Genomic DNA, 57,671 nt, shown 5'->3' on the forward strand with positions numbered 1-57,671 from the left:
TCATGGTCTTTACCTCTTTCATATTCAGTTTTATAATTTATCACATTTTTATTAAATAAAACAAGTGTGCATATTAGATATCGTACGCTTATCTAATTTACACACTTTATTTTACACTCCCAAACGAAATCCCTTTTTTTTAGTTCCCTTGTAAGGTTTTTTCAATATCCGCAAGTTGTTCTTCTAATTCCTTTATGAAATCTTCTTTATCTGCGATTTCATCTTCCATTTCTTCAATGGCTCTTTCCCCTAATAAACCAACCATCTCATTTTCCATATATTTGATTTGACGCTTTTGTGTTTGAATCAGTTCTAATTTACGTGCACGAGCATCTAACATCTTTCGACGCCACTGTGCATGTTTTTGATCATTGAACTCTTTTAAATCCGCAAAATACGCATCCATTAAAGAACGGAATTCTTGCCAAGCTTGATCTTCTTTATCTTTTCCACAAGATCCGATTGTTTTCCATTCTACTTGTAAGTTCTTCATTGTAGAAGTATGTTCTTTGGTGTATTCTTTTCCTTCCACAATACCCTTTGCTTGAACGATTAACCCCTTCTTTTGTTCATACTTTTCATCTTGTTCACTACGAACACTTGCATAGTACTGTTCTCTTTTATCATAAAAGACTTGGCGATGTTCTTGAAATTCATTCCATAAACGATCATCATGTTCTCTACCAGCATTGCCTGCTTGTTTCCAACGTTCCATTAGATTACGATATTGTTCACTCGTCTCTTTCCAATCTTCACTATTCTTCAAAGCTTGCGCTTCTTGAATTAAATCTTGTTTTGTAGAACGAGCTTCTTCAAACTTCACTTTTCTATTTTCCCAATCTTCACGCTTACGATCATAGAAGGTTTGTCTAGCAGCTTGAAACGCATCCCATAACGCATCATCGCTATCTTTACCAGCACTTCCTGTTGCCTTCCATTGTTGCATAAGTTCATTCATTTCATCACTTGTCGCATTCCAATCAGTAGAAGTCGATAGTTTCACAGCGCGATCCACCAACTCTTGTTTTAATTGTTGATTGTTTTGATATCCCTCATTACGCTTTGCGTAAAAGGTATCCAAACATGCATCGAATTCTTGTTCCAAGGATTCCTCAAACGCAGATTCACCATAAGGAATTCTTTTCCATTTTCTTTTTAAATCGGATATTTGATGAAACACTTCATTCCATGAAGCATCTTCTGGAATCTTCTTTGCCTCTTCTACTAATGCTTGTTTTTGCTCAATCGTATCCTCCATATCGAATACTTCTAATTCATCATCATATTCATTGTACATACATTTACCTCCTCAATGATTTCCATTGCCCTAAAGGCTTACCTTTATATTCTAACGTAAAACAACAAAAATTCCTAGTATACATCCTTGAAATTATGCTTCTTCTACTTTCTTATGAATAAACAAACCATCTCATAGAAAAAAGAGTGCCCTGCACTCTTATACGTTTTCTTTACGAACAACACTTAATTCAATTGTATATGGAATCTGCACGAGTTCAACTCCTGCCGCTCTTAACATGCGTTTACTTGCTATGGTTCCATCGGTACTTGCATATTTATCGGATTCGTATACAATTCTTGAAATCCCACTTTGAATGATTGCTTTCGCACATTCATTACAAGGAAACAAGGATACATATATACTACATCCTTTTAAATTTTGAATACTATTTAATATAGCATTTAATTCTGCGTGTACTACATATGGATATTTTGTATCCGCAAATTCCCCTTCGCGATCCCATGGAAAATCATCATCATCACAGCCATTAGGAAATCCATTATATCCAATGCCTACCACACGATGTTCCTTACTAACAATCACAGCACCCACTTGAGTACTAGGGTCTTTACTACGTCTTGAGCTTAAATGTGCCAACCCCATAAAATACTCATCCCAATTCAATACGTCTTTTCTCTTCATGTTCTCTACTCCATTCTATATTGCTTATTATAGCACTTTTGTAAATAATCTGCGTATTTATTTAATGCAGTATTACGATAAATATTTACAATAGAAGCATCGAATTCTTTATCTAAAGGTTCAATGGTTGTAGTTTTCATACCTAAATAAGTGACTCCTACCAATAGGATTAAGGAAGCACTCATCACATGTTTTTTTAATTGCGCAATTTTTTCTGAGTTTGAATATAGTATTCCTAATACAACGCCACATACAAATCCACCTAAATATGCATGGTAAGAAAGTCCTGGCAACAGAATCAAGGTACTTGCAAAGATTGCTAAACGAAGAAAGGACAGCTTAACAAATGGATGTTTCATCGTACCCTTCAAGACAAGTACCATGAAATACGCACCCAACAATCCAAACACACCAGCTCCCATACCAAGGGCTAAAGCATTTGCTTCTGCTACCAATAAGAACAAATTACCAACAACAATGGAAAGAAGCAGTATGGAAATAAACTGCCATCTTTTGAAACAATGTTCACATACTTTCCCAATCGAATACAACACAAACATATTGATCGCAAGAATGATGGGATCTTGATGTAAGAATCCAGCACTTAATAATCGGAAATATTCATAAGCAGCGACAATATTCATCTTATAAAATGCACCAAACGCCACAAGTGTAGACATTTCTTCTTGAATATAAAAACTAAACGCATAGGATGCTAACGATAAGACAACACAGATTGCCATGACAACATACGTCGTTTTAGGTCTTGTTCTAGCTTGTAATTTCTCATAGAATTTCACTTGCCGTTTGTGTTGCACTTCTTCGATTTCTTTGGTAATACTTACAATTTCTTTTTCATAATCATCACTTTCATGAACGATAGAATCTAGTTCATGAAAGGTGCTTAAGATACTTTCATCAGAGACTCCATTAGGAGTAACTTTGATTTGCGTTAAGAATGTATTTTCAATTGGTGTACATTCTGGATTCGTATTAAATATCATAATCGGTCCTTCTCGTTGAATCAAATCCAAGATGGAACGATGGGCATTTCGAATATATTCACTATCAGCTAAGGTGCTATCATTTGATTTTGAAGAAATACGAATAACGGGATACTTTGTCTGTTGCGCATTCATGAGCCAAATATCTTCCTTGTGTTGTTGCACACGAATTACTTGGTATTCATGTTTTGTCACAAGATAATCAATCACTTGGTACGCAAACATATCATATTTATTGAAATCCACAAAATCACCTCTATTCTTGTCTTAACTCCTTCAACAGTTCTTCAAACTGTTCAGGTAAAGGGGCATTTACAGTTACCTCTTCTTCTGTTACAGGATGTACAAATGTAAGTTGATGCGCATGTAACATTTGTCCTCCGGTCTTTAATGTTTTACGATAACTATACTTCTCATCTCCAACTACAGGATGTCCAATGTACTTCATATGTACACGAATTTGATGTGTTCTACCTGTTTCCAAGCGACATTCTACTAGCGTATATTCTTTGAATCGCTCTATCACTTTGAAATGTGTACGAGCATCTTTTGAGTTATCTCCAGTCACCGTCATCTTTTGACGATCTTTTACATCTCTTCCAATAGGCGCATCAATCGTTCCAAATTCATGTTCAATTACACCATGTACCAATGCATAATACAAACGACTAACCGTCTTTGTTTGTAATTGCTTAGATAATGATGTATGTGCCTTGTCATTCTTTGCGACAATCAATAACCCCGTTGTATCTTTATCAATACGATGTACAATCCCAGGACGTAACACCCCATTGATACCAGATAAATCCTTACAATGGTACAACAATCCATTGACCAATGTACCACTTTGATTTCCATTTGCTGGATGTACAACAACTCCTCTTGGTTTGTTAATAACGATCACATCGTGATCTTCATAACAAATATTCAAATCCATCTCTTCTGGAATTGCTTCCATATCCATAAGATCTTCAAACTCTGCTGTTATTACATCCCCTGGTTTCACTTTATATTTTGCTTTACAAAGTTGTCCATTCACAAAAATAAGTTCATCACTTAACAATTGTTGTACTCTACTTCTTGAAAGATCTTCTTCTTTTTCACTAATATACTTGTCGATACGATCCAGCGTATCTTCACTACTTACTACAATCTCTATTTCTCGCATTTATGATATCCTCCATATGATTCTAAAAATACTGATAAAACAACAATTGCGACTCCTATGCACAAGGACATGTCCGCAACGTTAAATACTGGGAAATCATAATTGAAAATAATGAAATCCAAAAAATCTCGTACATATTGAAACCAAAGACGATCGATAAAATTCCCTAAAGATCCCGCAATCATTAACACAACACCGAGTTTACTCAAACCGTCCGCTTCTTCACTATTGCGATAAAAATAAACCATCGCAATTACGAATACAATCGTAATAATGTAGAAGAAGACCATCTTTCCTTCAAACAAACTCCAAGCAGCTCCTGTATTATGTACATTGGTAATCTTAAAAAATCCTGCAATTACATCAAAACTTTCTCCAAGTGCCATATTGGCATTAATTACAATCTTGCTAATTTGATCCACAATCAAAACCGCAAGAATAAGTAGTATATGTTTTAGTTTCATTCGCACTCACCTTTTATCTATTCTACACATATTCTCTGTTTTATATTACTAGAAACGTAAGATTATGTACCACCTTACCACATGTGTGAAACAATTATAACAAAAAAAACCGCCTATGGCGATTTAATCTTACTTTTTATAGTAGAACTTGGTAATTAGGAAAGTTATAAATTAAGGAGGATGAACATTACGTTCATTCTATTGTATGTTCTTTATAAAAAGTCGGAGGTTTTTGTTAACCTGAATATAGTGTAACATAAGAGAAATAAAGTTTCAATAGTTTTTCATTATTTCGTTATTTATTTTCTGAAAAGTTTTACATTAAGATTGTATACGTTCAAAGATAACATCGAATTGTTGTTGTGTAAATGATTCATACTCACTTACACGAAACATCAGGAAGGTATCCTCATGTTGTATCAAAACCCAATAATCCATCGTATATATTGTATACTCCCCTAGTCGTTCTTCCTGTTGCACATCATCCGTTGTAATCGCATGTACTATAAAATCCTTCCATATAGTATCCTTCACATGAATGACATCATATTCATAAGTCTCTTTTAAACCTTCACAATAAGAATATGACTCATCTTTCATAAATACAGAATCTTCTATATCTACATCGAATCGTATACTTTCATCCAAATTGAAATATGCATTCGGTATCACACTTTCTACATCCTGTATTTCCGCAGTTGTTTCATAGATGTTTGCAGTTGTATACTCTATGACTTGAACACTTGATACTAGAAGTATCGATGCAACAATGAGAGATGCTACTATCGCAATATAATTCTTCTTACAAAGTTTAGAAATAGCTTTATAAAAGAGTATAATTAGACAAACACTCAACAACAAACAAAGAAAGAACCAATACAATTGCATACTCATATTCCAAATCATTAAATTCAATATTAAGAGTACAAATAATAGTATTTGTAAGCTAGAGCGGATTTTAATCCTCCAAAGAGAATATTTCTTTTTCTCATGAATCATCCATCGTATTACAGGATATGCAAAACTCAAAAAGAATGATGGATATAAAAGATATGTTAAAAATCTAAAAACATTACTCATGCTTGTCCAATAGAACACTTCTTTATAGCTATCATTGAATATATCTATAAGTGGAATCGTAAGCCATAACAATCCAAGACATAAGCATAATCCCGCATATTTTAAAGAAGCTTTTTTCATTTCTTTCTTTGTTTCTATACTTTGTTCTCGTATTGGCATATCAATTGGTACATCAGAAACAAAGATTTGCATAGGACCATTGCTCACTAAGAAAACATAGCCATACTCTTCTATAAATGAGCGATACTTTAAAACTTCTTCATTTGCAATATCTGGATACCATACATCATAATTTGATATAAAATCTACATAGAAGTAGTATTCTTTAGGTATACATTCTTCAAAGGTCATGCTTGTTCTTGGAGTAGGCGATATGTTGTTTAACATCCAGCCTTCTTTTGCCATTTCCTTTAAATACTTTTCTAGCGTTCTATATTCAAATAAGAAGAAATATAAGAACTCTTTCTTTGTTTTCATACAATACCCTCCTCTCTCTCTTTCAACTAACACATTTACGACACATCAATATGATCAAATATATAATCTAATTGCAGTGATGAAAATTCTTTATACTGATCAGCAGAAAAAGAAATATAAGTTCCTTGATTCCTAACAAGTACGCAATATTCTTGAACATATACTTTATATTTTCCGATTTCTTTTTCAGATAGTAAGTCTTTTGTTGTCAATAATTGCATAATTAGTTTATGCAATGGCGTATTCTTTACGGTTACAATTTGATAACTAAAATATTCATCTTCATTTTCACTATAGGAGTAATCAACTTCTTTTACAAACTCACTGTTTTGTGTTCTTATATCAACCGTTTGATTTTCATCCCATCCAAGATAATCATATGGTATTACGCTTTTTCCTTCTGTTAGTATATATTCAGAATTATTAAGCATAGAACTTTGAACACTTTTCTCTATGAGTTTATTCCCCCCCATAATCATTCCTACAACCAGCAACGCAATGATCGCTATGCGTTTGTAAGTCTTATCAAAACGCTTTGCAGTATACGTTATACTCATGTTAATAATACTAACCGCAAGGATAATGTATAAAAGTATTAACGCAAACGAAAGATTAAATAAGCCACCTAGCATAAGAACGATTAAACAGCATAATGATAAATTTTGCAAATACGTACGAAGTTGTATTCTCCATAGGCTATATCGTTTCTTTTCATGAATCATCCAAGCAAATACTGGAAAAGAAAAACTGATATACAACAATCCTAAGACACAACGGCTTACATCTAAAACTAAAGTTGCATTATCTACCCAAACATACGCATCCTGATATTTCCCATTTAAAAAACTTGAAATCCCCATAAATATCCATAGGATACCAAAAACCATCCACATTCCAACTTCTTTTATTGATATTTTGCACAGCTCTTTTTTCGTTTCCTCGCTTTGTTCCCGAATTGGAATATCCATCTTTTCTTCACTCATAAACAATTGTAGTGGCCCTTGATTTAGGATAAATGTATATCCATACTCCTCAACCAATGCACGATATTTAAACACTTCTTTATTTTCTACTTGAGGAAACCAGAAGCTATAATTAGATATAAAATCTAAATGAAAATAATATTTCTTGGGTGTACAAGACACAAACGTTAATATCTTCATTTGACCACCTGAGATACGTTCGATCATCCAGCCTTCTTCTGCCATATTCTCCAAATACTCTTGTAGTGCTTGGTGTTCATATAAGAAGAAGTTTAAAGTTTTTCTCTTTGTTTTCATATATTTCCCCTTTACTCTATTTGAAATGCTTTTTCAAATAATGCTGCATTGGTATCATTTAGTATGATATCTCTTGGTAAACTCAGTATCTTGTAATCTTTTACTAAAAGAAGGATTGGTGAAACCATAAACGAATTGTTATATATTTTAACTTCATTTGCACGTTCTATATAAATATCAAAATCATAAGTTGAAGTTTGCTTTTCTGCATCCTTTAGTAACTCATCAAGAACGATATCTTTTAAAAATGAATCTTTGACAACTGTGATGTTATAAGAAAATCGATATTCATCATCGCCAAGATGTCCTTCTTTCTTTGTATAATATTCTTGCGAAATCGTGATTTCTTTCTTTACTAAATAATCGCTCTGTGCTATAAATTTTTGATTTGCCTTGCATTCTACACCATCCAACTGTTGTGCAAGAAACGGAATCTTTTCTTTGGGTAATGTTGTTTCATTGCTCAAGCTATACATACTCCCCATTAGTAATAAAACACCAAACCCTAAAACAGTAGCTAGTAAATACGCATATCGAGGTTGCGTTCTTGGCCTTTTCAAGTAAGTTAAAAGTGAAACAAGAAATACCAGCTGTGCAAATACAAACATAGACATCCATGACTTACTCATAACTCCCAACAAAATACCACTTACTAATTCTCCTAGTAGAACTACACCAAGAAATACGCCTGTACGCATTTTCAACCATAGCAAAGATTTTACAGGCTTTCTTATTATGAGGTAGAGTAAGGCATGAAGTAAACGCCAAACAAAATGGAAAATTAACAAAGAACAAACAAAAGTCATGATAAGTGAGCCTGGTGTTAAATTCACCCATTCGTAATGATACGGAGCTTGATTAGGCCAAATAAGGAGATAGAATATTGTAAGAAGAATACCAATCACATCATTACTAAAAATTTGTTTGCGTAATTTTTTTCGATTTTCCTCATTGTCCTCTATGATATCTATCGCATGTTTATCCTCATGATAGAAATACAACATATCTTGATCACCTGATATATACTGATAACCATAGTCTTTCATGAACACTACATAATCCTGTTCTTCTTTTTCATTGCGCTTTTTTAATACATTTCCATAACAACCAGAAAATACAATACGAAACTTACGAGAACATGGTTCTATTCTACGGAAACAGAAGATACTACCAAACAAAGAAATATGTTGTGTTAACATCCATCCTTTTTCGCACATTTCCTCTAAGTATTGTTCTATACAAGCATACTCTTCCACATGCGTTCTTAAGAATGTGTACTTTGTTTTCATAACAACCCCTCCATCCAAGGTTTCCCTTCTTCCATCATATCCTTTAATCGTTTGTACTCTTCTAAAAGCATACCTTTTCCTTTATCTGTAATTTCATAGGTTCTCTTTCTACCATCTACTTGTGTTTCCACTATCATCTTTTCACTTTCAAACTTAGATAACATGGTATACAACGTTCCAGGTACCAAACGTACTCTTCCTTTCGTAATATCTAAAACAAATTCAGTTATTTCGATACCACATCGAGGAGTTAACAAAGCTACCAAAGTGTAGTACATAGGTTCCGTTAACGTATCTAATTGTTTCCTTGGCACAATCTCACTCCTCTCTAATATCGTTAAACGATATTACCTCTATCTATACTATAATATCGTTTAACGATATTGTCAATATAGATATAAAAAAACTGCATTTCTGCAGTTAATAATCATAAGATGAAATACGTACACGTTCTTTATTTGCATAGCTTGTGGTAATGATGATATTTCCACCTTGTAGTTCATAAATCTTACGTTCTTTTAAACCTTCTAAGAAGTATTTGAAATGATCCCATCCAGTAAAGAAATCACCGTTATATCCATCAATATCGTTCACTACAACTTGTAAGTCAGAACGTGAATATGAGACTGCATCCGAGAAAGATATCTTCACACGATCTTTCATGCTTTCATCATACACATACTCATAAAAATAATCACCATAACTATCCTCCATGCGTATATCTATCATCTCGTTTTCCTTCACATTGAACACTTCACTACGATATCCAAGTTTGTTATTTGATAAGATTTCTTCTGCACGTACGTGATCAAATTGACCAATCTCGAAGATCAATGAGGTAGTACCGATTGCCATCATAACAACACCTATAATAAATGATATAAGAATTTTTTTCATATCGATTACCCCTTTCTCCATAAGACACTATGCAACAAGGATAAAAACGCACCTGTTACAAACAATCCACCGACGACTAAGAAGTAAGCTCCTACAAGAGTAAATCCTTGAATACTCAATACCACCATAGCACCTAGTGCACAACACAATCCAACAATGATACCAATAAAAGGAATCAACAATAAGCAATAGAAGATTCGCATTAAGACACGAAACACACTGGTTACATTCTCTTCTACTCTGCTAGTCCCATATGTTCTTTGACGCATACGATCTTCTCTAGATTCATATCCAGTTCTCTGTTTTCTCTCTTCTTGTTCCTCAAATGAAATATCTTCCTCTTGTACATCTTCGATATCTTCATCTTCATAGAAGTCTTCTCTTTCTTTTCTTTCATGATTTGTATAACTTTGACGATTGTTTTTAGAATGCATGTTATGTCTAGCTTGTTCAAAACTAAAGCTATCTTTAAAATCATCAAACACAGAAGAATCACTGTTAAAATCATTTGGATTACGATATCGATTGATTCGTTTCATCACTACATTTACAATGATCACAATGAAGACTACGACATAGGCAAGCTCGATGACCACTTTCCAAATACCACCAAGTATATGACCAATTCCCAACGGTATGATGTTTCTTAGTAAAGAACCACCCAAGCTTCCTACAAAGCTAAATGGAAGATGCAACACGGATAAGATAATTAAAATTACCAAAATTTCAAAAATCAATCGCACAACATCATCTACTTCCAAAGAAGTAAAGGAACCAATAAAACGTTTAAATCCGTCATATAAATTATCCATAAAACTATTGAATTTACGATCAAAACTTTGATTTGCTCTAGATGTATTGATTTTATATGCATCCAATATTTCATCTACCAATTCATCGATATTTCCAAAATCCTCAATCGCTTCTTCTTCACTTTTTCCATCCTGTACCTTCATTTCAATATGCGTACGATATTCATCAATAATATCTCTACGCTCTGACTCATTAATGAGTTGAAGTTTTCTATCCAATGTACTCAAAAATTCCTCTTTATTCATGTATTTCACTCTCCTTAATAAAAGTATTCACCTGTTCATGGAATGCATTCCATTCTTTTAACAGCTCTTTTGTCCGCTCTTTTCCCATACTTGTAATCTTATAGTATTTTCTAGGCGGTCCTTCTGTTGATTCAATCAGATACGTATCAAAGTAATGTTCATTCGTTAAGCGTTTCAATAAAGGATAAATCGTACCTTCATTGACATCGATAACTTTACTTACCTCAGATACTAGCTCATACCCATACATATCTTTTTTATAGACACTCAAGAGTACGATGAGTTCCAATACACCCTTTTTAAATTGAGTATTCATCAGCACCACCTCCACTACTATAATACATCCAGTACTTTGCATTGTCAAGTACTAAAAAATAAATAATACCTTACATTGCATAGAAGCAACATAAGGTGTCTAAATTATTCTTCAATTTTTTCTATTGTTACACTAGTTCCATTATAAATCGCACCGATTAAATTACCTGAAAACATCGTATATTCCATATCCACTCCGATGATGGCATTACCACCAACACCCAAGGCAGCTAAGACTGCCCGTTTTTTTGCGGCATACCTTGCCTCTTTTAATTTATTGATAAATGCTTCAGATTCTACACCAAAGGTATCCGACCAAGAGGCATCCCAACTACTTAAAAATCCAGTACCTAAAACACTCTCTCCGCTAATTACACCATGATATTTTATAATCCTATAGCCTTCAAAAGTATGCCCAGTTGTCATCATAAACTCATCCAAGTTTTGTTCCATAGCTTTTACTTTTTTTACTGCTTCTGCTTTTCTTATATATTGTTGAAACCATGTATCTACAGCTTCGATTACATGTGGTGGAAATCCTTTTTGTATCATTTCATCATGAGCTAAACTTTTCTTATTTCTCACTTCTTCAAAACTAGCAAACTTACGTCCATTTTCAAATGCCTTTAAACCTTCATAACAATTCGCGCATAAGATGACTCCTTGAAACTCCACCGGATATGTGCCTAACCCCTCTGCTCTTTTACCACATACTTCACATTTCTTCATGATTTTTGTAATCCCCTTTCTTATGGTTTATTGGTACTTCCAAAACCACCATTTCGCACATCACTTACATCATCATCCTCCACGATTCCAAAAGGTAAGAAAATCCCCTGTACCATGGCTTCCCCTTGTAATAACTGTACGCTTTTCCCCTGATTGGAGTCATTGGTTAGTTTTACAAACATATGTCCTTGATTATCTGAATGATAATAGTCACTATCGATAATCCCTGTGGTATTATCAATTTGTAAACGGTACTTAAACCCCAATGAACTTCTTGGGTGAATGGTTAAGACCCATCCTTCTTGTATGTTTACCCGAATGCCTGTTGGAATTTTTATGCTTTGTTTTGGTGGCAAAATAAACTGTACGGGTGTAAAAAAATCATACCCAGCAGAGCCTGTTGTAGCACGTCTTGGTAGTTTGATTTCATCATATATGTTTTGAATTTGTACACTTGTACTTTCTGGAAAACTATCTTTCCAATCTGCTTCGAATTGATGATAGGATACTTTTGAAAACTTTGCGATTTTCTGCATATTGACACTTCCTTTTCGTTACTTAAAGTGTACCATATTTTTAGAAATTTGACATAGAAAAAGCAAGGATTTATCCCTGCTTAATTGTAAAATGAATGTTTTTGTTTTTCTTCTAGATATTGTGAAGTAAAGAGTTCATAATAATAGCCTTTCATCTTCATCAATTCATCATGTGTTCCCTGTTCTGTAATATGGCCGTGTTGTAAGACAACAATGCTATCTGCTTCTACAATGGTACTTAGACGATGGGCAACTACAAAACTTGTTCGTCCATCCAATAGTTTGGATATCGCAAATTGAATTGCCTTTTCGCTTTCTGTATCAATGGAACTTGTTGCCTCATCTAATATGACTATGCTTGGATTTGATAAAATCGCTCGAGCAAAGGAAATCAACTGCTTTTGACCCGTGGATAAACGATCTCCACCTTCTCCAACTTCACTGTCATAACCTTTTTCTAAACGTTCGATAAAGTCATGCGCTTGAATCAATTTCGCAACCTCGATTACTTCTTCATCACTTGCTTCAGGTCTTCCATAACGGATATTGTCTCGTATAGTTCCGCTAAATAAATTCGGTGTTTGTAAAACATACCCTATTTTAGAATGAAGCCAACCAACACTACGATTACGAATGTCACTTCCATCCATTAAGATGGCACCTTCACTTGGTTCATAAAAGCGACATAACAGATTTACAATCGTACTTTTGCCAGAGCCCGTTTCACCGACCAAGGCAATCATTTGTCCCTGTTTCACATGTAAGTTAAAATCATGTAACACAGTTTCTTTTTCATTGTATCGAAACTTCACATGTTCAAAATCAACATCCCCGTAAAGTGGTTCATAGGCTTCTTTTTTCTCATGTAGAAGTGTACCATATTTCTCAATAACATCTTCACGATCTTGTATTTCTACCTCTTCTTCTAACAGTGATACCACACGTTCTGCACTTGCTTGTGCCATCTGGATTTCTGTTAGAATACGTGCAATTTGTTTCAATGGTTCAAAAAATAATGTTGCATAGTTCACAAACATTACAAGGGTACCAAATTGAATGGTTTTAAGTACCACTTGTTGTCCTCCGACCACTAACAACAAAGCAATTACAACCCCACTCATGAAGTAAACGATTGGTTGAAAGATTGCGTTGATACGAATTCCACGCATACTATACTGATACATATTGTTCGTCTTTTCCTGGAATTCTTCAAAGTTCTCTTTTTCTATACCTAATGTTTTCGTTGTTTTCGCTCCATTGATACCTTCTGCAATTGAGGCTGTAATCTTAGAATTTTCTTTTCTTGTCTTACGTTGTGCTTTTAGTATTTTTCTTTGAAAATACATTGATACAAACCATAAGATAGGCACAATAACAAGGACTGCAATTGCCATTTGCCAATTGACAATCAACATTACAATACAAATTCCAATGATGACCAAAATACCCCATACCGCATCCGCCAATGACCACGCTAGAATTTCTGCGATTCTAGCGGTATCTGAAGTAACACGTGCCATCAACCATCCATTTGCAGTACGATCAAAATAAGAGAACGTAAGTTCTTGTATTTTATGAAAGCATTTTTTACGTAGATTCTTTCCAAAGGCACTCTCAATACGTGCAGCTAGACGAAAGAATACATAAAAAATTATACATTGTGAAACAATCATAAACAAATAAAACCCAATGAAATAAGGAAGTGAATCTGCATTTCCTTTATCTACGATATAAACATCGATTGCATATCGTTGTAACATTGGCATAACAATATCGGTAACTGCCAACAGTACATTAAACAACAACAAAGGTATTAAATAATTTTTATGTTCCCATAAAATCTTAAATATACGACTCCAAGTTCCACGATCAAATACATCGCTGACGAACTCTTGTTCTTTCATATTTGGATTACTCATAATCATCACCTCCCGCATTTTGTAATTCATAAATTCTGCGATAGATGCCATCTTCTTTTAACAACTCTTCATGACTTCCCTTTTGCACAAGTTTTCCTTGATCCAATACCAATATCAAATCTGCAGATTGTGCACTGTTCACACGATGCGTAATCATAAACATCGTCATTGGATCCTCTAAGGAATTCAACGCATCTTGAATCATCGCATCCGTCTTTGTATCTAATGCACTTAAGGAATCATCAAAGATGATAATCGGACTTTTTGACAACAACGTACGCGCAATCGCAACACGTTGCTTTTGACCACCTGATAAAGTAACTCCTTTTTCACCTACCATAGTGTCATAGCCACTATCAAAAGCTTCAATATCTTTATGAATACTTGCTAAGCGTGCAATGGACATAACATCTTCTCGTTTTGCATCACGATTCGCTAATTCTATGTTTTCATAAATCGTTTTTGAAAACAAGAATGGTTCTTGTAAAACAATTTGCACATGTTCTCTTAACCAAGATTTCGCAATCTCTTTTAATTCTACGCCATCAATCGTAATAGAACCTTGATCATAATCATAAATACCACTCAACAAATGCACGAGAGAGGATTTTCCAGAACCCGTTGGTCCCATAATCGCAACCTTACTATGTGCTGGTACCTCAAAGCTTACATCTTTTAAAGTATGTTGTTCATCATCTTCATAATGAAAACATACATTTTGAAACACAATATTTCCTTTAATATTTGGACGTACACCACCCTCTAAGTCTTCCATTTCTTCATGTAAGACTTCTTCTATACGGGTGATGGATACACTGACCTTTCCCATATCTGCTAGAATTCTTCCAAGTTGACGCATTGGCCAAACAATGGTAGATTCATACATTAAGAAAATTAAAAATGTTCCTAGCGTAAGTTCATTGTTCATTGCCATAATAATACCAAATACTACCATTAACAAAATCTGCAATTGTCCAATCAAATCTGAACAACTCCAGAACAAAGCTAACGCATGCATCAATTCATACAATTTTCCACGATATTCTTCATTGCTTTCTTCAAACTTTTCAATTTCTACTTTTTCTTGATGAAATGCTTTTACTACACGCATGGCATTCAAATCTTCTTGTAATACTGTGGTCATTTTACTTTCCGCAAGATCACACTCTAAAAAGATTTTCTTAGCTTTCTTAAAAAAGATAAACGATACCAACAACAATATTGGAATTAACGAAATTGAAATCAATGTCAATTTTACATTACGACTAAACAATATAGCTGCCGCTAAAGATGCATTGATAATCGCAAACATCATCTCGGATAATTGAGACGCAATAAATCTACGGATTGTTTCAATATCTGAAGTACTTCTTTGAATTAAATCTCCACTATCTTTCATCTTATGATAAGGGAATGGTAATTTCTGTAAGTGATCATACATTTCATCTCGTACATTTCTTGCGAATGTTTCACTTACATTTCCTGTATGAACACTTCGTTTATGGATTGCGAATGCAGTACATAAATACACAATCACAATGAGTAAACTTCCTACCCATAAATTATCTTGTAGCCAAGATATACCCCCTAGCTGATTCGCTATATCGTTTAATATTGCATTTTCAAATGGAACACCAGCAATTACATTATCTACAATATACGATATAATCAATGGTCCCAATAACATGAACAGTGCATACATCAACACATCTAAAAAGATGAGCGAAAACTGTTTTCTATGTGGTTTGGCATACCGCCAAATAAACTTAATCTTTTCCATAATTCCCCTTTCTACAAAAAAATAGGCAATGTGTGCCTATCGTTCAACGTATTTCATCAATCCCTATTTTCGATGTTCTTGAGCATAACTTGCGAGTGCTTGAGAAATCTGATCTGGGCATGATGTAGGTTTTGCTCCACAGCGCACCCCTTGAAATACCTCTATGACTTCACTTATTTTCTTGTCTTTTAACATTCTTGATATTCCCAGCAAATTTCCTGCACAACCTCCAACGATAACTACATTACGAATAACATCGTTTTCAATTTCAAAGCGCATTTCCTGTGAACAAACTCCTTTTGGTCTATATACAAATGTTTCCATTATAATTCCTCCTTTCCTATTTTATGGATTCTTTTTAGTACCTGTTGTGCCATGAGCGCCACAAACAAGCCTGTGGGTATCGAAAGCAATGTTAAGATTGGTAATACTGCCTGCATAAAGAATTGTTGGTAGATAAAGGTAACGGCAATTACCTGCCCAACACTATGAAACACACTTCCAGCAACACTTACGCCAAACATGCTCATAGGGCTCTTCTTCTTTGCGATGATACAAGCAAGAGAGCTCAGCATCACTCCACATAACGATAACCAAAACCCAGTGCCAAAGATAACGCCCCTTAACAAAGACGCTAACACTACACGCATTACGTTTATCGATATCATTGTTTTTGCATCAAACAAATACAGTGCTATCAGTCCTACAATATTCGCAAGACCCAATCGAAACCCAGGAATAGGAATCGGTAGTGGTACCATTGATTCTACCATATGAAAGATAATACTAATCGCAATTAGCATTGTAATCGTTGTCATGTTCTTCGTACTCTTTATCATTGTATCACCACATCATCCCCGTTTTCTTCATCAACGGCTTCTATCATAACTACAATATTGTTTGGTAAACAAACAATGGGACGATTGCTATCTTTTACCCAACCTTGAATAGAACATAGATTTTGTGGAGATGTTTCCCTTTTCACACGTACTTGTTTATCCTTGATTTCTACAATTACATCACCAAGGCTACCTTTTACATGATAGGAATGATCCAACGATACATCAACACGTAATACTTCTTCATTTTTATAACTGACGACGACTTCTTTTGCTTTATTCTTTTCCTGTGCATGAATCCAAAACAGAGGCACATAAAACAAAGCAGAAGATATTACAACGACAAGTATAAATATTTTATCAGCTTTGTTCATAAATTCCTCCATATGCCTTTTATTATACTGTAAACGTTTGTATTTGAAAACTGTTTTCAAAAGAAAAGAGGATTTCTCCTCTTATTTTGCATTCTTTTCCCCATCTTTAATCGCTGCGATAAAGCCATCTACAGAAATTGTACATCCACTCTTTACATCATCATTTTCTGCTTTTCCATCTGCGTTCACTTTGATTTTATCGACACCGTTCTTCTCTACATAATCTTCGAAGAAATCAACTTGCTCATCCCACTCTTTATTGATAGGACTCGCTTGTTTCATATTGTAATCATCACCAAGCTCTTTTTTTGTTTTGTCTTTTCCCTTCGCAGTTTCATCAATATCGACATCTTTTATCTTTCCATCTTCCAACTCTACTTTTGCAGTAGTAACTTCCCCATTGCTACTCGTATGTGTGCCAGTACCTTCTGTTTTCACTGGTTCTTTACTGCTTCCACATCCACAAAGTAAAAATCCTAAGCCTAAACATAGCCATTTCTTATTCATAATATCATTCCTTTCATACTATTTCTAGTATGCGGTATGAACCATCTTTTATTCATCTTTCACAAAAAAAAGAAGGGAATTGTTCACCTTCTTCTCATATCTTTATTTTGCGGCTTCTTTTGCGTTATTAGCAGCTTCCATAACACTCGTCAAAGAAACTGTACATCCAGCTAAAATATCATCGCCAGTTGCTTTTCCATCGTCTCCTAGTTTCACTTTATCCAAACCATTCTTTACGATGTAGTCTTCTAAGTATTTGATTTGTTCAAACCATTCTTTTTTAGCCTTTTTGCTATCTGATTTCATGCCATAATCATTACCAAGTTCTTTTTTGGATTTCCCTTTTTTGGTTTCATCCAATTTGATAGATACAACTTCATCACCCTTCATAACAATTTCAGCAGTTGCTTTGTCTCCTTCTTTGTTAACAGCAGATTCACCACTGCCTTTTACCTCTTTAGCAGAGCTTCCACAACCTGCCAAAACAAGTGCCATAAGTAATACTGCAGATAATTTTTTCATAATTTCCTCCATGCTAATTTAATAGCTTATCTGTATGTTCCCATCCAACCTGTTAAATAGTAACAAATACTCTATAAGGTCGTCAATCAAATTGCATCGAATTACAACAGTTAATTTTTACCATCCTTTAAAAGTTGATTACTGCTTGGATAGCTTTCTGCCATCGCTCTAAATTCTCCCTTCTAAGCTCTTCTTTCATGGATGGATAAAATTCTTTAGAAATCTGGAATTGATTTCGTATTTCTTCTTTGTTTTTCCAATACCCAACCGCAAGACCTGCAAGATATGCAGCACCTAGAGCGGTTGTTTCACTAATGGTAGAACGAACGACACATGCCTTGGTGATATCGCTTTGAAACTGCAAGAGATAGTTGTTTAAACTTGCGCCTCCATCTACTTGCATTCGTTCTATTGAAAGTCCACTATCTTCCTTCATCGCATTTAATACATCATTGGTTTGATAGGCTAATGATTCTAGTGTAGCACGTATGATATGATCTTGCGTTGTTCCCCTTGTTAAACCAAACATAGCGCCTTTAACTTGGGCTTTCCAATAAGGAGCACCCAACCCAGTAAAGGAAGGAACTACAATAACTCCATCACTACTCTCTACACGCAATGCTCTTTCCTCACTATCTTTTGATTGATTCAAAATCTGCAAACCATCTCTTAGCCACTGAATAGCTGCCCCTGCAACAAAGACACTACCTTCTAGCACATAATCTACTTCCCCATTGATTCTCCAACCAACACAGGTAACAAGTCCATTACGAGAACGTATGAGTTTCTCTTTGGTATTCATCAATAGAAAACAACCAGTACCATAGGTGTTTTTCACATCTCCAGCATCAAAACAAGTCTGTCCAAATAAAGCCGCTTGTTGATCTCCAATAAGAGAAGCGACTGGAATCGGCGTATCAAAAATCCCTTCACATACTCCATATACTTCGCTACTATCACAAATCTTTGGTAACATGCACATAGGAATGTTCCAAAGTTTACATAATTCTTCATCAAACTCTAACGTCTTAATATTCATCAACATCGTACGAGATGCATTTGACACATCACTCACATGTACTTTTCCTTTTGTAAGTTTCCACAACAACCATGTATCCATCGTACCAAACAAGAGTTCACCACGCTCTGCACGTGCTTGGGCACCTTCCACATGATCTAATATCCAACGTATCTTACTTGCGGAGAAATAAGGATCCAACAACAACCCTGTTTTTTCTTTGACCCACTCTTCCATACCCTCATCTTTTAATCGCACACAGTATTCATCACTTTGACGAGACTGCCATACAATCGCAAAATAAATTGGCTGTCCACTTTCTTTATCCCATACTACCGTAGTTTCTCTTTGATTGGTAATACCAATTGCTTCAATTTGTGAATCTTTGATTCCAGCTTTTGCCATCACTTCAAAGATAACTCCAACAGTACTTGCCCATATATCATTTGCATTTTGTTCCACCCAACCAGGATGGGGATAATAATTTTCTAATTCTTTTTGTGCTAACGCAAGAATATTACTTTCTTCATCAAATAGTATTGCACGAGTACTTGTTGTACCCTGATCGATTGCCATAATGTACTTTTGCATATAAAGACCTCCATAAAGCTTATCAACTATATCGATTATATCACATTTGAAAGCGTTTACCATGATTAAATGAAACATTTATTTCTCTCACTTATAATCTTTGTAGTTCCCCCTATATTTATAAGGTTTCTATATCATTCCCCTTTTTTGTTCTTACACTTTACACGTACAAGATGGATTTTAAAAGTTCTAGAAAGTCAACAAACGTTATCCTCGTTTCTCAATAAATAACATTTCGAATAGTTTGGTGTAGGTACAAATAAAAGCCATCATTTTAAAAATGATGACTTTCATTTTAAATACTTTCTTGTCGAATTGTTTCTACAATATTATCTTTCTTTAATTTTCGTAATGCGTACTGTGTAATACAAAATAAAATTAGGAAGATGAATACTATCATAATGATATTGGAACTCACAGGAATCTCAAAAGTATATCCAAAAGTACTATTTAATATCAAATAAAGCAAATACATAGCCCCTACTCCAAGAATTCCACCATAAATGCATGCTTTAACCCCATAAGATAAAATTTCAAACATCATCATTTTTTGAAACTTACGTGGTGTTATACCAACAGAGTGTATCATTGCGAATTCCCTTTTTCTTAGGTTGATTCCTGTGGAAATTGTATTGATGATGTTGGCAATACAAACGATCGCAATCAATGATGCAAATCCATATAGAAGGATATTAATGAGCAAAGATTGTTGACTCCTAGAACGCATAAGTTGTGAATAGTTATGAATATACATAGATAATCCATTATTCTCATACTTTCGTTGTATAACTCCAAGTTCTTGTTCTAAGGCAAGGTCGTCATCTGTAGTGAATTCTACATTAAAGCTTGAAAACATTGCAGTGTCACTTACTTTTTGATTTTCAAGCACTAGTTTCGCAAAATTCTCTTCGTTCGTTACTATCATAATCGTTGGGAAAAACTCCATATTAGAAGAAGCATCAACAGGGATTTTCTTATCACTAACATGCGCAACACGCACATTCACAAAGGCATTGAGAACACCTTGAGCACCCATTTTTTGGATACCCATATGGTCATTTTTAGAAATATCAAGCCACTCTACTTCTTCGTATTTCTGTTCATTAGGATATTTATAGGATCCTTTGTTAACGAGAATAATAGAAGGTTCCTTTGAAGACATTGTTTCTTTTGACACACCAATATCTTTTGCATATGTATCGAATGATGTATCATCTAGTACAATAAGCTCATATGATGGTTCAATTCGCAAGTTATCAATACCCTCCATTTGTGCATAATATGCTTTGTTCATAAAGTCGACTGCTTGTTTAGTGAAATTGACTTCTTGATCATAAATAATTGGCATCTGCTTATAGGTTGTTATACTCTTTGCATTTCGTGTATTTTTTAAATCCTTAATCATTTCCTTGCTTGGCTCGATATATTGTTTTGAATCATACTCTTGTGTAACCTGTAGCTTAATATCAAATAGAGAATTTTCTTGTACTAAGAAATAAGATTTTTGTACAAGAGAGGAAAAATAACTTGCACTCATGAATAATATCACACAAATTACAAGAGATGTTAAAGTCGCAAAATATCGAGAACGATTACGTTTCATATTTTTTAAACCTAGTTCTCCCTCAATTCCAAAAAGTTTGCGTGTAAGTCTTTCTTTCTTCCTATGATATTTTCTAATCTTAATATCTTTGTTTTGACGAATTGCAGAGATAGGAGAAATTCGTTGAGCCCTTCGGGATGGAATCCAAGCGGATAGAAATAAAATCAAGATTGCAAATATTACTGTCAATAAAATACTCCATCCTTCGATGATCACTTGTAATCCTACTGCAGTGCTTCCAAATAAACCTTCAATATAAGGATTCATTAATGCGAATGTAATATTCAGCCCTAAAATACTTGTTAGGATACCTAATGGAATCGAAATCATTCCAATTACACCTGCTTCAAAGAAGACAGAATTTCTACGTTGTTTTCGTGTAGCTCCAACGCTTGAAAGCATTCCAAGATAACGACTTCGCTCACTTAATGAAATAGAAAACGCATTATAGATAAGAGAAATGCCACCTATCATAATAATAAGAAATAGAAGTATACACGCCTTAACGATGACATCCATTAGACCATCTTGTGCTGTCCCATAAAGATAAGTAAGAGCGATATGAGCAGCATAATCTTGCCTTTCAATATCATATTTTTCCGCAATCATATCCATGTCATTTTCTAGAGTTTGCTTGTTGACAAAGGACACAAATAGTTTATAGTTTTCGCCTTTTTGAAAATTTGTAAATGCATAAAATACTGGTTCTTGTTTCATTTCTGCATTTACTTCCACCATTCCAGTGATCACAAATGTTTTTGTTTCTTTTTGTTCTTCTTTAATTACATTCCCATCAGCATCCCAGATTGCATCTTTCTTTACAAGAAGCTCTATCGTATCGTCGATTTTATAAATAAAATCTTTATCATTCATCAGTTCTTCACAAAGTACAATTTCATTATCTTTTGTTGGAAGTCTTCCCTCCTTTAGAAGGACACCACCTAACTGTGAATGTTCTGTATCCATTCCTAGGATAGAAAGATCTCTTCGATATGTATTCTCTATCGCAATAGAACTTTCTGTTAAAGATGACGTAGCAATATTACTCAAACGAAATGTTTTTTCAAAAGCATCTTCTTTTACAATGTTTTCCATAACATCTTCATCATCAATTACAAAAAAGCCTTCATAACTTCCCTTTTCTGCGATACTAGAGCGAATCATTACATCTTGAAAAGATGTCACAAGAATACAAACTGCAGAAATCATTGCAACGCAGATAGTAACTCCAACTATGGTCACAATGGTACGTTTCTTGTTTTGATGCATACATTTCCATGTGACCTTCTGCATAATGTTCATCGACGAATCACCTCATCCTTAACAATTCGTCCATCTTCAATTGATATAATACGATCTGCTTGTATCGCGATATTTTCATCATGTGTTATAACAATCAATGTCTGTTTATGTTTCTTATGCAAACTTTTCAATAAGTTGATGATTTCTTCACTGTTTTTTCGATCTAAATTCCCCGTTGGTTCATCCGCCAAAAGAAGAACAGGACTTGCAATGAGTGCACGACCGATGGAAACCCTTTGTTGTTGCCCACCACTTAATTCATTAGGAAGATGATGTAATCGATCTTCAAGTCCTAATGTCGCAACCAGTTCTTTGTAATGTGCATCGTTGACTTCTCGATGATCCAACAACAATGGAAGCTGTATGTTTTCTTCCACGTCCAAGACTGGAATCAGATTATAAAATTGATAAATAAGACCGATTTGTCGTCTACGAAAAATTGCCATTGCACTTTCATCCAAATCGTACATATCCTTATCATCGATATACACTTTCCCATTACTTGGTGTATCTACACCTCCAAGAATGTGCAATAATGTAGATTTACCAGAACCACTTGCTCCTACAATTGCCACAAACTGTCCTTGTTCTACACTAAAACTAACATTATCTAATGCCTTTACTTGGTTTTCACCAGAACCATACACTTTTGTAAGATGTTCCACTTTTAATATTTCCATACCTTACCTCCTCGATATCTTTATCATACACGCTCATCATGACATGTTCATGACATATAGATGACAGTTTTGTCATTTATAAAAAGTAATGGTAAAGGTAGTACCTTCATGGTTCTTACTAGTTACCTCTATGGAAGCATTGTGCTGGATACAAATGGAGCGTGATAATGCCAAGCCAATACCAACACTATCACTTGCCGCATTTTTTCCTCGGTAGAAGCGCTCAAAAATGTGTGGTAAATCCTCTTCACTGATACCACTACCGCAATCCATAAAAACCACTCGAGTATGTAAAGGTGTTTCTTGTACTTTGATTTCAATAGAGGATCCTTCCGCTGTATGCTCCAAACTGTTTTTTATAAGATTAGCAAAGGCCTCACTCAACCAATTCTTATCCCCTACGATAAAAATGCTTTCATCACAAGCTACTATACATTCTTGATGCTTTAATTCGATAAGAATTTGAAATGGTTCTAAAGCATGCTGTATAACTTCATGTAAAGCAATCTGTTCTTTATGAAATGTAATAGCATTAGCATCAATTTTGCTGATCTTCAATAATGATGATATAAGCCATTGAAGGCGTTTCATTTGTTCCCTCATTTGAACGATAAATTCCATTTTCTTCTCTTGTGGTAATTCTTCTTCCAACAAGTCACTCATTACCATAATACTTGTTAATGGTGTTTTTATTTGATGAGAAATATCACTTAGTGCATTCGCAAGAAAGTGTTTATCTTTTCGTAGTTCGTCTGCTTGCTGTCGAAGAATATGAATGATTTTGTAAATATCACTTTTTAGAATACTAAGTTCTCCTTCAGCATACTCTTGTACTTCAAAATATTGTACACCTTGATATACTTTTTGAAGATATACGCATAGTTTCTCAACTTCCTGATAACGTTGTTTTGTATATATGAAAAAAAGTACATATGCTATACATGCTACACATAAAAATCCAATTAAAAAATTTGTTATTAAACTAATTAATAAACACCCCAATACCATGATTCCATAAACATATGTCCCTTTTCGAATTTCCTTATTCTTCCACATATAAATTCTCCAAACGATAACCCAGTCCCCGGACTGTCACTATGATAGTAGGTTCTTGCGCATCCTCTTCTAATTTTTCACGAAGCCTACGAATGTAGACACTCAATGTATTATCATTCACAAAATTACCTGCGACATCCCATAGACTTTCTAGAATTTGTGAACGTGAAAGTACTTGCCCAGGGTGATTTAAAAATACCAAAAAAAGACGATACTCCATTGCAGTTAAGAGCACTTCCTCACCATATTTATATACTTTGCCACTTTTTGTATGAATTTCGATGTGTCGGATATGGTATTTGCCTGTGTTCTCTTGTTTATAATATCGTCTCGTAACAGATTTTATTCGACTTAATAATTCTTTTAAACGAAATGGTTTTGTAATATAATCATCTCCACCTAAATCTAATCCCATAACTACATTGACTTCATCATCCATAGCGGTTAAAAATATAACAGGTACATTTTGTCTTTGTTTGACAAACTTACATATGTCATATCCACTACCATCACTCAATCCAATATCCAAAAGTAATAAATCGAAGTTTTCACTCGCTAAACACTGTAACGCTTCCGCCTTTTTAGTACAGTGACTTACTTTATACCCTTCTTTTTCTAAAGAATAGACTAATCCTAATGCTATTGCATGATCATCCTCTACGAATAGTATCTTCAATTTAATCACCTCTTATCTTATCTCATTATAAAAGAAAACAGCCGTGAAGTCCACGACTGTTACAGAATTGTCATGATGTAATTTTTTCTTTTACCCTTGTTAAAAAAGCTTTCTCAAAAGTAGTTACATCAACGGGTCTGCTAAATAAATATCCTTGAATGAGATAACATCCAAGTCCCATCAATAAATTGCGTTGTTCCATATTTTCGACACCTTCTGCTATGACTGCAATATGTAATTCTTTACACATATCGAGGATATGTTTTATAACTGTCATATTCTTCTCGTGTTCCTTTAAGGAATGTATCAAACTTTTGTCTATCTTTAAAACATCTACATGAATATCTGATAAAATTGATAAGTTCGTAAAATCTGTACCAAAGTCATCTAATGATAGAGAAAATCCTGCTTCGTGAATTTGACGAGCTCGTTGATAGAGCATCGTTTTCCCAACATCCGCATAGCTTTCTGTGATTTCTATTTCAATATATTTCTTTGAAATATCATATTGTTTTACAATTGTATTCATAATATCTATTAAATTTTCTTCCATCATTGTAACTCTTGAGAAATTAAGCGAAATGATAGGACACCTTTTTCCAGAGAGTGACCATTTCCTTATTAATTTACATACTTCTTCAAATACAAATAGATCTATGTAACGAATAATTCCATTCTGCTCATATTTAGGAATATATTCAGATGGAGGAACAAGGTTGCCATTCGTTCCAATTTTTCGAATCAATGCTTCCGCACCAACAACGTCTCCATACTTAGCATTTACTTTGGGCTGTAAGTAAATGACATATTCTTTGTTTTCAATAGCAGATATCAATTCGTCTTGCATTTTATAATGATCAATATTTTTTAATTCATTAATCCGTGACTTTTTAGCTTTCTTATTCACAAGTTTACTTTGTGTTGCAAACTTAATCATAGTAGCTAACTTTTTCTCTACTGCATCCCATGAATATCCAATGGAAATTGAGAACTCATTTAGTGTACTCACTTTCTCTTGGAATCGTTTGATGGCATGTTCCAACTGTTTTAATTCTACATCCATAAAAATACTTTGAAATTCATCTCCGCCCAGTCGATAATTAATCGCACCTGCAAAACATTCTTGCATTAAATTCGCAACAGTTTTTAAATAGGTATCTCCCATTTTTGTACCCTTTAAAGAGTTAATATTACTTAATCCATTGATATCAATCATGATAACCGCAAGATTATTCACACTATCAGGATTATATTGAGATACAAATTCATCATATTTTTTCCTGTTGTAAAGTCCCGTTAAAGTATCATATTTCTGTGTGTATAAAATATCTTCGACCATTTTACACTTATGCCATTCATTTGCGACAAACGCAGTGAAATTTTTCAAGAAAGAAATATTCTGTAGATTCCCATGTAAGTTATCAATTTCGATGATTCCTAATTCTTGACTACCATCATATAAACAATACCATTCTTGATTGTAAATGTTCTTTTGTTTTAGAATAGTATACAAATCATAAGACACGGTCATAACTGTCTCACAATTTTCAACCCTCAAATGATCTTTCCACTGACGATTATCTAAATAACTCGCAATGATTTTACGGTCTTCTTTATCATAATACAAGGCTTCCGAATCTTTGCTATTGCTATATACCCAACGAGCTTCCTCTCCATGGCGTGTAACATCCCAAAAACGTACAGTATCTGCCCTAAAATAGAGACAAATTGTTTCTAATGCAGATTCCATAACACCATCCAACGTGCTTGTTTTCTGCATATTTTGTATTCCTGCTAAAATATAGGTCTCTTCACTCATGTCATTTTGTAGTAAATCTACTACACTTTTATCATTAGATAAGTCAATTGCAAACGCTAAAAGCGCTTGATTTCCTTTCCAAGTCACCATCTTATTTTTGATCAAAAACTCTTGTTCTAACTTCTGATTATAATTCCGATACATAAAGTACTTGTCATTCGTCCAATTTGATTTTTGGCAGAATGGGCAAGAGGTTTGACGATTATGTAGTAAATCATAACATGTACGCCCTTTACAATCATTCTTTGTTAAACCCAATCGTTCATAGAATGCTTGATTCCCAATCAATAATTCATATGTTTCCGGATGCACAAGGTATGCAATATCCCCTTGTTCTCCAATCAAACGATCAAACTCAGATTCATTTACGCATTCGATATTTTCTTCTATCTTATACACTTGGCGAGCGACATTCTCTGCATGTTTAGAAAATTCTTGATGTTCTTCAACAGAAACCAAATCATCCGAATACATGAAGAAGGAATTCTTTGTTCTCGTTTCTACACGCATCAAAGCAATGTTTGCTTGTTTAAAACAATTGGCAAATGTATCTTGTTTTTTTGCATATACAATACCTAATGATACAGTATATGGAATATCTTTATGCTGTTCCACCAAATCGAATATGGCCTGAATACGATTTTCAATATTGCTTATCTGTGTGTCTTTCAATAAAATGATAAAATGATCATTATCGTACCGCCCCAGTATATCTCGTTTTCTGAAAACAGTAGACAAAATATTAGATATGGAAATCAAAACTGAATCTCCTGAAACATATCCAAACTCTTCATTTATAGCTCTCATATGATTGATATTACAAAAAATAAACGCACATATTTCATCTTGTGCCATTTGAGATAAATAACTGCCGATTTCATCAATCAGTGTTCCACGGCAATACAAATTCGTCAAAGTATCGATTTTCTTATCTTTCGCATCTTGTCCATTATAATTGTGTTTAATATTTTTTAGATACATCAATGCCATCAAATGTTCATTCAGAGGATTTTTAAATAAATGAATTGTTATTTCCATCCATACCATTTTATTCTGATCAACAATTCTTCTGAATTCACATCCTAACATCGTGATTCCATTTTCATAGGAATCATGAAGATTTTTGCATTCTAATACTTCCAAATAATGTTTGCGATCATCAGGATGTACAATGACCTCAATAAAGGAACGAAAAAGTTCTGAATAGGTCATGGTATCTATCACTTCATTATATAAATTCCATAACCCGCCCATCTTCAATATTTTATTTTCACTGATATCCAAATGTCCATAAGCAGATGTAGAAGATAAAACCGACTGATAAAAGAGCGATTGCTCAACATATTGACTTACTGTTGCTTTTTGTGATTCTATATCACCTAACACACAAAGAAGTTCTTCATGACCTCGAAATGAATGCAAGGATATATCTATTTTAATCCATATATACTCTTGTTTATTGTTTAACATTTGTAGTTCCACTGACATTTGCTTCCCTACTTCTGCAGACTTCATAAATTCTTCACATGCTTTTAATTCGTCAACATGCTCTGGGTGAATTCTTCCCCTATCCAAAAGTACAGCAGGAAATTCACTATCCTTTGAAACATCCTTCAAAATAAAGGAATCCATGTGACAATAATATATATTTTTACCACTGCGATCAAATAATAATACCCCAGCTTTTTCAAAATCTAGTAAATATTCAAACATAGAAGTGATATCTTCTAAATGACGAGCCACCGCTTGGAAATGATTGATATCAATGCATTGCATGAATAATTCGGTTCCATCTTCACTATGAAATTTTTGTATAGAACAAAGCACAAAAGAAATCGCATTATCGTTCTTTTTAAAAGAGAGCTTAAACTCCTTATAATTTAATACCCCTAGCAAAAATTCTTGAATTCCTATAAACTCTTCCACAGGCAAAAGAGCAGATAAACGTGCACCATTTTTCTGCTTCAATTCTTTTTCACTATAACCAACTAATTTGTAAAAACTGTCATTTGCATGCTCTATCACAAGTTCCGACTTGATCGAGATAAATGCATACGCATTTTCCAGATCTATTAGTTTCGTGTTTGTAATAGTACTCATACATATCACCTCATCTAACACATACTTTTTTCTATGATATATTTATATTATATCATCTTTTATTCCATAAATTGTATATTTTTTAAATATTACAGAAAAAAAGAAAACGCTTTACGTTTCAAGTCATCAAAAAGAAATAATACTTAACAAGCGATTCTCTTATATAATTATAACTTTACCTGTATATAAAGTGCGTATAATTCTTCTATAGCCTGTTCCATGTAATCCTCCATAATCGCAGCAAAGGACAATATCATATCTCCTTTGTTGCTTATGGAAATTCGAATTTGCTTCTGTTTAGCAAGTTGTAATAATGATGTTACATCCAAATTTTCTTGAAAATGTAAAATAAAACAAAGGGAGGATTCTTCTAAATGTATGGCAGCATTAGAAAAATAAGTGCGTAATAATATTTCCATGTGACTGCATTTTGAAGCATAGTGCTTACGTAATCTTTTCACATGGCGTTCCAAATGACCATCACTAATATAGTATGCGAGAGCTAATTGTTCAATTTTACTTGAAGTGGGAGTGTAAAAATTCATCCTTTGTTGGTACTTTTGCAATAAATCCTCATTCAAAACACAATAAGATATACGTAAAGCTGGCAACAATAATCGAGAAAATGAACCTATATATAACACTTGTTTCCCGCCATCGAATCCCTGCATCGCAGGTGCCATCTTCGTGTGATAACGCAACTCTCCATTATGATCATCCTCTATGATATAGGCATTTCTTTCTCGCGCCCATTGAAGAAGCAGCTTTTGTCTTTTTTTAGATAACGGTTGATGATAAGTTCCTGCAGCAGCACTATTGATATAGAGTACATTAATATCACTTTGGTTCAAGTCATCTATACAAATTCCTTCGTTATCTGTTTTTATGTATTGGATCGGAATTTGATAATCCTCACACACCATCTGTGCAGGAAGAAATGCTTCTTCAGCCATACCAAAAACAAGGGGACGATTTATTAACCCTAACAGTATATACAACAACGATTGAAAACTTGCACCTACCATTATATTTTTTTCACTACACAATACACCACGCATTGTATAAGCATAATTAGCAAGCGCAATACGCAAAGCTTGCTCCCCTCTTGCAACTCCATATGTGGTTATTTCTTGATGATGATCAAGCACCTCTTTTAAATATTTCTTCCAAAGTGTCACATCAAAAGCATCTTTATCCATACTCTGTGAACGGAAATCATAACGAATAATTTCTTCCTCATACAAATCCACATGTTCCACCACCTCTTTTCTTAGCTTTACATGTTCTTCATCTACATCCACAAAGTATCCTTTTTGAGCAATGGAGCGAATCAATCCATTCATCTCCAATACCCCATATGCTTTTTCTACACAGGTTTTAGATACCTTAAACATAGTTACAGCTTGACGAATACTTGGGAGTTGATCACCTTGTTTCAAATACCCTTCAAGAATATCCTCTTCTAGTTTTCTACATACTTGTTCATACAATTTTATTCCACGTTGTTTTTCAAAGTTCATTGCTTTTACTTTCATCTGTATCACCCCTTTAAGTATATCATAACTGTCCCCTGTTTTTTTATTATTTCTGTGCATTTTTATATACACAGTCTTCTGTTATACTAAAGCTACCATTTTTTGGTAAAGGGAGGAAGCTTATGAAAACAACTACTTTTTCTACTAAGGAACTTGTCGTTTATGCCTTAGGAATGGCTGTCGTATTTAGTGTCACAATGTATATTAAGATTCCAAATGGAATTGATGGATATTTCAATTTAGGAGATGGTTTCATTTTATTATTTTCTTCTATTCTAGGACCTATTGGTGGTTTCTTTATCGGTGGATTAGGAAGTGCTTTAGCGGATGTTGCAGGAGGATATAGCCATTATTTCTTCTTTACGTTGATTATAAAAGGTTTGGAAGGATTTCTTGTTGGATGGCTTTTTCAAAAGTATGGAAATCGAGTACGCTTTATCGCATATTTGCTTGGTTCCATAATCATGGTGAGTGGATATTTCCTAGCGAAGTGGTACTTGAAGGGAAACTTATGGATTGCGGTTAGTGGCATCGTAGAAAATATCATTCAATCTACCTTTGGATGTGTTATAGCACTTGTCGCACTGCCAGTTGTACAAAAGCATGTAGCGACTTCTAGAATTTATAAACAAGTATTACATGAGGTGACAAAATGAAAAACAATAATATAAAAAGTATCGTCATATCAGCACTAGGAATGGCACTTGTATTTCTAGCAACTTATCTAATTAAAATCCCTAATGGAATACAGGGCTATTTCAATCTTGGAGATGGATTCATTATGTTATTTGCGTCCATTATAAATCCATGGATGGCGTTCTTAATTGGAGGGATTGGTAGTGCACTTGCGGATATTGCGGGAGGGTATGCAATCTATTTCATCCCTACTTTGTTCATCAAAGGATTGGAAGGATTCCTTATTGCTTTTATCTTCCAACGTATAAAAACAAATCTAAAATATATTTCATATGCAATCGGAGCGCTTATCATGGTCAGTGGTTACTTTGTATGTGACTCCTTCATCAATGATAGTTGGGCATTAGGACTAAGTGGAATACCGGCTAATCTATTACAAGGAGGAGTCGGTATCGTAATCGCTCTATTAGCCCTTCCTATTTTAAAACGTAATATTAAAGATATTTAGCATTTTATAATTCTTCAATTCGTAAAGTAACTCTAAACTCAAATAATATCCCCTTTCTTTATTTGCAATATGTGTAAAAAAAGAAAGGGGATATTCAATTGCCAAAGAACAATTTGTGGTGCAAAATTTGCACTTCACCAAATGAAACTATCTAAACAAAAAGTCGCTATTTTCTAAAATTATATCTATTACAGGATGCATGACTTCTGTATCCAACATTTTATGAATGGTGCTAACTTTATTTCCAGTATCCTTACTAGAATGACCACAATGATACATAACTTCATCTGATGTACCATAATCTAAGATAATATAACGGTCATGGAAATCTCTAATTCTTTTGATATATAAATTGGGATATTCTCTATCAAAATTAGCTACTTCTAATCTCTGCAATTTTGGAACGCTATTATTTGCAGTAAAAATAGTCACATCTACATTTTCTTGCTTATGCTTAAGTAAACTCAAAGTATCGAAATCAACATAATTATCAATTACAAAGATGGTATGTTCTGCTTGTCTATAAATGCTTATGTAAGCTTCATTGGCTTCAAATCTTTGACCTTCTAAGAAAGTTATTTCTTTTACTGGAGTATCATCAATAAAGTTTTCCATGATTTTGTCTATATCACTTTTTGTCGCCATGGTATCTTTCATAATTCGTATATCCTCTTTGTTCTGCATGACCGTTGTTGTTAATTTTAAGAAGTCTGTATTATCTAGTAATTGTTTGTTTTCAACTAGATAATGTTTCATTTCTTTAAAAGATCTCATAATATAGATACTTTGTTGTGTCGCAATGTCATTTTTTAAAATCGTAGCAATCATGTACACTCCCTGTTCTGTAAATACAAAAGATAATTTTCTCTTCCCACCATGTGAACTTGAAGTCACATTTTGTGATTTCAAGTTATCCTGCTCTTCTTTGGTTAGTTGAAACATAAAATCATTTGGGAATTTTTCTATATTACGCTTAACTTGTTGATTTAATTTACTAACCTCTGTTCCATATAATTGTGCTAAATCACTATCTAACATCACTTGTTGTCCACGTATTATATGTACTAAATCTTTAAATTCTTTACCTTTGGTAATTATTTCATTCATTCAATTACCTCCCTTCATATTATATATACGAGATTTATATACAAAATTCCTAAATTTTCTTGATTTATTTTTGGGGTAACAAAATGTAACCACGATCTCAAGCAAAAAATTCTAAGATGAGCCTCTTTATCACATCATTGCAACCATCTCTATATTCAATAAACTCTCTCATAGTCATAGAACAAAAATATTCTCCACTATATAATACAAGACACTGCAAAAATTCCTCTTTATAATTCTTCAAAATAACAGGTAAACATTTACCAATGTATTTCTCTACATCTTCTGTGTTCAAATAAAACGCAAATCAAATGAAATGCTATAACATTCAACTTAGTGCTTTTAAAATTTTCAAACCTTCTTCTTTAGTCCATACCTTTTTAAACTTTAAGTAATTTACAAACAACAATAATAGCATTCATAAATTGCTTTTTCTCACCCCCAGTTGTATAATAAATACATATAAAAAAGGGGGCTACCACAATGTTTAACGAAGATATTTGGCAAGATCCTGCCACAAAAGAAACACTTATTTATAGTGAGTCTAAACACGTTTTAAAAAATGAATCAAAAACAATTGCATATACCATCGATGAAAACGATATCGTTGATTTTATAGCGCATGAAGAACATGATACAACAAATACTACACCCATTACTAAGAAGTTAAAAAATCCTTTTAGTAATGACAAAAAAACACGAGCATCTTACCTACAATATTTAGAATTATGGCCTGGAGAATATGCTTTAGAAGTCAGTGTCGGTGATGGAGCAAACATTCGCACACTTCCACTGAAATCCGTAAAGTTTGTCGGTATTGACGCAAACAAAGCGAACCTTAGAAAAGCTAGTGAGCTTATGAAAGATAGTGAACAATCGCTTACTTTATGTCATGGTGATGCAGAAGCACTTCCATTTCAAGACGATGTATTCACTTGTGTATTTCACGATGGAAATCATACACCCTTTAAAGATATGAAAAAAGCAATCGAAGAAATGGTACGTGTCACAAGTCCTGAAGGTAAGATTGTGATTATGAGTAAAAACATTGCAGGCGATGGCATTGTAGATGCATTACCAAGCAATGTACGCACCATTGAAACACACGATGTACCAAAAGGAAAATGCTACGTTGTCACTTGTTACAAGAAATAAGAGTTCTTCTACGCCTGTAGAAGAACCCTTTTTTTATCGCTTATGATACAAATAACATGCTTTTTCATGATCATTTATGACACCCACTGCTTGTAGATAAGAATATATAATCACCGTACCAACAAAACGCATCCCCCGATCATATAAGTCTTTTGAAATCATATCCGATAATGGAGAATGTGTTACCATTTCTTCCCCACCCAATATTACGTTATAATCTGTAAAATGCCACAAATAATTAGAAAAGCTTCCATACTCTTTTTGTATATCTATAAATATTTGTGCATTTTTAATCGCTGCTTTTATTTTGAGTCCATTTCGAATAATACCAGCATTCCCTTTTAGTTCTTGTATTTTATTCTCATCATAAGTAGCCACTTTATGAACATCAAAATGATCAAAAGCTTCTCTGAAATTCTCACGTTTCTTCAAAATGGTAATCCATGATAATCCAGCTTGAAAGGATTCTAACAATAACATCTCAAAAAGTTTATGATCATCATGTACTGGCACTCCCCATTCTTGATCATGATAGTTTATATAAACTTCTTCTACATGTTCTGCCCAACAACATCTCTTCTTTTCCATAAGCACTCCTTTTTTCTTTAGTATAGCATAGCACGTAAAGAAAATGTACTCCTACAAAGTAAGAGTACATAGATTCTTATTTTAAGACAGCTCCTTCATCCGCAGAAGACACTAGTCTTGCGTAACGAGATAGCCAGCCTTCTTTGATTTTCGGTTCAAAATCAGGAAGTTTCGCAATACGTTGAGCAATTTCATCTTCTGAAATCAATACATTAATAGTACCTGCATTGATGTCAATTTCAATTTGCTCACCTTCTTGAATGATTGCGATAGGTCCTTTTGCGGCAGCTTCTGGAGAAACATGTCCAATACTAGCACCACGTGAAGCCCCAGAAAAACGTCCATCGGTTATTAAAGCAACATCCTTATCAAGTTCCATACCTGCAAGTGCAGATGTAGGATTTAACATTTCACGCATACCAGGACCACCTTTAGGCCCTTCATAACGAATAACAACGACATCACCTTTTACGATGTTTCCAGCATAAATAGCTTCAATAGCAGCCTCTTCGCTATCGTATACGCGAGCAGGTCCAGTATGTTTCATCATTTCTGGAGCAACTGCAGAACGTTTCACCACACAGCCTTTAGGTGCGATATTTCCATATAATACAGCAATCCCACCATTTGCACTGTTTGGTTGATCAATATCTTTAATAATCGTATGGTTACTATTCATTACATTCGCAATGTTCTCTTTCACTGTTTTACCAGTCACTGTCATTAAGGAATCATCAATCAATGCTTTTTTGGAAAGTTCTTTTAAGACTGCTTGAACGCCTCCAGCATTGTATAAATCCACAATATGATCAGGACCTGCAGGAGCAAGTTTACATAAATTTGGAGTCTTCATAGAAATTTCATTGATGACATCCAAATCCACATTCACGCCTGCTTCTTTTGCGATAGCAAGTAAATGCAATACGGTATTAGAAGAACATCCAAGTGCCATATCCGCAGCCAATCCATTACGTAATGATTTCTCATTTACGATATCTCTTGGGCGTATATTTCGCTCTAGCAGCTCCATAACTTGCATACCAGCTTTTTTTGCCATTTGTAGACGTAGAGCATATACTGCAGGTACGCTTCCATTTCCTGGCAATGCAATTCCTAATGCTTCACATAAACAGTTCATAGAATTTGCGGTAAACATACCAGAACAAGATCCACATCCAGGACATGCATTTTGTTCAATTTCTGTAAGTCTATCTTCGTTGATAAGTCCCGCTTTTTTCGCACCGACTGCTTCAAACATCGTAGATAAACTCATTGCTTTTCCTGCATCGTTTCCAGGCAACATTGCTCCTCCAGACATGACGACTGTTGGAACATTCACACGCAATGCACCCATTAACATACCAGGTACAATCTTATCGCAGTTTGGTACTAATACCAAACCATCGAAGCCATGTGCTCTTGCCATAGTCTCCACACTGTCCGCAATCAACTCTCTACTAGCTAGAGAATATTTCATACCAATGTGTCCCATCGCAATTCCATCACATACACCGATGCTAGGCACCATGATTGGAGTACCTCCAGCCATACGAATACCAGCTTTCACTGCTTCTGTAATCTTATCAAGATGCATATGTCCAGGCACGATTTCAGAGTATGCACTTACAACTCCAATCAAAGGTCTTTCTAATTCTTCCTTGGTGAAACCAAGGGCATAAAACAAGGAACGTTGCGGAGCGCAAGCATCTCCTTTTATCACTGAATCACTTGGTCTTCCCATAGTTATCACTTCCTATTTTTTTAACCAGCTCATCATTTTACGTAATTGAGCTCCTACTACTTCAGATGGGTGTTCTGCATGTACTCTACGCATTCCTAAGAAGTGAGAGCGTCCAGCTGCTTTGTTTTCTGTAATCCAGTTTCCAGCAAATGTACCATCCTGAATTTCGGTTAATACTTTTTTCATTTCTTTACGTGTTTCTTCTGTAATTAAACGTTTTCCAGTAACGTAATCTCCGTATTCTGCAGTATCTGAGATAGAATAACGCATCATTGCGAATCCACCACTATTGATTAAGTCAACGATTAATTTCATTTCATGGATACATTCAAAGTATGCCATCTCTGGTTCATAACCTGCTTCTACAAGGGTATCAAAACCTGCTTGCATAAGTTCACAAACACCACCACATAAGACAGCTTGTTCACCGAATAAGTCAGTTTCTGTTTCTGCACGGAATGTTGTTTCAATGATTCCTGCACGACCTGCCCCAATACCACAAGCATACGCTAATGCATATTCATGAGCTTTTCCACTTTCATCTTGATGAATCGCGATCAAAGATGGAACTCCTCTACCTTCTAAGTATTGAGAACGTACGGTATGCCCAGGTCCTTTAGGTGCACACATGGTAACATCTACACCTTTAGGCGCAACGATTTGATTGAAGTGAATCGCAAACCCATGAGCAAACATCAACATATTTCCTGGTTCTAAGTTAGGCTCAATGTCATTCTTGTAGATATCTGGTTGATCTTGATCAGGTGCCAAAATCATAATCACATCTCCTGCTTTAGCGGCAGCGGCCGTATCCATAACAGTAAGTCCTGCTTCTTCTGCTTTTGTGCGACTCTTTGATCCTGGACGTAAACCAACTACTACGTTTACTCCACTGTCTTTCAAGTTTTCTGCATGTGCATGTCCTTGACTACCGAAACCGATAATCGCAACTGTTTTCCCTTTTAATAAATCCAAATTACAATCCGTATCATAATAAACTTTAACCATGTTCTTGTCCTCCTATTTGGTTATATACTTTTATCATCAAACGTATATTTACGTTTAATATATAGTTCCACTGGTAAGCTGTAATGCAGCTCCACCTGTTCTACTGACTTCCTGTATATGGAATTCACGTAGCTCCTCAATGACGTAATCAATCGTCGCAGGAGTATCTGTAAATTCTACAATATAACAGTTGTCTTCAATAATCTGTGTACGTCCTTTGAAGTCATCGATAATTTTTTCAAACATTGAAATTTGTTCTTCATTTGGTTTTACTTTCACCAACACAACTTCTCGTACAAATAATTTTTCATCAGGAATTTCTTCCACGACTTTTACATCTTCTAATTTTGCTAATTGTAGCTTAATCTGATTGATAATATTTTCTTCTCCACCTGTCGTAATGGTAATACGAGAAAATTTTGGATTCTCTGTAACACCTACGGCTAAGGTATCAATGTTGTATCCTCTTTGTGAAAACAGATTGGTAACTCTGGTAAGGACACCAAAGTGGTTGGATACTAATAATGAAATAACTGCACTTTTCATAACCTTACCTCCTAATTTCCATAAAGGATGATATCTTTTCCACTTTTTCCTGGTGGAATAATTGGGAATACACAATCATCTTTATCAATCCAACAATCAATAATGACTGGTGTTTTTGATTGTAAAGCTTCTTTCATAACAGGTTCAATATCACTATGTGTTTTAATACGCATTCCTTTTGCACCAAATGCTTCCGCAAGTTTTACATAATCGGTTTTACGATTGATATTGGTTTGTGAATAGCGATGATCATAGAACAATGTCTGCCATTGTCTTACCATTCCTAATACTGCATTATTGAATAATAATACAATGATAGGAAGTTCTTCACTCACTGCTGTTGCCATCTCGTTCATATTCATATGGAAACTTCCATCTCCACTGACTAGAATAACTGGTCGATCTGGGTTCGCTAATTTAGTACCAATTGCAGCTCCCATACCAAATCCCATCGTACCTAATCCACAAGAACTAACGAAGCTTCTTGGTTTCGAGAACTGATAATATTGTGCCATAATCATTTGATGTTGTCCAACATCGGTAACGATTATCGCATCCTCTCCAACAATTTGATGAAGTGATAATGCCAAATCACGAGGATCAACACTAGTTCCTGGATCTACAGGTTTAGGAAGATCTTTTTTTGATTTTACTTCTTTCAACTTGCTTGTCCATTCACTATGTTTACTCTCTGGCATACGTTGCATCATCTTCTTTAAAATATATTTGGCATCTCCAACAATACTAATATCACTCGCAACATTCTTACTGATTTCACTCGCATCGATATCGAAGTGAATGATGTTCGCTTCTTTTCCAAACTCGCTACGATTTCCCGCTACACGATCTGAGAATCGAGAACCAATTGCTATGATCAAATCCGTATGCAGTGTCGCATAATTGGATACTGGCGTACCATGCATTCCTATCATACCCAAGTATAAATCATAATCATAAGGTACAGAGGATAACCCCATCATGGAACAACTTACTGGAATATCCATATATTGTGAGAATTCTAATAATTCCTTTGACGCATTACTTGAAATAATACCTCCACCTGCATAAATCATAGGGCGCTCTGCTTTCATAATCATATCCAGTGCTTTTTCAAATTCTGTATCATTTACACGTGGAAGTTTACGAATACGGAAACGAGGCAATTGCGTATACTCACATGTGGCTGCCGTAACATCTTTAGGAATGTCAACTAGGACTGGTCCTTTTCTTCCAGAATTCGCAATCACAAATGCCTTTCTTATCGTTGCGGCTAAATCTTCTACATGTTGTACGATAAAATTATGTTTGGTAATTGGCATTGTAATTCCTGCGATATTGACCTCTTGGAAACTATCTCTACCGATTAAATCATTTGGAACATTTCCTGTAATTGCGACCATCGGAATAGAATCCATATACGCTGTCGCTATACCTGTTACAAGATTGGTTGCCCCTGGTCCACTCGTTGCTAAACAAACACCTGTTTTACCAGTTGATCTCGCATATCCATCCGCTGCATGTGCAGCCCCTTGTTCATGAGAAGTAAGGACATGATGTAAATCATTTGCACGTTCATATAGTGCATCATAAATATTTAATACGGAGCCTCCTGGATAACCAAAAATGGTATCCACACCCTGATCTATCAAAGCTTGTACTAAGATTTGCGATCCATTCATTTTCATAACATTCTCTCCCTTCTCATTTTATTCTAATGTAACAACGTATCCAGCTTCACGTAAGGCATCTAACAATGCATCTCCATGTTCCTTACTAGATACTTCAACCGCAATATGCAAAATCGTTTCATTCAGATTTAAATCTGCTTGTATACGATCATATTGTACTTCAATGATGTTTGCATTCGCAACATTTACTACATGTGTTAAATGTTCAAGACTTCCCGGAACATCCAACATCAATGCACGAAACTTCATATTTCTTCCACGTGTTACTAGTCCTTTTTCAACTACTTTATGAATAAAGGATACATCAATATTACCACCGGATAACACACAAACTACTTTCTTCCCCGCAACATCTATTTTTTGATTTAAGATTGCCGCAAGACTTGCGGCTCCAGCAGGTTCTACTACTTGTTTCTCACGTTCGAGTAGAAGCAGTATTGTAGCGGCTATTTCATTATCACTTACAGTGACCATATCATCTACATATTCTTGTATGAGTTTATTTGTTTTACTACCTGGATTCATAACTGCAATTCCATCGGCAATTGTATTTACATGTTTGGTTGCGACATGTTTCTTTTTCTTAAAGGATTGTACAATGGCATTCGCACCTTCTGCCTGTACCCCTACAACTTTAATTCTAGGATTGATCTGTTTTGCGTAGAAGGCAATTCCAGATAATAATCCTCCACCTCCTGCAGGTACTACAATCATATCTACATTAGGAAGATCATGACATATTTCATAAGCAATGGTTCCCTGTCCAGCAATGACATCTTCATCATCAAATGGATGAATGAATAAGGCTTCTCTTTCCTTCTGTATACGAAGTGCTTCTTGATAACACTCATCGTAACAATCACCTGCTAAGACAACTTCAGCTCCATACCCTTGGGTCGCCAATACTTTCGCAATCGGTGTACTCTTTGGCATCACAATGGTCGCGTGCATCCCCAATTGTGCACTTGCATAACTAACGCCTTGTGCATGATTCCCTGCACTACTCGCAATGAGTTCTCCCTGATACCCTTCTTCTTTTAATTTCGCCAGTTTATTGAAAGCGCCTCTTACTTTAAAGGAACCTGTTTTCTGTCGATTCTCACATTTTAGAAATAACTCACATCCTGACATCGCGGAAAATGTCTTTGATGATGTTACTTTCACATTATGAATATTACCCGAAAGCCTTGCGGCCGCTTGTTCTACATCCTTACAATCCATACATGTTCCTCCCTAATCTTTCTTAAAATAAAAGCAGCGTTCTATAGTGCATACGCTGCTTTTCTTTCTATCTCACGCCCTCAACAACAAAAGCGACTGTTTAAATTCCCTTTTCAGAAAATTTTGAAAGAAAAACAGACTTGTTTAAGACTATGAGAATAATAATAATGACGCTGATTGCGTTTATATAAGTGCCGTTCACAAGATCCACTTCCTTTCAAACATTACATATAGAATAAAACTTTTTCATTTGTATGTCAATACTTTTCAGTCATTTTTTCAATTTTCTTGTAAAATATTTACATTTCTATGTAAGCGATATATCATATACCAAGAAAACGTTTAAATATGAGATAAAAAGGTATATAATAAACATACATTTATTGGGAGGAATTGTTTATGTATAAAGACATATCTAGATTTATATTATATAGAGATTTAAAGGAAGGTGAAATCCTATATGCCTTACGTGATATCTTTCATGACTTTGATAAAGGCACCTATGAAGAAAGTGAACTTCTAGAACGCATCTATACCCAAATCAAAGCTTTACTAGATCTATCTACACGTTATGCATTCGATAAGAATCTATGGCACAACTATTTATGTTTCTTATTACTAATGAATGAAAACTCATTTTCCTTAGTCAGTGAAAAGAATCAAGATATCCAAGGGAGCGTCAACCAATTCGCAAAACATGACTTCAAAATCATCAAACGTTTATTTGATTTTGATTTCTCCCCTATTGAACAAGCACTTGATATCAACTGTTTCTCTATCATTACAAACTATACCTCTGTTTCTAAAAAAGAACGTATGTACAACAAGAATGTTTCCACCATGGTAAAAACCATCAGTGAACAAATTGAACAAGCAAACGATGAAGAAGAAATTTTTAAAATCATCACGAGCTTCTATCACCAATATGGTGTAGGCATGTTTGGCTTAAACAAAGCCTTTCGTATCCGTTCCAATGACGATCAAAGCATAACCTTACTTCCTATCAACAACATGGAAGTCGTTCGTTTAGACGATTTGGTTGGTTATCAAATGCAAAAAGAAATGCTAGTCAATAATACAAGAGCCTTTGTAGAAGGCAAAGAAGCAAACAACGTCCTATTATATGGAGATAGCGGAACTGGTAAATCCACAAGTATCAAAGCCATTGTAAATGAATTCTACAAAGATGGTTTACGTATGATTGAAATATACAAACACCAATTCAAAGACTTATCTACCATCATCTCGCAAATTAAAAATCGTAATTATCGTTTCATTATTTATATGGACGATTTATCATTTGAAGAATTTGAAATTGAGTACAAATTCCTTAAGGCCGTAATTGAGGGTGGCGTGGAAACGAAACCCGATAACATTCTCATCTACGCAACGAGCAATCGTCGTCACTTGATTCGCGAAACTTGGAGTGATCGGAGTGATATGAGCCAAGATGAATTACATCGTTCGGATACAATGCAAGAAAAGCTTAGTTTGGTTGCTCGATTTGGATGTAGCATTTGTTATGAAAGACCAAGTCAAAAGAACTATTTTGAAATCGTTGTGGAACTCGCAAAGAAATATCCATCCATTACCTTAAGCGAGGAAGAATTACACGCAGAAGCTCGCAAATGGGAATTAAGCCATGGAGGCATGAGTGGAAGAGCTGCTCAACAATTAATTTATTATCTAGCAGGACAAGCAAAGAATACATAATAAAAGCGTATCCTAATGTAATCAACACATAGGATACGTTTTCTTATGTTTTTTTCTTTTCAAATCATATCGATAAACTTCTTCTTAAACTTATACATCAAAAAACTCCCAACACAAAACATTACCCCTACCAGTACCCAAAAATACAACATCATGTTCGGATGTGCAAAGATGGATTTCTCCATCAATAAACAATCGCGATACCCACTTACTATATAAGTTACCGGATTATACTTAACAAATACATTCATAACTTCAATTCCAAAAATTTGAATAGAATCAAACCCTTCCACAAATAACACCATAGATAAATACAACAACATTCTCATAAGTGCACTAATCAACTTCTTCACATCACGCCAAAGCATTGTTAACACGGAAGTGATTAAGGCAATCGCTTCTAATAACGCAATTGCACATAGCATATAATAGAGTGTTCCTAACCAGTATACCGTTGGATAAATTCCAAAAATCAACAGAACCACAAAACATATACACAACATACAGCAATGATGAAATAGCTCTTTCATAATCACTGTCATTGGTAATATACTAAAAGGAAACTTCATCCTTTTGATAATATCCGTTTTTTAAAATATGGCTACACATCCCTTCACAATAGAAGGTTGTATAAACCACCACACACTCAATCCCACAGTAACCCAAGGCAGATATGGAATACCTTGTACATTTTGATGTTTCATAACTAGACCAAATACAAGATAAAATGTAATGACTTGTATGGTTGGTGATACAAAGTTCCAAATTATCCCAAGCTTTGAATCTTTCTTCTCCGCAAGGATTTCATACTTGGAAATACAGAAGATGCGATACATGTTCGTAAAGTTCTCTGTAATCACATACCTAATTCCCTTCACCATAGTATTTCCTCCACATCTCTCTCTTTCTTACCCGAATTATATCTTAGTATATAAATTATGGCGAAAAGAGAAAATAAAAAGCAGAACTTAATCTGCGATTTAATCTCCCCCTGGACCATCCCTACGTTCCCTTTCATCGGGGTAATACTTTGAGTTATTTGTAGTCCATTGATTGTTTACAGCACTCTTTTTGTTTTCTTGTTGTGCTTCCTTTTGTAGTTCTTTTCCTTTATTTTTATTTTCCATATATCTCACGCTCCTACTCATAGCGTAACCAGAAAAAAAGAACCTCATCCAAGATTCTTCTACGAATTTTTTAATATTACACTTTCTACCAATCGACCAACTTCTTCACAGGCATCACAAGTAGCCTCCATGCGATCATAAATAGATCTCCACTTCATAACTTCAACAGCATCCAAATCACTTGTAAAGATAATCCGTGTTGTTCTAGCGTACAACATATCACCTTTCCCTTCTAAGGCATTCACATTCTGAATGTATTGCATAAGTTCTTTTGATTTTTGAAAGTTCACAAATTCTTCCATAATAATTCTTACCGCTTCACAACACTGTAAAACAACATCTGCATATGGAATTGCCTCTTCACGGATGTCTTGTACATTATACACGTACAGTCCAATAGAAATATCCTCTACTGCATCCACCATATCATCCAATGCATTCCCAAGTGCCACAATATCTTCTCGATCAATTGGTGGAAGGAATTCTTTCGCAAGTACTTCCATGATTTCATGACGTACAGTATCTGCTTCATGTTCTAATTCATGCATCTTTTCTAAATGCTCATCTAATCCATCTGTATCAAAAGATTGTACGATAGCATTTAATTCCTCGCATGCTTTATATGCGTAATCCGCAATCTTTATAAAAGCAGAGTAATAATTATATCCCTTTTTATTCATCTGTAACTTCCTCCTTAAAACAATAAAATAAATAGCTTCGTAAATAGAAATCCTAGAAACCCAGCACATGGAAAGGTTAAAACCCAAACAAGCAACATCTTCTTTACATATTTCCAATCCACACTCGATAGCCTACGAGCACTCCCTGCCCCCATAACAGAGGAAGATCTAGTATGGGTAGTGGAAACAGGCAAACCTAACCATGAAGACGCAAACAAATATATAGAAGCAGCCATATCAGAAGCAAACCCTTGGTATTTTTCTAGTTTTACCAAATCCATACCAACAGCCTTTATAATCTTATACCCACCAATGCTTGTCCCTAAACCGATAGCGATGGAACAAATACACATCAACCAAATAGGAATTTCAATTCCTCCTGTATGTGCATTTCCATTTACCATAAAAATGGAAATGAGAAATACTCCCATGAACTTTTGTCCACTTTGTGCCCCATGCATAAACGCCATCATAGCTCCCCCCATAATAGAACCATAACGAAAGAACGTTTGACTCTTCTTACGATTACAGTGACGACATATCCGTTCAATTACTTTTACAAATAAAAAGCCTCCCACAAAACCAATCAGTAAACTCGCCCCAAATCCAAAGATCACTTTCTGCCACTCACTTCCGTTTATTCCCTGTAACCCATTATGGAAAGCAATCGCTGCACCACTTAACCCAGCAATCAAAGCATGACTCTCACTTGTTGGAATTTTAATCTTCCAAGCCATGATTGCCCACACCATAATTGCGACTAAGCTCGCACACAAGGCAACCAAGGCATCATCCGTACTCTTACCAAAATCTACCATATTGTATATGGTTTGAGCAACTGTTACATTAATGGAAGTCATAACAAAAACACCTAACAGATTACAAACCACTGCCAATCGAACAGCGTTCTTTACTCTAATAGCACGTGTTGATATACAAGTCGCAATTGCATTAGGCGCATCACTCCAACCATTCACTACCATAACCCCAAGCATTAAAGCAGTGATTAGCATGAGCAGTGGATGTGTCGTTAATGCATCTATAAAATCCATAAATGTAATACTCATACCATTCTCCATCTATTCTAATTTCACACTGATTTTAGCATACTTTATGTTTACCTACAATAAAAGGATGTAATCCAATCATAGAAAAAGGAATGATCTTATCACCATTCCTTACATGATTATTTTGATTTGACTTCTTTATACAGATCGATAAATTCTTGTGCAAGGATACCAAATCCTTCTGCACTCATAAGTTGATCCTCCGCATGAACAAGCAATAAAGTAATTTTATTCTCTTCTCCAGAAGCTTCTTTTTGTATCAGTTGTGCGTGTGCATTATGTCCTTCATGAAACATTTCAGCACCCTCTTTCATACAAGCGTCTGCTCCTTCAAAGTCTGCAGCTTTTGCCTTTTGAATTGCTTCAATATAAGAAGAGCGCGCTCCTCCTACAGAAGAAATGATTTGAAAACAAATAAGTTCTATTCCTTCCATTTACTTCACCATTTCAAGTGCTCTATGTAAAACGGCTTTTCCATCCATCATTCCATAAGCACGCATATCGATGGCATCGATAGGAGTATCTTTGCATAGTTCTTTCATTTGTGGAAGTTTGAAGCGAATTTGTGGTCCTAACAAAACAACGTCTGCCTTTTTAACCTCTTCGCTTGCTTCTACTTCTGCTACTGCCCATATTGTCGCTTCCAATCCTTCTTCTGCGGCAACATCACGCATTTTTTGTACCATTAAGCTCGTTGACATTCCAGCTGAGCATATCAATAAAATATTCATTCCTTAGGACCTCCATTTATATACTTTATTTACATTTTTGTGAATCATAGTTCACTGACCTTACTTCTTTTTTATTTCATATTGTCTACATAAAAATTCACAGTAGAATCTACAACAATTTTTCTCGCTTCTAAATCTTCATCATAACTACCTAATCCATGACCAATTCTTGGCACTTCTAAATTTGCAGTAATATTGGTATTGGCACATGCTTCAATAACCTTATCTGTTACAGAGGAGAGAATTAGATCATCCACCCCACCAGTAACAATAAGAGCATTTCCTTTGTATGCATGTAATGCTTTCGTAGGATTTGTATCTCTCATCTGTACTAAATATTCATGAGATACTACTACTTCTTCACCCCATAATTCTAAGGTTGCTTTACCACTCTCTTTACTTTCTTCAATCTTCTGTGTTAAAAATGCTTCATCTCCCATAAATATACCAGCGCTTAATCCATCACTTGCGGCAGGAGCCCATAATACAAGAGTATTGACATCCATTGTCTCTAGTGACAAAGATGCAATGCGTCCTCCCATACTATACCCCAACAATCCTATTTTATCCTCATTGATTGTTGTTTGTTTTTTCACATATTCTAGTGAAGTTGATACATCATCTAGCATATTGTCGATTGTATAGTCTGTAAATGCTTCTTCGCTTTCGTTACATCCTGGAAAATCTATACGAATACTAGCAATTCCCTCTTTCGCAAGGTTTTGCGATACTTCTGTAAAACTTCCACTTTCATCACGACTTCCCATAAATCCATGGGCAAGAAGAACAAGTGGATATCCATCTTTATTTTCTTCGCTAGGAAGTGTTAATGTTGCATGAATTTTTGTATCACGTTTCGATGATATTGTTACGTTCTCTTCTTTATAAGATGGCTCTTGTGTTTGTTTAGTAGCACAACCAAACAAACTTAAAGACAAAACAACAGCTAAAAATATTTTTATTTTTTTCATAGTTTCCCTTTCATTGCTTATCCTTTATAAGCTTCTCTTTTCTCACCCTCTCCCTCCGAATACAAACGGCAACACTACTTTATATACTCTAAAATTATTTGATATTGGCTCCATTTGTATGGATGACTTCTTGATACCACGCAAAACTCTTTTTAGGACTTCTTGCGTAAGTTCCCGTTCCATCATCTTGTTTATCTACATAGATAAAACCATAACGTTTTTTCATCTCACCAGTTGTGGCAGATACCAAATCAATTGGTCCCCACATCAAATATCCAAAACAATCCACACCATCTTCTTGTACTGCATCAATGATGTTTTTAATATGATCATTCAAATAAGAAATACGATAATTATCATCGACGATTCCTTGTTCATTCACTACATCGACAGCACCTAGGCCATTTTCTGTAATGATAATAGGAAGACCATAACGACGATATGTATAATTCAACAAGTACCGTAATCCTACTGGATCTACTGTCCAACCCCAATCCGATTGTTTAAGATAAGGATTTTCCATTCCTCCAAAATATGTAGCGTTACCATCCATATCTTCTTCGATAGCACGCACTTCAGTTGCATAATAATTCAACCCAATAAAATCTAGAGTTCCTTCTTTGAAAGCTTGTTTATCCTCATGAGTGATATCCACGATGATATCATTACGTACATATTCTTTTATCTTATATTCTGGAAAAGCACCATTGCACATAGCATCTATTTGATAGAAATCACGATCCATATCCTTAAATGCTTGTAGTACATTTTCTGGTCTACAGTTTTTTGGATAATAAGGAGTGATACCAAATACACAACCTACTTGATTGGATGGATCAATCTCATGAATGCATGCACATGCTTTTACACCTGCTAAGGTCATATGATAACCAATACTAGCAAGGTCTTGTTTCTTATTTGTTAACTCGCTGTATTTTACACCTGCAATCATATAAGTAAAGATATCACTAACTTCACTCATTGGATCTAAATGATTCATCTCATTAAAGGTCACCCAACGATGGACCTTTCCTTTTAATGAAGTAACCACACTTCTACAAAACTTCACATATAAATCAATAGTTTTACGATTCAACCATGCTCCGTATGTTTTCACAATGTTCATTGGTAATTCAAAATGATAGAGTGTTACCATTGGTTCTATATGTAACCGTAGCATTTCATCGATGACATCATGATAGAACTGCAATCCTTCTTGGTTGGGTTCTTCTTCATCTCCCATAGGATATATTCTAGACCAATCGATAGAGATGCGTAGGGTTTTAAAACCCATCTCTGCCATCAAGGCAAGATCTTCTTTATAACGATGATAGAAATCAATCCCTGTATGAGAGGGATAGTAATATCCCTCTTCTAGTACAGAAGATATATGTCTAGGAGTTTCATACGTTCCATTGCTCACAAGATCCATAATTCCTAAACCTTTGCCACCTTCAAGATAAGCACCTTCACATTGATGTGCCGCAATACTTCCGCCCCATAAGAAATCTTTAGGGAATGGTGTTTTCTTCATAGATTACTCCTGTGCAGCAGCCTCTTCCTGCTGTGCTTTTTTCTCATTTAAATATTCTCTTTTATCTGCCATTTTAAAGAATGGATAATATACGATAATACTAATTAGAACGACCGCAATTGACCAAACACCCGTTGAAATTGCACCATTTGACATAACAAATCCAATCGCAACTGGAGGAAGTGTCCAAGGAACCATACCTACTGTTGGCATAGCGATAACTCCTAAATCCATTAACATATAGGTAGAGAATGCTAGAATACCTGGTAATAACACGAATGGAATTAAGAAGATTGGGTTGAAACAAATTGGAGTACCAAAGATGACTGGTTCATTGATGTTAAAGATACCAGGACCAATAGACATACGTCCCATTGTTTTCATAGTTTTACTCTTAGAACGAATTGCCATTAAGATTACTAATCCAATAGTAGCTCCTGTACCACCTGCCCAAATCATAGTATCTGTTGCATAAGTTGCGGCATATTGAATGGTTTCTCCTGCTTTAAATGCCGCTTCATTCATTGCCCCATTTTGCATAATGAACGCTTGTACCACTCCGATAACAACAGCTGAGTTGATACCACAGAAGAATACTAAACCACATAACATATGATAAATTGCATATCCCCAAGGCGTATTGATAGCTCCTGATAATGGAGACATCATAGTTGCTAAGATATCGTTGATATTAAATCCAAAGATTAAAGAAACAGAACCAAATACAACAAGAATTAAGACCGCTGGAATAAGTGAAGAGAAAGATTCGCTAACTGCTTCAGGTACACCTGCAGGCATTTTAATAACCAAGTGTTTTCTCTTAAATAAATCAATCACTTTTACGGTTACAAATCCAATGACCATAGCAGTTAATAAACCACTAGAACCTAAACCTCCAATATTCAAAACTCCATCTAAAGAGATTTGTGTTAATAAGAATGCTGAAACAGATGTAATTATACTTGAGAATATATCTGCTTTGTATTCTACAGCCGCATAGTATGCCATACTAGCTGCAGTAAATAATCCCATCATTCCGGTTGTACAGTTATAAATTGCATTTAGAAACGGAGAAGCTGGTTGTAAGAATTTTGCGACTGCATCGATTGGAAAGCTTGTTAATAAAATCGAAATACTACCAATGATAAGTAGTGACATCGTTGCACACATCGCATTACGTATAATCGTTAAAACTTTGTTGGAGCCGACTTTGATCGCAATCGGCATCAATTTACTTTCAATAAATGTTGAAACAGTATCCATTTTAATATCCTCCCTGTCATCTCTTTCTATTTGAAAGAGCATGTTTGAAAGAACCTTTTTCCCATCCATGCTTCCATAGTCATCGCGATTGACTACGTACATTGGCTTACCAGCGTCATCTGCCAGTTTTTTGAGATGATCATATTCATGAAATAGCTGAGGCGCAATTAAAATGACATCTGATCGGTCGATATATTCATATAGCATATCGACACCAATAGAGCCTATCTTAATATCTTGTCTTCCTATACGGATTGCTTCTTCTCGCATTGCCTTTACTAAGATGCTGGTTGAGAAGCCCGAACAACAGCATAACAGAACATTCACATTAGGTTCCTCCTCACCTATAATTATAAGGATTATGGATACTACTTGTAGCGAACGAATTGCCACATACATTGTGGCAGTTCTTATTGAAAGATATCGTTGTCGTTTGTTTGTGTCTTTGTTTGTTGGTTCAAAATATCTTTTAAAGTCTTGATGGTAGGGGCTTTTTCAAACTCTTGCATGAGGGAACGATTTGTTACAAGCGTTGCTAGTGCTTCATGAAATTGTTGAAGGGACTGTGTTTCATCTTTCTTCACACACATTAAGAATACATAACGCACTTGTTGATGCACCCAACGAATGTTACGTTTTAAAATACCAACACTTACAAAGGTTTCATCACACATTGCTTTCATGGGATGAGGCATTGCAACGAAGTTTCCAAATTCCGTACTTGCTATCTGTTCACGTTCAAATACAGATGCCATAAACATATCTGGTAGAGGATGAACCTTCGATGTACGTGTAATCATTTCAGTGATGATTTCTTCTTTTGTTTTTCCTTCGATATCTTCAAAGAACAAAGCATCATCAAAGTAACGATCGACAACACTAGTATCCCCTTGTTCTAAAAACGCATCAGATAATTGTACGATATCTGCATCATTTAAGAAGTATTGCACTTGAATTACCGGAATGCTGGTAGGAAAAGGGATTGGTACTGTCGTTAGAATAAAATCATAATGGCTTTGATCAATCGTTTTTAACTTATACATTTCAATCACTTGTGTATCTTGTAATTGTTGTTGAAAACGTTGTCGTAATTTATACATCAATATTTGTGAACTACCTGCTCCACTCGCACATACAACGATGATGTTCTTCTTCTTTTGTTTCTTACTTTCTGCACGTTCCATTGCTAATGCATAATGCAAAGCTAGATATCCCATCTCTGATTCACTCATAGAAAAATGCAAGGTACGAGTAATGACATCAGCGGATAACACTGCAATTTCAAACGCTTGATGATGTTCACTCTTAATATCTTCCAACAATGGGTTTTGCATAGGAAGTCCATAACGCAAACGGTTTAACATTGGTTGAAAATGCAACGCTAATACCGTATATAGTTCTAAATCGGAAAAGAAGTCATACCCATACTGTTGTTGTATTTCATCAAAGGTAGTACATAACAATTCTTCTATCTCTTGTGTAATTGCATATTCACGATGATATTGTAATGTCTTTTTTCCCATAAGATGAATGGCTATATAACATGTCTCTACGGGTTTTAAGTTTACCTTCATTGCTTCATTTAAACGTTGTACTAAAAGCATTGCGACTTCATATTCTTTCGTACCCAAGATGTCCTGATAAAGTTCTAAGTTATCTTCACTTTGCTCACGAACTCTTTGTAAAGCAATAGAAATATGAATGATTAAGTTTTGAAACCCAATATCACTCAAACGAAATCCTGTTTCATCCAAGGTTTCAAATAGGATATCTCGTATTAAAGTTTGTTGTTCATTCATTGGATTTCGTTTAGAAAAAAGTTCATCCATCGTATCCGTGTGAAAAAAATATTGCGATATACAGGAACGTTTATGCATCTCACTTCCTTCGATACGTAGTCCATATGCGGGTTTACTATTTAGCTTTAAATGGAAGAAACGCAACCTCTCACGTACTTCTTTCATATCATTTTGTAAAGTAGAGCGACTTATGAAAATTTCATCTGCGACATCATCTAACTTTACATAGTCATCATTGCTCAACAACAATTTAATTAAGTAATTGATACGATCCTCTGGATATACTGGTAGTAATCGTTGGGAATCTTCTTCCTCTTTTAAAAGTGACGCAATAAATAAATGATACGCACTCTCATCAATGATTTGTAAACGATACCCCGTTCCATGTTTCGAATCAATCATTAACCCATTCTTACGAAATTCTATATTATACTTCGTGATATCATCTCGAAGTGTTCTTGGACTGATGGATAATCCTGCACATAATTCTTCACTCTTCATATATCCTTCATGATTCATCAATAGTTTTAAGAATACAATCATGCGATTATTTTTTGTAGACATATTCATACCTCTCATTCATTGTAATTGTATCGTATTGTTCTATAATTGTAAAAGGCTTCCCTATGCAATTTCTTCCATTTCTAAAAAAAAAACAAGTTTTCACTTGTTCGCTATACACCTTACTTACTAGAAATGTGCATAATGTTTTTCAATTGTATAGAAATGGTACCGTCTGGATTGTTTTGAAATTCCACTAAATCTTTAGAGTTCATAAAATCAATAGGAATGATCAATTCAATTCCTCTATCTGTCTTTATCTTTTGTACGACATCCGCTTTGGTAGGTTTAACGTATTCTACTTCTACATCCTTTTCTACCCCTTTTGTCTTGAGTTCTTCTTTAAACTCACTTTTCGCAAGAGGTTTATCGACAAACAATACGTTTGCGACTTCTTCTATATTGATAGGTGTTTGCGCGGTTACATTCTCTTGTATAATTCCCTTCATCTTAGGAAGTATTTCCATTTCATTCATATCATATTTATCTACGATCATTTCACATGTTTTACTAATGGATTTCATTGCCTCTTTATAGGATGGTTCATTGCTTGTTTGTAGAATGATATCCGCAAATACATTTACTTTCTCTGCTTCAATTTCTATCTTTGTTTCAATCGTTGAAACACTTAAATCACTTAGTTCTACAAGGAATACACGATCATCTTTAATCAAGTTACTAGAAATCAATGAGGAGCTAGAACAAATCACATTGCATGTTTTATCACTTTGACGTATATCATGCGTAATTCCTTCATGGAAGGCATTATCAATACCGATTAGGTAACGTCTACCCTCATTCATAACAATTGCTACAATCAAGTCACTGGATGCATATAAACCATATTTCATCTTCATATCAAAAATACTACGGGCTATCTTCTCACTCATTTCCTCAAATGATACTTGTCCATCCTTATAACGTTCTACACATTCACGAAACGCAGACCCTTCTTGAAAAACTCCCTTTTTCTTTTGTGCACTCGCAAAGATCTTTGTTGCTTTACTTTGCAATATGGTATCTAGTGTTTCATCTGTTTCATCCATACATTCATCACTAATTACACATGTGTTATGTTCGCTATCCAATATATGTAATATTACATTTTCAAAAGTTAACATTTTATAATCCCCTTTTCATATGGTATTATGATACCGTATTTCAAGGCAATTTGCAAAAGCGAAAATTGTAAAAAATGCAAATCACAAACCTATCACATAAATTGTTTATAAAAAAATGATATGATGAAGAAGTACTGTGAAAGAAAGAGGAGAATGCATGGAGAAAGCGATTTTTTCAAAAGTGGATTTAAATAACGAAGATTGTACATTAGCAAATGAATATTTGGATTGTATCAAAGATTTGCTAGGTCTTGATCAAATTAACGAGTTACAAGATTATGTACAACATATGCATACGTCAAGATTTCAACACTCTCTCAACGTTTCCTACTATACCTTTTTATTAGCAAGAAAGTTTCATTTAGATGCTTATAGTGCCGCTAGAGCAGGTTTATTACATGACCTATACTTATATGATCGTCATCATGATGAAATCCCCTTTGAAGGGAAACATCGTAGTGCACATCCAAAAGTAGCTTTAGAGAATGCTAGAAAAGCAACGATGGTAAATGCCATTATTGAAGATGCTATCTTGCATCATATGTGGCCAATTACCTTTCATCGTCCAAAAACAAAAGAAGGCTTGATTTTACAAGCCATAGATAAATATTGTGCATTATCAGAAGTACTTCAACAGTGTGGTCGTAAAATTCGTTATAACCGATTCACATTGTGTTATGCACTCATAAGAAAATAAACCTTACTCCTAAGAATAAGGTTTTTATTAACTTTATTGCAGTAATGGCATACTTCCTGTTAAAAAATTTACTTTCTTTTTAGGACCACAAATCGCAATCCCCATATAAACTAAATCCTTTTGAGAAACATGCTTCATCTTTTCTATGTATTCTTCATACGCTTTACACTCTTGTGCTTGTAACGTAAAATCTACACAGAGTACATCTTGATACGCTTCTTGATATAAAAGTTCACGTAATTCTTGGATTTTACTGGCATCTGCCTTCAATATAGGAACAGGAAATGTAATCACTCCAAGGTGCTGGTTGAAATCTTTATCTCGGACGGTTGTTCCTACAATTTCAGGTTTCAATTTCCCTAGCGTAATTCCCATCACTGCCGCCGTATTCGCAATGATTCCAAGTGGTAAATGTTCATCGATTACCATTACACATTTTTCATTTTGACTCATATTATACCTTCTTTCTATCTACTACATAATCATAGAATAGATAGAAATGTATTTCTTGTATAATATAGTCAACATGCATGTAAATCTATTTTACACCATATTCATCATAATACGCATCAATTGCTTTTTTAAGCTCATCGTTAATGATGATTTCTCCCTTGTACTCTTTGTTATATAAGTGTTCTACAACATCTGCCATAGAAACGATCGCACTTGTTTCAAAGCCATATTTCTCTTTGACTTCATCCAATGCGCTTTGTGTTCCTTTTCCTTTTTCCATACGGTTTAAAGAAACAATCAATCCCTTAATTTCTACATTCCCTTGTGCTTTTAAAATTGGGTATGTTTCTTCGATGGATTTTCCTGAAGTAGTTACATCTTCAATGATGACAACACGATCACCATCTTGCAATTTCGCACCTAATAAGATACCAGTATCCCCATGGTCTTTTTCTTCTTTACGATTACAACAGTATTTAATGTCTACACCATACAGTTTTGAAATTGCCATTGTTGTTGCGACTGCAAGAGGAATTCCTTTGTATGCAGGTCCAAACAATACATCAAAGTCTAGTCCATAAGTATCATGGATTGCTTTTGCATAGTATTCTCCAAGTTTTGCTAGTTGACTTCCAGTTACATAACCTCCAGCATTCATAAAGAAAGGAGATTTTCTTCCACTCTTTAATGTAAAGTCTCCAAATTTTAAAACTTTACTATCCACCATAAATTCAATAAATTCTTGTTTGTATTGTTCCATTTTTCTATCCTCCATGTATTTTTTTCGTTGTTTATACGCCATAGAATATGTCATATAAGTCTTTACAATAGTATCATATTTGGGGAGTTTTTTCAATTCGTGCTACCTTTTAAATTATAGAATTCTTATATCCCCATTCTTTACAATCTAATTAATTTTTATAAAAGTTATCAAACAAATTAACATCTGTCTTTTATTTCTACTGTCTTCTAAGAAAATCAAAATCGCTTAGCAATGTATCATAGTTTTAGAAAGGTATTCACCTTAATAAACTACACGAATGAGCAACTAGTCAAAATTGTAGTATTCAATTGTCAAAGAACAAACTTTAGTTTTAAAACACTAAATTCTTGTTTTTCAATAATTCATCTATTATGAAATGCATTCCATTTTTATCATGCAATCGAATAATTGTACATATCTTTTTTCCAGCATCCTTGCTAGAAGAACCACAAACATAAAATTTCTCACGGTTAGTTCCGTAATCAACCACAATAAAGCGATCATGTATATTAGGAGCGAACTTTAGAGATAAAGATGGATACTGAATGTTAAACTTTTTTACTTCCGTTTTAGATAACCTAGGTTCCCCTTTATTACTAGTAAAAATTGTTATATCAACATTCTCTTGTTTATACTTTAACAAATTCAACGTATCTATATTTATGTAATCATCTATGATATAGATATTTTTTTCAGCCTGTTTATAAATATTGATATAGGTTTCAACCGCATCAAAAACTTGTCCATCTAGAAATAGTTTCTCTTTGATATTATCTTCATTAATGAAGTTATCCATGATTTTGTTTATATCAGCTTCATGTTTATCTAAACGACTGATAATGTTAGATAATTCAGTGTTGCTTAATAACGATTTGTTCTCTGCTAAATAATGTTTCATTTCTTTAAAAGATCGCATGATATAAATACTTTGTTGTGTGGCTATATCATTTTTAAGAATCGTTGCAACCATATAAACTCCTTGTTCTGTAAAGACATATGGATTACTTCTAGACATCGTATGTATATTTGCGGTGCCATTTTGGCACCACAAATTATATGTCTCATCTTTCGACAATTGAAACATGAAATCATCTGGAAACTTTTCAATATTTCTCTTTACTTGTCTATTTAGATTTTTAACTTCTGTTCCATACAATCGTGCCAAATCACTATCTAACATTACATGTTGTCCACGAATTACGTGAACTAAATCTTTGAATTCTTTATCTTTTGTAATTATTTCATTCATCTAATTACCTCCCTTCAATATATATACGGAATTAAATGTAAAAATCCTAAATTTTGTGAAATTATTTTTTTTGTTCGCATTTTGCAACCACGTGTTTTAGCAAAGTATTCTAAGATAATTTTCTTTATATTGCTTCAAAATAACTGATAAATATTTACTATTGTATTAGCCAACATCTTCAGTATCCATTATGCTTGATAAAATAAATGCTCAAATTGCACGTAAATACGATGAAATGCAAGCACGTTAAGTTTTGTGCACACCCAACAAAGAAATATTTAGCAAGACTTTTAAAGTATCTACTTTTTTTATAGACTCGTTTCTTCCATCCATAATCTAACAGTTACCTTCCATTTTCTGCGATAAAAATTAGTTTATTTTTTAATATCAGGAGAGAATGTTTGAAACTTTAGCAGTGAATTACCCCTTACGACAAAAAGTGAATATGCTGTTGTCTCATGTATTCATATAAAATTTAAAATTTCTTTTTATAGTATCCCCCATCCATATCTATTACGATTTTTTTATAATCATATCATTATCCTATTTATGTATTGGATTAAGTATAGGATAAACAGCGTAAAAAAAGAAGTGATTTTGTTGTTCACTTCTTGTTTGATTAGTTCATCATCGCTTCGATATCAAGATATGTTTGTTGAGGATTTGCACTCCCTGTAATGCTACGTCCTACAACGATATGGTTACAGCCTTCTTCTTTTGCAAATGTTGGTGTCGCAACTCTTTTTTGATCGTTTACATTATCATCCGCTAAACGAATTCCTGGAGTTACAGTTAAGAAGTCATTTCCACAAGCTTCATGAATTGCACGTGCTTCATGTACACTACATACCACTCCATCAAGTCCTGCCTCTTTGGCATTCTTTGCATAGTTGATAACACAGTCTATTACTTCTCCTGGAATACCAAGTTCTTCATTCATTGCTTCTTTTGAAGTGGAAGTAAGTTGTGTAACACCGATGCATAATGGACGTTTTCCACCCATTGCGCCTTCTTCTAAACCTTCCATTGCAGCTTTCATCATAGCGATTCCACCAGCACAGTGAAGATTCACAATATCAACATCCAACTTCGCTAAGTTTTTCATACCACCTTTTACAGTATTAGGAATGTCATGTAATTTTAGATCTAAGAAAATATGATGTCCTAATGCACGTACATCTTTT

General features: G+C 34.6%; 56 protein-coding genes (1 of these 56 running past the window's edge). 5 read left to right on the plus strand and 51 right to left on the minus strand.

Going from position 1 to position 57,671, the window contains the following annotated elements:
- Positions 1 to 139 precede the first annotated feature (139 nt).
- From ACWG0P_RS08530 to pdxR, 28 genes are all read right to left on the minus strand, one after another.
- Complete coding sequence (locus tag ACWG0P_RS08530) at positions 140 to 1,297, minus strand: DUF349 domain-containing protein (RefSeq protein ID WP_455801361.1); 1,158 nt, start codon at positions 1,295 to 1,297, stop codon at positions 140 to 142.
- A gap of 159 nt (positions 1,298 to 1,456) precedes the next feature.
- Positions 1,457 to 1,942 (minus strand): deoxycytidylate deaminase, encoded by a 486-nt coding sequence (locus ACWG0P_RS08535; RefSeq protein WP_455790956.1) that lies wholly within the window; start codon positions 1,940 to 1,942, stop codon positions 1,457 to 1,459.
- A gap of 5 nt (positions 1,943 to 1,947) precedes the next feature.
- Positions 1,948 to 3,192, minus strand: coding sequence for a rhomboid family intramembrane serine protease (locus tag ACWG0P_RS08540; protein WP_455801362.1), 1,245 nt, complete (start codon positions 3,190 to 3,192; stop codon positions 1,948 to 1,950).
- A 10-nt stretch (positions 3,193 to 3,202) separates the two neighbouring features.
- Complete coding sequence (locus tag ACWG0P_RS08545) at positions 3,203 to 4,114, minus strand: RluA family pseudouridine synthase (RefSeq protein ID WP_455801363.1); 912 nt, start codon at positions 4,112 to 4,114, stop codon at positions 3,203 to 3,205.
- Positions 4,102 to 4,578 carry a signal peptidase II gene (gene lspA, locus ACWG0P_RS08550; RefSeq protein WP_455790951.1) on the minus strand — a complete coding sequence of 159 codons (477 nt, stop codon included), beginning with the start codon at positions 4,576 to 4,578 and terminating at the stop codon, positions 4,102 to 4,104. The genes ACWG0P_RS08545 and lspA overlap by 13 nt, the downstream gene beginning before the upstream one ends.
- A gap of 321 nt (positions 4,579 to 4,899) precedes the next feature.
- The gene (locus ACWG0P_RS08555; protein WP_455801364.1) at positions 4,900 to 6,135 is read right to left on the minus strand and encodes a DUF2812 domain-containing protein; all 1,236 of its coding nucleotides are present in this window, start codon (positions 6,133 to 6,135) and stop codon (positions 4,900 to 4,902) included.
- A 35-nt stretch (positions 6,136 to 6,170) separates the two neighbouring features.
- Complete coding sequence (locus ACWG0P_RS08560) at positions 6,171 to 7,415, minus strand: DUF2812 domain-containing protein (protein ID WP_455801365.1); 1,245 nt, start codon at positions 7,413 to 7,415, stop codon at positions 6,171 to 6,173.
- 11 nt (positions 7,416 to 7,426) lie between these two features.
- Positions 7,427 to 8,704 carry a DUF2812 domain-containing protein gene (locus ACWG0P_RS08565; RefSeq protein WP_455801366.1) on the minus strand — a complete coding sequence of 426 codons (1,278 nt, stop codon included), beginning with the start codon at positions 8,702 to 8,704 and terminating at the stop codon, positions 7,427 to 7,429.
- Positions 8,701 to 9,018: a PadR family transcriptional regulator gene (locus ACWG0P_RS08570; protein ID WP_455801367.1), complete on the minus strand. Its 318-nt coding sequence runs from the start codon at positions 9,016 to 9,018 to the stop codon at positions 8,701 to 8,703. Before ACWG0P_RS08570 ends, ACWG0P_RS08565 begins: the two co-directional genes overlap by 4 nt.
- Positions 9,019 to 9,124: 106 nt before the next feature.
- Positions 9,125 to 9,601 carry a hypothetical protein gene (locus ACWG0P_RS08575; protein WP_455801368.1) on the minus strand — a complete coding sequence of 159 codons (477 nt, stop codon included), beginning with the start codon at positions 9,599 to 9,601 and terminating at the stop codon, positions 9,125 to 9,127.
- Positions 9,602 to 9,606: 5 nt separating this feature from the next.
- Complete coding sequence (locus tag ACWG0P_RS08580; RefSeq protein ID WP_455801369.1) at positions 9,607 to 10,659, minus strand: DUF1700 domain-containing protein; 1,053 nt, start codon at positions 10,657 to 10,659, stop codon at positions 9,607 to 9,609.
- The gene (locus ACWG0P_RS08585; protein ID WP_455793092.1) at positions 10,652 to 10,975 is read right to left on the minus strand and encodes a PadR family transcriptional regulator; all 324 of its coding nucleotides are present in this window, start codon (positions 10,973 to 10,975) and stop codon (positions 10,652 to 10,654) included. Before ACWG0P_RS08585 ends, ACWG0P_RS08580 begins: the two co-directional genes overlap by 8 nt.
- Positions 10,976 to 11,079: 104 nt before the next feature.
- The gene (locus ACWG0P_RS08590) at positions 11,080 to 11,703 is read right to left on the minus strand and encodes a heavy metal-binding domain-containing protein (protein WP_455801370.1); all 624 of its coding nucleotides are present in this window, start codon (positions 11,701 to 11,703) and stop codon (positions 11,080 to 11,082) included.
- 20 nt (positions 11,704 to 11,723) lie between these two features.
- Positions 11,724 to 12,239, minus strand: coding sequence for a deoxyuridine 5'-triphosphate nucleotidohydrolase (locus ACWG0P_RS08595; RefSeq protein ID WP_455793090.1), 516 nt, complete (start codon positions 12,237 to 12,239; stop codon positions 11,724 to 11,726).
- 80 nt (positions 12,240 to 12,319) lie between these two features.
- On the minus strand, positions 12,320 to 14,158 hold the full coding sequence (locus tag ACWG0P_RS08600) for an ABC transporter ATP-binding protein (protein WP_455801371.1): 1,839 nt from the start codon (positions 14,156 to 14,158) through the stop codon (positions 12,320 to 12,322).
- Positions 14,151 to 15,938, minus strand: coding sequence for an ABC transporter ATP-binding protein (locus ACWG0P_RS08605; RefSeq protein ID WP_455801372.1), 1,788 nt, complete (start codon positions 15,936 to 15,938; stop codon positions 14,151 to 14,153). The genes ACWG0P_RS08600 and ACWG0P_RS08605 overlap by 8 nt, the downstream gene beginning before the upstream one ends.
- Positions 15,939 to 16,001: 63 nt before the next feature.
- Positions 16,002 to 16,262, minus strand: a complete 261-nt coding sequence (locus ACWG0P_RS08610) for a TIGR03905 family TSCPD domain-containing protein (protein WP_455793087.1) — start codon at positions 16,260 to 16,262, stop codon at positions 16,002 to 16,004.
- Entirely contained in the window at positions 16,262 to 16,777 is a 516-nt protein-coding gene (locus ACWG0P_RS08615) for a Gx transporter family protein (protein ID WP_455801373.1), read from the minus strand. The genes ACWG0P_RS08610 and ACWG0P_RS08615 overlap by 1 nt, the downstream gene beginning before the upstream one ends.
- The gene (locus tag ACWG0P_RS08620; RefSeq protein ID WP_455793085.1) at positions 16,774 to 17,151 is read right to left on the minus strand and encodes a NusG domain II-containing protein; all 378 of its coding nucleotides are present in this window, start codon (positions 17,149 to 17,151) and stop codon (positions 16,774 to 16,776) included. Before ACWG0P_RS08620 ends, ACWG0P_RS08615 begins: the two co-directional genes overlap by 4 nt.
- An 81-nt stretch (positions 17,152 to 17,232) precedes the next feature.
- Entirely contained in the window at positions 17,233 to 17,658 is a 426-nt protein-coding gene (locus ACWG0P_RS08625) for an FMN-binding protein (protein ID WP_455793084.1), read from the minus strand.
- Between the two features lie 102 nt (positions 17,659 to 17,760).
- The gene (locus ACWG0P_RS08630) at positions 17,761 to 18,180 is read right to left on the minus strand and encodes a hypothetical protein (protein WP_455793083.1); all 420 of its coding nucleotides are present in this window, start codon (positions 18,178 to 18,180) and stop codon (positions 17,761 to 17,763) included.
- Positions 18,181 to 18,307: 127 nt separating this feature from the next.
- Positions 18,308 to 19,789, minus strand: a complete 1,482-nt coding sequence (gene glpK / locus ACWG0P_RS08635) for a glycerol kinase GlpK (RefSeq protein WP_455801374.1) — start codon at positions 19,787 to 19,789, stop codon at positions 18,308 to 18,310.
- 295 nt (positions 19,790 to 20,084) lie between these two features.
- On the minus strand, positions 20,085 to 22,694 hold the full coding sequence (locus tag ACWG0P_RS08640; protein WP_455801375.1) for an ABC transporter permease: 2,610 nt from the start codon (positions 22,692 to 22,694) through the stop codon (positions 20,085 to 20,087).
- Positions 22,691 to 23,374, minus strand: coding sequence for an ABC transporter ATP-binding protein (locus ACWG0P_RS08645; RefSeq protein ID WP_455801376.1), 684 nt, complete (start codon positions 23,372 to 23,374; stop codon positions 22,691 to 22,693). Before ACWG0P_RS08645 ends, ACWG0P_RS08640 begins: the two co-directional genes overlap by 4 nt.
- A gap of 72 nt (positions 23,375 to 23,446) precedes the next feature.
- Positions 23,447 to 24,430: a sensor histidine kinase gene (locus ACWG0P_RS08650; protein WP_455801377.1), complete on the minus strand. Its 984-nt coding sequence runs from the start codon at positions 24,428 to 24,430 to the stop codon at positions 23,447 to 23,449.
- The gene (locus ACWG0P_RS08655; RefSeq protein WP_455801378.1) at positions 24,417 to 25,106 is read right to left on the minus strand and encodes a response regulator transcription factor; all 690 of its coding nucleotides are present in this window, start codon (positions 25,104 to 25,106) and stop codon (positions 24,417 to 24,419) included. The genes ACWG0P_RS08650 and ACWG0P_RS08655 overlap by 14 nt, the downstream gene beginning before the upstream one ends.
- A 70-nt stretch (positions 25,107 to 25,176) precedes the next feature.
- Positions 25,177 to 29,025, minus strand: a complete 3,849-nt coding sequence (locus ACWG0P_RS08660) for an EAL domain-containing protein (RefSeq protein ID WP_455801379.1) — start codon at positions 29,023 to 29,025, stop codon at positions 25,177 to 25,179.
- A 167-nt stretch (positions 29,026 to 29,192) separates the two neighbouring features.
- Complete coding sequence (pdxR, locus tag ACWG0P_RS08665; protein ID WP_455801380.1) at positions 29,193 to 30,620, minus strand: MocR-like pyridoxine biosynthesis transcription factor PdxR; 1,428 nt, start codon at positions 30,618 to 30,620, stop codon at positions 29,193 to 29,195.
- A gap of 62 nt (positions 30,621 to 30,682) precedes the next feature.
- Here pdxR and ACWG0P_RS08670 point away from each other — a divergent pair, with 62 nt between their 5' ends.
- Positions 30,683 to 31,216 carry an ECF transporter S component gene (locus ACWG0P_RS08670; protein ID WP_455801381.1) on the plus strand — a complete coding sequence of 178 codons (534 nt, stop codon included), beginning with the start codon at positions 30,683 to 30,685 and terminating at the stop codon, positions 31,214 to 31,216.
- Positions 31,213 to 31,704 (plus strand): ECF transporter S component, encoded by a 492-nt coding sequence (locus ACWG0P_RS08675; protein ID WP_455801382.1) that lies wholly within the window; start codon positions 31,213 to 31,215, stop codon positions 31,702 to 31,704. Before ACWG0P_RS08670 ends, ACWG0P_RS08675 begins: the two co-directional genes overlap by 4 nt.
- 147 nt (positions 31,705 to 31,851) lie before the next feature.
- Here the strand turns inward: ACWG0P_RS08675 and ACWG0P_RS08680 are convergent, their stop codons facing one another.
- Positions 31,852 to 32,811: an ORF6N domain-containing protein gene (locus ACWG0P_RS08680; RefSeq protein WP_455801383.1), complete on the minus strand. Its 960-nt coding sequence runs from the start codon at positions 32,809 to 32,811 to the stop codon at positions 31,852 to 31,854.
- Between the two features lie 483 nt (positions 32,812 to 33,294).
- Between ACWG0P_RS08680 and ACWG0P_RS08685 the strand changes: the two genes are divergently transcribed.
- Positions 33,295 to 33,966, plus strand: a complete 672-nt coding sequence (locus ACWG0P_RS08685; protein ID WP_455801384.1) for a class I SAM-dependent methyltransferase — start codon at positions 33,295 to 33,297, stop codon at positions 33,964 to 33,966.
- 33 nt (positions 33,967 to 33,999) lie between these two features.
- Here the strand turns inward: ACWG0P_RS08685 and ACWG0P_RS08690 are convergent, their stop codons facing one another.
- The 6 genes from ACWG0P_RS08690 to ilvA all read right to left on the minus strand — a co-directional run bounded on the left by ACWG0P_RS08690 (position 34,000) and on the right by ilvA (position 40,758).
- Complete coding sequence (locus ACWG0P_RS08690) at positions 34,000 to 34,554, minus strand: DNA-3-methyladenine glycosylase I (RefSeq protein ID WP_455801385.1); 555 nt, start codon at positions 34,552 to 34,554, stop codon at positions 34,000 to 34,002.
- Between the two features lie 76 nt (positions 34,555 to 34,630).
- Positions 34,631 to 36,295: a dihydroxy-acid dehydratase gene (gene ilvD / locus ACWG0P_RS08695; RefSeq protein ID WP_455801386.1), complete on the minus strand. Its 1,665-nt coding sequence runs from the start codon at positions 36,293 to 36,295 to the stop codon at positions 34,631 to 34,633.
- A 12-nt stretch (positions 36,296 to 36,307) separates the two neighbouring features.
- The gene (gene ilvC / locus ACWG0P_RS08700) at positions 36,308 to 37,303 is read right to left on the minus strand and encodes a ketol-acid reductoisomerase (RefSeq protein WP_455790018.1); all 996 of its coding nucleotides are present in this window, start codon (positions 37,301 to 37,303) and stop codon (positions 36,308 to 36,310) included.
- Between the two features lie 54 nt (positions 37,304 to 37,357).
- Entirely contained in the window at positions 37,358 to 37,849 is a 492-nt protein-coding gene (ilvN, locus tag ACWG0P_RS08705) for an acetolactate synthase small subunit (protein ID WP_455790019.1), read from the minus strand.
- Positions 37,850 to 37,860: 11 nt separating this feature from the next.
- The gene (gene ilvB, locus ACWG0P_RS08710) at positions 37,861 to 39,534 is read right to left on the minus strand and encodes a biosynthetic-type acetolactate synthase large subunit (RefSeq protein WP_455801387.1); all 1,674 of its coding nucleotides are present in this window, start codon (positions 39,532 to 39,534) and stop codon (positions 37,861 to 37,863) included.
- A 21-nt stretch (positions 39,535 to 39,555) separates the two neighbouring features.
- A complete protein-coding gene (gene ilvA, locus ACWG0P_RS08715; protein WP_455790021.1) occupies positions 39,556 to 40,758 on the minus strand; it encodes a threonine ammonia-lyase in 1,203 nt (400 codons plus the stop codon).
- Between the two features lie 399 nt (positions 40,759 to 41,157).
- Here ilvA and ACWG0P_RS08720 point away from each other — a divergent pair, with 399 nt between their 5' ends.
- Positions 41,158 to 42,471, plus strand: a complete 1,314-nt coding sequence (locus tag ACWG0P_RS08720; RefSeq protein WP_455801388.1) for an ATP-binding protein — start codon at positions 41,158 to 41,160, stop codon at positions 42,469 to 42,471.
- Positions 42,472 to 42,530: 59 nt separating this feature from the next.
- On the opposite strand, the gene ACWG0P_RS08725 is transcribed toward ACWG0P_RS08720, so the two are convergent.
- From ACWG0P_RS08725 to ACWG0P_RS08780, 12 genes are all read right to left on the minus strand, one after another.
- The gene (locus ACWG0P_RS08725; RefSeq protein WP_455801389.1) at positions 42,531 to 43,001 is read right to left on the minus strand and encodes an ABC transporter permease; all 471 of its coding nucleotides are present in this window, start codon (positions 42,999 to 43,001) and stop codon (positions 42,531 to 42,533) included.
- A gap of 60 nt (positions 43,002 to 43,061) precedes the next feature.
- Complete coding sequence (locus ACWG0P_RS08730; RefSeq protein WP_455801390.1) at positions 43,062 to 43,352, minus strand: hypothetical protein; 291 nt, start codon at positions 43,350 to 43,352, stop codon at positions 43,062 to 43,064.
- Positions 43,353 to 43,451: 99 nt separating this feature from the next.
- On the minus strand, positions 43,452 to 43,598 hold the full coding sequence (locus ACWG0P_RS08735; protein WP_455801391.1) for a hypothetical protein: 147 nt from the start codon (positions 43,596 to 43,598) through the stop codon (positions 43,452 to 43,454).
- Between the two features lie 59 nt (positions 43,599 to 43,657).
- The gene (locus ACWG0P_RS08740; RefSeq protein ID WP_455801392.1) at positions 43,658 to 44,278 is read right to left on the minus strand and encodes a DUF47 domain-containing protein; all 621 of its coding nucleotides are present in this window, start codon (positions 44,276 to 44,278) and stop codon (positions 43,658 to 43,660) included.
- A gap of 14 nt (positions 44,279 to 44,292) precedes the next feature.
- Positions 44,293 to 45,345: an anion permease gene (locus ACWG0P_RS08745; RefSeq protein WP_455801393.1), complete on the minus strand. Its 1,053-nt coding sequence runs from the start codon at positions 45,343 to 45,345 to the stop codon at positions 44,293 to 44,295.
- 119 nt (positions 45,346 to 45,464) lie between these two features.
- Complete coding sequence (locus ACWG0P_RS08750) at positions 45,465 to 45,779, minus strand: PTS lactose/cellobiose transporter subunit IIA (RefSeq protein WP_455801394.1); 315 nt, start codon at positions 45,777 to 45,779, stop codon at positions 45,465 to 45,467.
- Positions 45,780 to 46,076, minus strand: coding sequence for a PTS sugar transporter subunit IIB (locus ACWG0P_RS08755; protein ID WP_455790027.1), 297 nt, complete (start codon positions 46,074 to 46,076; stop codon positions 45,780 to 45,782). It abuts the gene before it with no gap.
- Between the two features lie 71 nt (positions 46,077 to 46,147).
- A complete protein-coding gene (locus ACWG0P_RS08760; protein WP_455801395.1) occupies positions 46,148 to 47,047 on the minus strand; it encodes an alpha/beta hydrolase family protein in 900 nt (299 codons plus the stop codon).
- Positions 47,048 to 47,141: 94 nt separating this feature from the next.
- Positions 47,142 to 48,581, minus strand: coding sequence for a glycoside hydrolase family 1 protein (locus tag ACWG0P_RS08765; protein ID WP_455801396.1), 1,440 nt, complete (start codon positions 48,579 to 48,581; stop codon positions 47,142 to 47,144).
- Positions 48,582 to 48,584: 3 nt separating this feature from the next.
- On the minus strand, positions 48,585 to 50,171 hold the full coding sequence (locus tag ACWG0P_RS08770; protein WP_455801397.1) for a PTS transporter subunit EIIC: 1,587 nt from the start codon (positions 50,169 to 50,171) through the stop codon (positions 48,585 to 48,587).
- Between the two features lie 83 nt (positions 50,172 to 50,254).
- Complete coding sequence (locus tag ACWG0P_RS08775; protein ID WP_455801398.1) at positions 50,255 to 52,207, minus strand: BglG family transcription antiterminator; 1,953 nt, start codon at positions 52,205 to 52,207, stop codon at positions 50,255 to 50,257.
- Between the two features lie 119 nt (positions 52,208 to 52,326).
- Positions 52,327 to 53,325, minus strand: a complete 999-nt coding sequence (locus ACWG0P_RS08780; RefSeq protein ID WP_455801399.1) for a nucleoid-associated protein — start codon at positions 53,323 to 53,325, stop codon at positions 52,327 to 52,329.
- A 157-nt stretch (positions 53,326 to 53,482) separates the two neighbouring features.
- Between ACWG0P_RS08780 and ACWG0P_RS08785 the strand changes: the two genes are divergently transcribed.
- Entirely contained in the window at positions 53,483 to 54,022 is a 540-nt protein-coding gene (locus tag ACWG0P_RS08785) for an HD domain-containing protein (protein ID WP_455801400.1), read from the plus strand.
- A 33-nt stretch (positions 54,023 to 54,055) separates the two neighbouring features.
- Here ACWG0P_RS08785 and ACWG0P_RS08790 read toward each other — a convergent pair whose 3' ends face one another.
- The 4 genes from ACWG0P_RS08790 to pyrF form a co-directional block, all read right to left on the minus strand.
- Positions 54,056 to 54,475, minus strand: a complete 420-nt coding sequence (locus tag ACWG0P_RS08790) for a DUF2000 domain-containing protein (protein WP_455801401.1) — start codon at positions 54,473 to 54,475, stop codon at positions 54,056 to 54,058.
- A gap of 85 nt (positions 54,476 to 54,560) precedes the next feature.
- Positions 54,561 to 55,235 carry an orotate phosphoribosyltransferase gene (gene pyrE, locus ACWG0P_RS08795; RefSeq protein ID WP_455790039.1) on the minus strand — a complete coding sequence of 225 codons (675 nt, stop codon included), beginning with the start codon at positions 55,233 to 55,235 and terminating at the stop codon, positions 54,561 to 54,563.
- Positions 55,236 to 55,569: 334 nt separating this feature from the next.
- A complete protein-coding gene (locus tag ACWG0P_RS08800; protein ID WP_455801402.1) occupies positions 55,570 to 56,487 on the minus strand; it encodes an ORF6N domain-containing protein in 918 nt (305 codons plus the stop codon).
- A 619-nt stretch (positions 56,488 to 57,106) separates the two neighbouring features.
- Positions 57,107 to 57,671, minus strand: the 3' portion of a protein-coding gene (gene pyrF, locus ACWG0P_RS08805) for an orotidine-5'-phosphate decarboxylase (protein WP_455790041.1). 131 nt of this gene lie beyond the right edge of the window; the window shows 565 of its 696 coding nt (coding positions 132-696); its start codon lies off the right edge, out of view; it ends in the stop codon at positions 57,107 to 57,109.

The organism is Amedibacillus sp. YH-ame6, assembly GCF_053848845.1.

Coding starts and splice junctions, on each gene's coding strand:
- ACWG0P_RS08615 (WP_455801373.1), bottom strand. CDS start 16,777: ATGATAAAGAGTACGAAGAACATGACAACGATTACAATGCTAATTGCG.
- ilvC (WP_455790018.1), bottom strand. CDS start 37,303: ATGGTTAAAGTTTATTATGATACGGATTGTAATTTGGATTTATTAAAA.
- ACWG0P_RS08775 (WP_455801398.1), bottom strand. CDS start 52,207: ATGTCTACAAAAAATAATCGCATGATTGTATTCTTAAAACTATTGATG.
- ACWG0P_RS08755 (WP_455790027.1), bottom strand. CDS start 46,076: ATGAATATTTTATTGATATGCTCAGCTGGAATGTCAACGAGCTTAATG.
- ACWG0P_RS08720 (WP_455801388.1), top strand. CDS start 41,158: ATGTATAAAGACATATCTAGATTTATATTATATAGAGATTTAAAGGAA.
- pdxR (WP_455801380.1), bottom strand. CDS start 30,620: ATGCACAGAAATAATAAAAAAACAGGGGACAGTTATGATATACTTAAA.
- ACWG0P_RS08565 (WP_455801366.1), bottom strand. CDS start 8,704: ATGAAAACAAAGTACACATTCTTAAGAACGCATGTGGAAGAGTATGCT.
- ACWG0P_RS08685 (WP_455801384.1), top strand. CDS start 33,295: ATGTTTAACGAAGATATTTGGCAAGATCCTGCCACAAAAGAAACACTT.
- ACWG0P_RS08800 (WP_455801402.1), bottom strand. CDS start 56,487: ATGAATGAAATAATTACAAAAGATAAAGAATTCAAAGATTTAGTTCAC.
- ACWG0P_RS08660 (WP_455801379.1), bottom strand. CDS start 29,025: ATGAGTACTATTACAAACACGAAACTAATAGATCTGGAAAATGCGTAT.
- ACWG0P_RS08545 (WP_455801363.1), bottom strand. CDS start 4,114: ATGCGAGAAATAGAGATTGTAGTAAGTAGTGAAGATACGCTGGATCGT.
- ACWG0P_RS08640 (WP_455801375.1), bottom strand. CDS start 22,694: ATGAACATTATGCAGAAGGTCACATGGAAATGTATGCATCAAAACAAG.
- ACWG0P_RS08650 (WP_455801377.1), bottom strand. CDS start 24,430: ATGTGGAAGAATAAGGAAATTCGAAAAGGGACATATGTTTATGGAATC.
- ilvN (WP_455790019.1), bottom strand. CDS start 37,849: ATGAAAAGTGCAGTTATTTCATTATTAGTATCCAACCACTTTGGTGTC.
- ACWG0P_RS08575 (WP_455801368.1), bottom strand. CDS start 9,601: ATGAAAAAAATTCTTATATCATTTATTATAGGTGTTGTTATGATGGCA.
- ACWG0P_RS08765 (WP_455801396.1), bottom strand. CDS start 48,581: ATGAAGAAAACACCATTCCCTAAAGATTTCTTATGGGGCGGAAGTATT.
- ACWG0P_RS08580 (WP_455801369.1), bottom strand. CDS start 10,659: ATGAATAAAGAGGAATTTTTGAGTACATTGGATAGAAAACTTCAACTC.
- ACWG0P_RS08785 (WP_455801400.1), top strand. CDS start 53,483: ATGGAGAAAGCGATTTTTTCAAAAGTGGATTTAAATAACGAAGATTGT.
- ACWG0P_RS08560 (WP_455801365.1), bottom strand. CDS start 7,415: ATGAAAACAAAGAGAAAAACTTTAAACTTCTTCTTATATGAACACCAA.
- ilvA (WP_455790021.1), bottom strand. CDS start 40,758: ATGGATTGTAAGGATGTAGAACAAGCGGCCGCAAGGCTTTCGGGTAAT.
- glpK (WP_455801374.1), bottom strand. CDS start 19,789: ATGCAAAAGTACATTATGGCAATCGATCAGGGTACAACAAGTACTCGT.
- ACWG0P_RS08595 (WP_455793090.1), bottom strand. CDS start 12,239: ATGCAGAAAATCGCAAAGTTTTCAAAAGTATCCTATCATCAATTCGAA.
- ACWG0P_RS08675 (WP_455801382.1), top strand. CDS start 31,213: ATGAAAAACAATAATATAAAAAGTATCGTCATATCAGCACTAGGAATG.
- ACWG0P_RS08620 (WP_455793085.1), bottom strand. CDS start 17,151: ATGAACAAAGCTGATAAAATATTTATACTTGTCGTTGTAATATCTTCT.
- ACWG0P_RS08605 (WP_455801372.1), bottom strand. CDS start 15,938: ATGGAAAAGATTAAGTTTATTTGGCGGTATGCCAAACCACATAGAAAA.
- ACWG0P_RS08590 (WP_455801370.1), bottom strand. CDS start 11,703: ATGAAGAAATGTGAAGTATGTGGTAAAAGAGCAGAGGGGTTAGGCACA.
- ACWG0P_RS08625 (WP_455793084.1), bottom strand. CDS start 17,658: ATGAATAAGAAATGGCTATGTTTAGGCTTAGGATTTTTACTTTGTGGA.
- ACWG0P_RS08630 (WP_455793083.1), bottom strand. CDS start 18,180: ATGAAAAAATTATCTGCAGTATTACTTATGGCACTTGTTTTGGCAGGT.
- ilvD (WP_455801386.1), bottom strand. CDS start 36,295: ATGGGAAGACCAAGTGATTCAGTGATAAAAGGAGATGCTTGCGCTCCG.
- ACWG0P_RS08530 (WP_455801361.1), bottom strand. CDS start 1,297: ATGTACAATGAATATGATGATGAATTAGAAGTATTCGATATGGAGGAT.
- ACWG0P_RS08790 (WP_455801401.1), bottom strand. CDS start 54,475: ATGAGTCAAAATGAAAAATGTGTAATGGTAATCGATGAACATTTACCA.
- ACWG0P_RS08725 (WP_455801389.1), bottom strand. CDS start 43,001: ATGAAAGAGCTATTTCATCATTGCTGTATGTTGTGTATATGTTTTGTG.
- ACWG0P_RS08555 (WP_455801364.1), bottom strand. CDS start 6,135: ATGAAAACAAAGAAAGAGTTCTTATATTTCTTCTTATTTGAATATAGA.
- ACWG0P_RS08690 (WP_455801385.1), bottom strand. CDS start 34,554: ATGGAAAAGAAGAGATGTTGTTGGGCAGAACATGTAGAAGAAGTTTAT.
- ACWG0P_RS08745 (WP_455801393.1), bottom strand. CDS start 45,345: ATGAGTATTACATTTATGGATTTTATAGATGCATTAACGACACATCCA.
- ACWG0P_RS08610 (WP_455793087.1), bottom strand. CDS start 16,262: ATGGAAACATTTGTATATAGACCAAAAGGAGTTTGTTCACAGGAAATG.
- ACWG0P_RS08585 (WP_455793092.1), bottom strand. CDS start 10,975: ATGAATACTCAATTTAAAAAGGGTGTATTGGAACTCATCGTACTCTTG.
- pyrE (WP_455790039.1), bottom strand. CDS start 55,235: ATGGAACAATACAAACAAGAATTTATTGAATTTATGGTGGATAGTAAA.
- ACWG0P_RS08670 (WP_455801381.1), top strand. CDS start 30,683: ATGAAAACAACTACTTTTTCTACTAAGGAACTTGTCGTTTATGCCTTA.
- ACWG0P_RS08645 (WP_455801376.1), bottom strand. CDS start 23,374: ATGGAAATATTAAAAGTGGAACATCTTACAAAAGTGTATGGTTCTGGT.
- ACWG0P_RS08735 (WP_455801391.1), bottom strand. CDS start 43,598: ATGGAAAATAAAAATAAAGGAAAAGAACTACAAAAGGAAGCACAACAA.
- ACWG0P_RS08535 (WP_455790956.1), bottom strand. CDS start 1,942: ATGAAGAGAAAAGACGTATTGAATTGGGATGAGTATTTTATGGGGTTG.
- ACWG0P_RS08750 (WP_455801394.1), bottom strand. CDS start 45,779: ATGGAAGGAATAGAACTTATTTGTTTTCAAATCATTTCTTCTGTAGGA.
- lspA (WP_455790951.1), bottom strand. CDS start 4,578: ATGAAACTAAAACATATACTACTTATTCTTGCGGTTTTGATTGTGGAT.
- ACWG0P_RS08760 (WP_455801395.1), bottom strand. CDS start 47,047: ATGAAAAAAATAAAAATATTTTTAGCTGTTGTTTTGTCTTTAAGTTTG.
- ACWG0P_RS08600 (WP_455801371.1), bottom strand. CDS start 14,158: ATGAGTAATCCAAATATGAAAGAACAAGAGTTCGTCAGCGATGTATTT.
- ACWG0P_RS08740 (WP_455801392.1), bottom strand. CDS start 44,278: ATGAATAAAAAGGGATATAATTATTACTCTGCTTTTATAAAGATTGCG.
- ilvB (WP_455801387.1), bottom strand. CDS start 39,534: ATGAAAATGAATGGATCGCAAATCTTAGTACAAGCTTTGATAGATCAG.
- ACWG0P_RS08730 (WP_455801390.1), bottom strand. CDS start 43,352: ATGGTGAAGGGAATTAGGTATGTGATTACAGAGAACTTTACGAACATG.
- ACWG0P_RS08680 (WP_455801383.1), bottom strand. CDS start 32,811: ATGAATGAAATAATTACCAAAGGTAAAGAATTTAAAGATTTAGTACAT.
- ACWG0P_RS08780 (WP_455801399.1), bottom strand. CDS start 53,325: ATGTTAACTTTTGAAAATGTAATATTACATATATTGGATAGCGAACAT.